Source organism: Campylobacter canis (assembly GCF_045504005.1).
Classification (GTDB): domain Bacteria; phylum Campylobacterota; class Campylobacteria; order Campylobacterales; family Campylobacteraceae; genus Campylobacter_A; species Campylobacter_A canis.
This window is the reverse complement of the sequence record NZ_JBJJXH010000006.1, coordinates 57,672-115,342: the sequence shown is the minus strand read 5'-3', so window position 1 is coordinate 115,342 and position 57,671 is coordinate 57,672. Positions and strand designations below refer to the sequence as shown.

General features: G+C 38.7%; 55 protein-coding genes and 1 tRNA gene (2 of these 56 cut by a window edge). 19 read left to right on the top strand and 37 right to left on the bottom strand.

The features are described 5' to 3' along the window. Both guaA and nhaD read right to left on the bottom strand, forming a co-directional pair. Positions 1 to 951, bottom strand: the 5' portion of a protein-coding gene (gene guaA, locus ACHJH3_RS07530) for a glutamine-hydrolyzing GMP synthase (protein WP_172200273.1). The gene continues 585 nt to the left of window position 1, outside the view; only the first 951 of its 1,536 coding nucleotides appear in the window; it begins with the start codon at positions 949 to 951; the stop codon falls past the left edge of the window. Next, positions 951 to 2,321, bottom strand: coding sequence for a sodium:proton antiporter NhaD (gene nhaD, locus ACHJH3_RS07525; RefSeq protein ID WP_407064278.1), 1,371 nt, complete (start codon positions 2,319 to 2,321; stop codon positions 951 to 953). The genes guaA and nhaD overlap by 1 nt, the downstream gene beginning before the upstream one ends. Positions 2,322 to 2,453: 132 nt before the next feature. Here nhaD and ACHJH3_RS07520 point away from each other — a divergent pair, with 132 nt between their 5' ends. Further along, the gene (locus ACHJH3_RS07520) at positions 2,454 to 2,912 is read left to right on the top strand and encodes a hypothetical protein (RefSeq protein ID WP_407064277.1); all 459 of its coding nucleotides are present in this window, start codon (positions 2,454 to 2,456) and stop codon (positions 2,910 to 2,912) included. After that, the gene (gene uvrC / locus ACHJH3_RS07515) at positions 2,902 to 4,716 is read left to right on the top strand and encodes an excinuclease ABC subunit UvrC (protein WP_407064276.1); all 1,815 of its coding nucleotides are present in this window, start codon (positions 2,902 to 2,904) and stop codon (positions 4,714 to 4,716) included. The genes ACHJH3_RS07520 and uvrC overlap by 11 nt, the downstream gene beginning before the upstream one ends. A 33-nt stretch (positions 4,717 to 4,749) precedes the next feature. Here uvrC and ACHJH3_RS07510 read toward each other — a convergent pair whose 3' ends face one another. From ACHJH3_RS07510 to dnaJ, 3 genes are all read right to left on the bottom strand, one after another. Beyond that, positions 4,750 to 5,871 (bottom strand): tetratricopeptide repeat protein, encoded by a 1,122-nt coding sequence (locus ACHJH3_RS07510; RefSeq protein WP_407064275.1) that lies wholly within the window; start codon positions 5,869 to 5,871, stop codon positions 4,750 to 4,752. A gap of 155 nt (positions 5,872 to 6,026) precedes the next feature. Continuing rightward, positions 6,027 to 6,485: a tetratricopeptide repeat protein gene (locus ACHJH3_RS07505; RefSeq protein WP_407064274.1), complete on the bottom strand. Its 459-nt coding sequence runs from the start codon at positions 6,483 to 6,485 to the stop codon at positions 6,027 to 6,029. A gap of 25 nt (positions 6,486 to 6,510) precedes the next feature. Beyond that, the gene (dnaJ, locus tag ACHJH3_RS07500) at positions 6,511 to 7,653 is read right to left on the bottom strand and encodes a molecular chaperone DnaJ (protein ID WP_407064273.1); all 1,143 of its coding nucleotides are present in this window, start codon (positions 7,651 to 7,653) and stop codon (positions 6,511 to 6,513) included. 175 nt (positions 7,654 to 7,828) lie between these two features. On the opposite strand from dnaJ, the gene ACHJH3_RS07495 reads away from it, so the two are divergent. The 3 genes from ACHJH3_RS07495 to recR are packed head-to-tail and all read left to right on the top strand — an operon-like array spanning position 7,829 to position 10,318. Continuing rightward, entirely contained in the window at positions 7,829 to 8,500 is a 672-nt protein-coding gene (locus tag ACHJH3_RS07495) for a response regulator transcription factor (RefSeq protein WP_169940512.1), read from the top strand. After that, positions 8,500 to 9,762 (top strand): ArsS family sensor histidine kinase, encoded by a 1,263-nt coding sequence (locus tag ACHJH3_RS07490; protein ID WP_173031975.1) that lies wholly within the window; start codon positions 8,500 to 8,502, stop codon positions 9,760 to 9,762. The genes ACHJH3_RS07495 and ACHJH3_RS07490 overlap by 1 nt, the downstream gene beginning before the upstream one ends. Then, positions 9,746 to 10,318, top strand: coding sequence for a recombination mediator RecR (gene recR / locus ACHJH3_RS07485; protein ID WP_407064272.1), 573 nt, complete (start codon positions 9,746 to 9,748; stop codon positions 10,316 to 10,318). The genes ACHJH3_RS07490 and recR overlap by 17 nt, the downstream gene beginning before the upstream one ends. A 212-nt stretch (positions 10,319 to 10,530) precedes the next feature. Here recR and ACHJH3_RS07480 read toward each other — a convergent pair whose 3' ends face one another. Continuing rightward, positions 10,531 to 11,607: a TRAP transporter substrate-binding protein gene (locus tag ACHJH3_RS07480; protein WP_407064271.1), complete on the bottom strand. Its 1,077-nt coding sequence runs from the start codon at positions 11,605 to 11,607 to the stop codon at positions 10,531 to 10,533. A 165-nt stretch (positions 11,608 to 11,772) separates the two neighbouring features. On the opposite strand from ACHJH3_RS07480, the gene pyk reads away from it, so the two are divergent. Together pyk and ACHJH3_RS07470 are read left to right on the top strand one after the other, a co-directional pair. Beyond that, positions 11,773 to 13,230 carry a pyruvate kinase gene (gene pyk, locus ACHJH3_RS07475; protein WP_407064270.1) on the top strand — a complete coding sequence of 486 codons (1,458 nt, stop codon included), beginning with the start codon at positions 11,773 to 11,775 and terminating at the stop codon, positions 13,228 to 13,230. A gap of 7 nt (positions 13,231 to 13,237) precedes the next feature. Beyond that, positions 13,238 to 13,495: a hypothetical protein gene (locus tag ACHJH3_RS07470; protein ID WP_407064269.1), complete on the top strand. Its 258-nt coding sequence runs from the start codon at positions 13,238 to 13,240 to the stop codon at positions 13,493 to 13,495. Positions 13,496 to 13,535: 40 nt separating this feature from the next. Here the strand turns inward: ACHJH3_RS07470 and ACHJH3_RS07465 are convergent, their stop codons facing one another. The 9 genes from ACHJH3_RS07465 to gatC are packed head-to-tail and all read right to left on the bottom strand — an operon-like array spanning position 13,536 to position 20,982. Beyond that, a complete protein-coding gene (locus ACHJH3_RS07465) occupies positions 13,536 to 14,321 on the bottom strand; it encodes a shikimate dehydrogenase (RefSeq protein WP_407064336.1) in 786 nt (261 codons plus the stop codon). Continuing rightward, on the bottom strand, positions 14,321 to 15,220 hold the full coding sequence (locus ACHJH3_RS07460; RefSeq protein ID WP_407064268.1) for an SPOR domain-containing protein: 900 nt from the start codon (positions 15,218 to 15,220) through the stop codon (positions 14,321 to 14,323). The genes ACHJH3_RS07465 and ACHJH3_RS07460 overlap by 1 nt, the downstream gene beginning before the upstream one ends. 9 nt (positions 15,221 to 15,229) lie before the next feature. Beyond that, positions 15,230 to 15,772, bottom strand: a complete 543-nt coding sequence (locus ACHJH3_RS07455) for a DUF1882 domain-containing protein (RefSeq protein WP_169940526.1) — start codon at positions 15,770 to 15,772, stop codon at positions 15,230 to 15,232. Beyond that, positions 15,772 to 17,016: a serine hydroxymethyltransferase gene (locus ACHJH3_RS07450; protein WP_407064267.1), complete on the bottom strand. Its 1,245-nt coding sequence runs from the start codon at positions 17,014 to 17,016 to the stop codon at positions 15,772 to 15,774. Before ACHJH3_RS07450 ends, ACHJH3_RS07455 begins: the two co-directional genes overlap by 1 nt. Next, positions 17,013 to 18,521: a lysine--tRNA ligase gene (gene lysS, locus ACHJH3_RS07445; RefSeq protein WP_407064335.1), complete on the bottom strand. Its 1,509-nt coding sequence runs from the start codon at positions 18,519 to 18,521 to the stop codon at positions 17,013 to 17,015. The genes ACHJH3_RS07450 and lysS overlap by 4 nt, the downstream gene beginning before the upstream one ends. 14 nt (positions 18,522 to 18,535) lie before the next feature. Continuing rightward, entirely contained in the window at positions 18,536 to 18,991 is a 456-nt protein-coding gene (locus tag ACHJH3_RS07440; protein ID WP_169940532.1) for a Fur family transcriptional regulator, read from the bottom strand. Between the two features lie 3 nt (positions 18,992 to 18,994). After that, positions 18,995 to 19,606 (bottom strand): CvpA family protein, encoded by a 612-nt coding sequence (locus ACHJH3_RS07435; protein WP_407064266.1) that lies wholly within the window; start codon positions 19,604 to 19,606, stop codon positions 18,995 to 18,997. Beyond that, entirely contained in the window at positions 19,607 to 20,689 is a 1,083-nt protein-coding gene (locus ACHJH3_RS07430; protein ID WP_169940536.1) for a type IV pilus twitching motility protein PilT, read from the bottom strand. Between the two features lie 5 nt (positions 20,690 to 20,694). Next, the gene (gene gatC, locus ACHJH3_RS07425) at positions 20,695 to 20,982 is read right to left on the bottom strand and encodes an Asp-tRNA(Asn)/Glu-tRNA(Gln) amidotransferase subunit GatC (RefSeq protein WP_407064265.1); all 288 of its coding nucleotides are present in this window, start codon (positions 20,980 to 20,982) and stop codon (positions 20,695 to 20,697) included. Between the two features lie 122 nt (positions 20,983 to 21,104). Here gatC and ACHJH3_RS07420 point away from each other — a divergent pair, with 122 nt between their 5' ends. From ACHJH3_RS07420 to hisG, 5 genes are read left to right on the top strand one after another with little or no spacing between them, the layout of a single operon-like run. Beyond that, a complete protein-coding gene (locus tag ACHJH3_RS07420) occupies positions 21,105 to 21,671 on the top strand; it encodes a YfgM family protein (RefSeq protein WP_407064264.1) in 567 nt (188 codons plus the stop codon). Beyond that, positions 21,668 to 22,675 (top strand): PQQ-binding-like beta-propeller repeat protein, encoded by a 1,008-nt coding sequence (locus tag ACHJH3_RS07415; RefSeq protein ID WP_407064263.1) that lies wholly within the window; start codon positions 21,668 to 21,670, stop codon positions 22,673 to 22,675. Before ACHJH3_RS07420 ends, ACHJH3_RS07415 begins: the two co-directional genes overlap by 4 nt. 1 nt (position 22,676) lies before the next feature. Next, positions 22,677 to 23,006: a hypothetical protein gene (locus ACHJH3_RS07410; RefSeq protein WP_407064262.1), complete on the top strand. Its 330-nt coding sequence runs from the start codon at positions 22,677 to 22,679 to the stop codon at positions 23,004 to 23,006. After that, positions 22,993 to 23,622, top strand: a complete 630-nt coding sequence (locus tag ACHJH3_RS07405) for a type III pantothenate kinase (RefSeq protein WP_407064261.1) — start codon at positions 22,993 to 22,995, stop codon at positions 23,620 to 23,622. Before ACHJH3_RS07410 ends, ACHJH3_RS07405 begins: the two co-directional genes overlap by 14 nt. Continuing rightward, the gene (gene hisG / locus ACHJH3_RS07400) at positions 23,616 to 24,224 is read left to right on the top strand and encodes an ATP phosphoribosyltransferase (RefSeq protein WP_407064260.1); all 609 of its coding nucleotides are present in this window, start codon (positions 23,616 to 23,618) and stop codon (positions 24,222 to 24,224) included. The genes ACHJH3_RS07405 and hisG overlap by 7 nt, the downstream gene beginning before the upstream one ends. Before the next feature lie 56 nt (positions 24,225 to 24,280). On the opposite strand, the gene dapE is transcribed toward hisG, so the two are convergent. From dapE to ACHJH3_RS07365, 7 genes are all read right to left on the bottom strand, one after another. After that, positions 24,281 to 25,411: a succinyl-diaminopimelate desuccinylase gene (gene dapE, locus ACHJH3_RS07395; protein WP_407064259.1), complete on the bottom strand. Its 1,131-nt coding sequence runs from the start codon at positions 25,409 to 25,411 to the stop codon at positions 24,281 to 24,283. Positions 25,412 to 25,434: 23 nt separating this feature from the next. After that, on the bottom strand, positions 25,435 to 27,357 hold the full coding sequence (locus ACHJH3_RS07390; protein WP_407064258.1) for an EAL domain-containing protein: 1,923 nt from the start codon (positions 27,355 to 27,357) through the stop codon (positions 25,435 to 25,437). An 83-nt stretch (positions 27,358 to 27,440) separates the two neighbouring features. After that, on the bottom strand, positions 27,441 to 28,046 hold the full coding sequence (locus ACHJH3_RS07385; protein WP_407064257.1) for a LysE family translocator: 606 nt from the start codon (positions 28,044 to 28,046) through the stop codon (positions 27,441 to 27,443). A 212-nt stretch (positions 28,047 to 28,258) separates the two neighbouring features. After that, a complete protein-coding gene (locus tag ACHJH3_RS07380; RefSeq protein ID WP_407064256.1) occupies positions 28,259 to 30,460 on the bottom strand; it encodes an endonuclease MutS2 in 2,202 nt (733 codons plus the stop codon). Next, positions 30,461 to 30,802, bottom strand: coding sequence for a hypothetical protein (locus ACHJH3_RS07375; RefSeq protein WP_407064255.1), 342 nt, complete (start codon positions 30,800 to 30,802; stop codon positions 30,461 to 30,463). It abuts the gene before it with no gap. Beyond that, complete coding sequence (gene murC, locus ACHJH3_RS07370; RefSeq protein ID WP_407064254.1) at positions 30,802 to 32,106, bottom strand: UDP-N-acetylmuramate--L-alanine ligase; 1,305 nt, start codon at positions 32,104 to 32,106, stop codon at positions 30,802 to 30,804. Before murC ends, ACHJH3_RS07375 begins: the two co-directional genes overlap by 1 nt. Positions 32,107 to 32,167: 61 nt before the next feature. After that, complete coding sequence (locus ACHJH3_RS07365; RefSeq protein ID WP_407064253.1) at positions 32,168 to 32,530, bottom strand: MmcQ/YjbR family DNA-binding protein; 363 nt, start codon at positions 32,528 to 32,530, stop codon at positions 32,168 to 32,170. A gap of 121 nt (positions 32,531 to 32,651) precedes the next feature. Here ACHJH3_RS07365 and ACHJH3_RS07360 point away from each other — a divergent pair, with 121 nt between their 5' ends. Beyond that, positions 32,652 to 33,866 (top strand): Wzz/FepE/Etk N-terminal domain-containing protein, encoded by a 1,215-nt coding sequence (locus ACHJH3_RS07360; RefSeq protein ID WP_407064334.1) that lies wholly within the window; start codon positions 32,652 to 32,654, stop codon positions 33,864 to 33,866. Positions 33,867 to 33,874: 8 nt separating this feature from the next. On the opposite strand, the gene ACHJH3_RS07355 is transcribed toward ACHJH3_RS07360, so the two are convergent. The 7 genes from ACHJH3_RS07355 to ileS all read right to left on the bottom strand — a co-directional run bounded on the left by ACHJH3_RS07355 (position 33,875) and on the right by ileS (position 42,303). Then, positions 33,875 to 34,537, bottom strand: a complete 663-nt coding sequence (locus tag ACHJH3_RS07355; RefSeq protein ID WP_407064252.1) for a HesA/MoeB/ThiF family protein — start codon at positions 34,535 to 34,537, stop codon at positions 33,875 to 33,877. After that, complete coding sequence (locus ACHJH3_RS07350; protein ID WP_407064251.1) at positions 34,534 to 35,343, bottom strand: carbon-nitrogen hydrolase family protein; 810 nt, start codon at positions 35,341 to 35,343, stop codon at positions 34,534 to 34,536. Before ACHJH3_RS07350 ends, ACHJH3_RS07355 begins: the two co-directional genes overlap by 4 nt. Continuing rightward, complete coding sequence (xseB, locus tag ACHJH3_RS07345; protein WP_407064250.1) at positions 35,336 to 35,539, bottom strand: exodeoxyribonuclease VII small subunit; 204 nt, start codon at positions 35,537 to 35,539, stop codon at positions 35,336 to 35,338. The genes ACHJH3_RS07350 and xseB overlap by 8 nt, the downstream gene beginning before the upstream one ends. Further along, positions 35,529 to 36,638 (bottom strand): homoserine O-acetyltransferase MetX, encoded by a 1,110-nt coding sequence (metX, locus tag ACHJH3_RS07340; protein ID WP_407064249.1) that lies wholly within the window; start codon positions 36,636 to 36,638, stop codon positions 35,529 to 35,531. Before metX ends, xseB begins: the two co-directional genes overlap by 11 nt. After that, on the bottom strand, positions 36,638 to 38,086 hold the full coding sequence (gene guaB, locus ACHJH3_RS07335) for an IMP dehydrogenase (RefSeq protein WP_407064248.1): 1,449 nt from the start codon (positions 38,084 to 38,086) through the stop codon (positions 36,638 to 36,640). The genes metX and guaB overlap by 1 nt, the downstream gene beginning before the upstream one ends. Positions 38,087 to 38,088: 2 nt before the next feature. Beyond that, positions 38,089 to 39,447, bottom strand: coding sequence for an Asp-tRNA(Asn)/Glu-tRNA(Gln) amidotransferase subunit GatA (gene gatA / locus ACHJH3_RS07330; protein WP_407064247.1), 1,359 nt, complete (start codon positions 39,445 to 39,447; stop codon positions 38,089 to 38,091). 96 nt (positions 39,448 to 39,543) lie between these two features. Next, positions 39,544 to 42,303 (bottom strand): isoleucine--tRNA ligase, encoded by a 2,760-nt coding sequence (gene ileS, locus ACHJH3_RS07325; protein ID WP_407064246.1) that lies wholly within the window; start codon positions 42,301 to 42,303, stop codon positions 39,544 to 39,546. A 128-nt stretch (positions 42,304 to 42,431) separates the two neighbouring features. Between ileS and ACHJH3_RS07320 the strand changes: the two genes are divergently transcribed. Further along, entirely contained in the window at positions 42,432 to 43,535 is a 1,104-nt protein-coding gene (locus ACHJH3_RS07320) for a CinA family protein (protein WP_407064245.1), read from the top strand. 162 nt (positions 43,536 to 43,697) lie between these two features. On the opposite strand, the gene ACHJH3_RS07315 is transcribed toward ACHJH3_RS07320, so the two are convergent. Further along, positions 43,698 to 44,072 (bottom strand): rhodanese-like domain-containing protein, encoded by a 375-nt coding sequence (locus tag ACHJH3_RS07315; RefSeq protein ID WP_407064244.1) that lies wholly within the window; start codon positions 44,070 to 44,072, stop codon positions 43,698 to 43,700. A 160-nt stretch (positions 44,073 to 44,232) separates the two neighbouring features. Here ACHJH3_RS07315 and ACHJH3_RS07310 point away from each other — a divergent pair, with 160 nt between their 5' ends. From ACHJH3_RS07310 to ACHJH3_RS07290, 5 genes are all read left to right on the top strand, one after another. Further along, a complete protein-coding gene (locus ACHJH3_RS07310; protein WP_172200371.1) occupies positions 44,233 to 45,234 on the top strand; it encodes a Fe(3+) ABC transporter substrate-binding protein in 1,002 nt (333 codons plus the stop codon). Further along, the gene (locus ACHJH3_RS07305; RefSeq protein WP_407064243.1) at positions 45,235 to 46,785 is read left to right on the top strand and encodes an ABC transporter permease; all 1,551 of its coding nucleotides are present in this window, start codon (positions 45,235 to 45,237) and stop codon (positions 46,783 to 46,785) included. A gap of 5 nt (positions 46,786 to 46,790) precedes the next feature. Continuing rightward, positions 46,791 to 47,708, top strand: a complete 918-nt coding sequence (locus ACHJH3_RS07300; RefSeq protein ID WP_407064333.1) for an ABC transporter ATP-binding protein — start codon at positions 46,791 to 46,793, stop codon at positions 47,706 to 47,708. Positions 47,709 to 47,798: 90 nt separating this feature from the next. Then, positions 47,799 to 48,335, top strand: a complete 537-nt coding sequence (locus tag ACHJH3_RS07295) for a hypothetical protein (protein WP_407064242.1) — start codon at positions 47,799 to 47,801, stop codon at positions 48,333 to 48,335. Positions 48,336 to 48,474: 139 nt separating this feature from the next. Continuing rightward, positions 48,475 to 48,840, top strand: coding sequence for a hypothetical protein (locus tag ACHJH3_RS07290; protein ID WP_407064241.1), 366 nt, complete (start codon positions 48,475 to 48,477; stop codon positions 48,838 to 48,840). 171 nt (positions 48,841 to 49,011) lie between these two features. On the opposite strand, the gene ACHJH3_RS07285 is transcribed toward ACHJH3_RS07290, so the two are convergent. The 7 genes from ACHJH3_RS07285 to rpoB all read right to left on the bottom strand — a co-directional run. Beyond that, positions 49,012 to 49,088 (bottom strand) — tRNA-Arg (locus ACHJH3_RS07285). Between the two features lie 264 nt (positions 49,089 to 49,352). Continuing rightward, complete coding sequence (fusA, locus tag ACHJH3_RS07280; RefSeq protein WP_407064240.1) at positions 49,353 to 51,431, bottom strand: elongation factor G; 2,079 nt, start codon at positions 51,429 to 51,431, stop codon at positions 49,353 to 49,355. Between the two features lie 12 nt (positions 51,432 to 51,443). After that, complete coding sequence (gene rpsG, locus ACHJH3_RS07275) at positions 51,444 to 51,914, bottom strand: 30S ribosomal protein S7 (protein ID WP_169940601.1); 471 nt, start codon at positions 51,912 to 51,914, stop codon at positions 51,444 to 51,446. A 74-nt stretch (positions 51,915 to 51,988) separates the two neighbouring features. Next, positions 51,989 to 52,378, bottom strand: a complete 390-nt coding sequence (gene rpsL / locus ACHJH3_RS07270) for a 30S ribosomal protein S12 (RefSeq protein WP_169940604.1) — start codon at positions 52,376 to 52,378, stop codon at positions 51,989 to 51,991. Positions 52,379 to 52,468: 90 nt separating this feature from the next. Beyond that, positions 52,469 to 52,858, bottom strand: a complete 390-nt coding sequence (locus ACHJH3_RS07265) for a DoxX family protein (RefSeq protein WP_407064239.1) — start codon at positions 52,856 to 52,858, stop codon at positions 52,469 to 52,471. An 86-nt stretch (positions 52,859 to 52,944) separates the two neighbouring features. Further along, positions 52,945 to 57,453 (bottom strand): DNA-directed RNA polymerase subunit beta', encoded by a 4,509-nt coding sequence (gene rpoC / locus ACHJH3_RS07260; RefSeq protein ID WP_407064238.1) that lies wholly within the window; start codon positions 57,451 to 57,453, stop codon positions 52,945 to 52,947. Then, positions 57,446 to 57,671, bottom strand: partial view of a DNA-directed RNA polymerase subunit beta gene (gene rpoB / locus ACHJH3_RS07255; protein ID WP_407064237.1) — the 3' end only. It continues 3,914 nt past the right edge of the window; 226 of the gene's 4,140 nt are visible here — the last part of the coding sequence; the start codon falls outside the window, past its right edge; it ends in the stop codon at positions 57,446 to 57,448. Before rpoB ends, rpoC begins: the two co-directional genes overlap by 8 nt.

The following is a 57,671-nucleotide window of genomic DNA, read 5'->3' as shown; positions in this document are numbered from 1 at the left end:
TACGTTATCGTGCTTTTTAGCCTCTTTTTCAAAAATTTCTATGAATGTTTCGCCGATTATCTTGCGTTTTTTCTCAGGATCGGTTACGCCGGCAAGCCTCTCAAGAAAAATCTTGCTAGCATCGATACTTACAAGCTCCACGCCTAGTTTGGTTCTAAAGGTTGCTTCAACCTGCTCTCTTTCACCCGTTCTTAAAAGTCCGTTATCGACAAATACAAGTATGACGTTTTCAGGGATTGCGTTAGCTAAAAGTGCTGCAACCACGGAGCTATCCACGCCTCCGCTTACTGCGCATAGGACTTTTTTATTGCCCACTTGCTCTTTTATCTTCGCAATTTGCGTTTTAGCAAAGCTTCCCATATTCCAAGTGCTTTCGCAGCCGCAGATATATTTGGCGAAATTCTTTAAAATTTGCGTTCCAAATTCGCTATGCTGCACCTCTGGATGAAACTGAAGCGCATAAATTTTACGTTTATCATCGCCAAATACGCAATAAGGAGAATTTTCGCTTACGGCAAGCGATTCAAAACCGTTTGGTAAATTTAAGACCATATCCGAATGACTCATCCACACGATCTGTTTTTCAGGCGTATCCTTAAATAAATCATGAGGCTTGATTACGTTTAATTCGGCCTTCCCATATTCTTTTTGATTTGCAGCCACAACTTCGGCTTTATTTACGTGAGCGATAAGCTGCATGCCGTAGCAAATTCCCAAGATAGGAAGCTTCATTTTAAATACGCCCTGATCGCAAAAATACGCATCATTTGCATAAACGCTTGCAGGTCCGCCGCTTAAAATTATCCCTTTTGGCTTTTTAGCTTTTATATCTTCAAGCTTAGCGTTAAACGGCAAAATTTCGGTATAAACGCCTTGTTCGCGAAGGCGACGAGCGATAAGCTGGGTGTATTGCGAGCCAAAATCCAAAACTATAATATCTGATTGCGTCATTAGTATAATCCTAAAATTTCAAATTGCACATACCAAACGACAAGCGATACGATATAGCCTACCACTATCGTCCAAGCATGCTTCATGTGAGCGCCAAACGTATAAATTCCTTTTAGCTTGCCCATTACTCCAACACCCGCAGCAGAACCAAAGCTGATCATAGAGCCGCCGATTCCCGCTGTTAGCGTTACGAGCAGCCACTGATCAAGTCCCATTTCAGGGCTTGACTTAAGCACCGCCGACATTACAGGGACGTTATCAACGATTGCCGATAAAAATCCTACCGCGATATTCATAGTCGTAGGTCCGAATTTATCATAAAGCGCAACAGCGTGATTTAAAAATCCTAAATAGTGAAGCGCGCCGACTGCCGCCAAAATGCCGAAAAAGAAGTAAAGAGTGTCGTTTTCTATCTTTGACATGTAGTGAAATACATGCATAGGCTCTTCGTTTTTATACATTCTTTTATAGTAGTAAGTATAAAGACTAAGCAAAGAAAGACCAAATATCATACCCCACATAGCAGGTAAATGGAAAAGTTGGTGCGACATTACGGCAGAAAAAATTGTGAAAATTCCAAGCCCGATTACTACCTTGCCGCCTTTTTTGATAGTTACTTTAGGCTCTGTAGCGGGATCAAAGTGAGGACTTCCTTCAGGAACTACGCGCACAAGCAATACCGCAGTAACGATCCAGCCGATAAGAGAAGCAGGAAAAAGTGCTAAGAAATCAATAAACGGAGCCTTGCCTGCAGCCCAAGCCATAAGCGTAGTTATGTCGCCAAAAGGACTCCATGCACCGCCTGCATTTGCCGCTACGACGATGTTTATAGCTCCTGCGACTAAGAAATTCGTATTGTGTCTATCTATAGTTATTAAAACCGTAGAAAGGATAAGTGCGGTAGTTAGGTTATCAGCTACCGGGCTTAAGAAAAATGCTAGCACACCCGTTAGCCAAAAGAGTTTTTTGTAAGTGTAGCCTTTTGAAACGAGGTTATATTTAAGCGTGTTAAATACGTCTCTTTCGATGAGCGCCTCGATATAGGTCATCGCAACCATTAAGAAAAATACGATTTGCGAAATTTCAAGGATCAGGTGATCGACCTCGTTTTTTAGCGAGCTTATCTCCATGCCGTTTAAAACCATATAAAAGCCGATAAGTATAAACATAAACGTTCCGATAAACATAGCAGGCTTTGCTTTATTTATATGGAAATTTTCTTCAGCGGCGATAAAAAAATACCCCACGACAAAAATGATAAGACAAGCTATACCTATCCAAGTCGTAGTAAGGTCTACAGGCTCGCTACTGCCGCCTCCTGCAGCGAAAGCAAGCCCGAACAAAAGGCTTAAAAGTCCAAAAATCCTCATTTTTTCTCCTTAAAGTTTATTTATTTTTTCGGTTTTAGTAGTGTTTATTCTGTCTGAATCGTCATAAAACGGATCAGCTTTATACCCGCACCCGCTAAGAAAAATTAACAAAAAAAATGCTAAAATCGCCTTATGAAAGACGCTAAATTTATCATAAATCATATCGTAAATAATCCCTTTTTCTATAAGCTAAAAAACCAAAGCGAGTGCGCTAAATTCGTTAAGCTACTAAGCTTAAACCACCAGCGCCTCATAGCCTTTTGCTACGTTAAAAACAGCATTTTGTTTTTTGCTCTTAAGCACCCTTTGGGGCTTCAAGAGTTTAAACGAGATAGTAATATAAATATGTTAAAAGGCTTATTAAAAATTTATGCTAGCGCAAACGAAGGCTCTATTTTAGGTCAAATTTCAGATATAAAATTTTTCGTTACTAAAAATTTGCGCTTTAGCATTACACCTAAAATCGCAAAAAAACAAATTTACATAGAAAAATCCAAAGGCAAATTTATAAATCTAGCCAAAAACCCTCAAATTCACGCTAAATTTGAGAACATTCGAGAGGCTATAAGGTCAAATTTAGATGCTAATTGACGAGATTCGCTCTCTGCCAAACAGCCCGGGAATTTATCAGTATTTTGACAAATTCGATAAGCTTCTTTACGTAGGCAAGGCTAAAAATTTAAAAAACCGCGTTAAGAGCTACTTTAGCTTCACACCCTCTCTTGCGCCTTCGCCTAAAGCAGGAGCTAGAATTTTTAAAATGATAAGCCAAACGGTTCATCTTGAATACATAGTAACTCCAAGCGAAGCCGACGCGCTGATACTTGAAAACTCTTTCATCAAGCAGCTAAAGCCAAAATACAATATTCTTTTGCGAGATGACAAGACCTATCCTTACATATATGTCGATTTTGACGATGAATTTCCACGATTTGACATTACTCGCAGGATAATAAAAGGCAAAAATATCAAATACTTCGGGCCCTATTTTAAGGGAGGAAGAGAGATGCTTGAAGCGCTTTATCTAAATTTTAAGCTCGTTCAAAAAAGAAGTTGCGTCAAGGGCAAAAAATCTTGTTTATTTTATCAGATCAAGCGTTGCGAAGCGCCGTGTGAAGGCAAAATAACCAAAGAAGACTACGGTAAAATAGTAAATTCAGCCATATTAGCCCTTCAAAACCCGCACAGCCTGCAGGCGAATTTGTCAAATTTGATGATGCAATACGCAAAAAACCAAAACTACGAACAAGCGGCTAAGATTCGCGATAAGATAGAAATAATAAAAGATTTGGAAGTAAAGATAGAAGTTGATCTTGCCAAACTTGAAGACTTTGAAGTATTTGCCATAAATCTGCATGAAAATTTTATCTGCGCGGTTAGATTTAGCGTGCAAAACGGCAAAATAATCGGCGTAAATCAAAACATAACCCCGTCTAAAACCGCATCAAGCGAAGAGATAAACGAGGCTTATAAGCAGATCATCTTAGAAAGCTTTAGTATAGACAGCCCAGTGATAACGACTAAAATTTATACTAATGACGAATTTGAAGATGCAAGCTTGATAGAGGAAATTTTAAGCAAAAGGCACGGCAAAAATTTTAGCGTCAAAACCCCAAAAATCGGCGAAAAAAAGCGAATTTGCGAGATGGCTAAAACAAACGCCGAAATTTCTATCAAAAACTATATAAAAAGCCACGATAATGACTTTTTATGCTCGCTTAAAGAGTATTTTGAACTCACTCACACGCCTTATAGGATCGAAGCATTTGACAACTCTCATATGTTTGGCGAAGCTTGCGTGGGAGCTATGATATGCTTTGATAACGGCGAATTTGCAAAAGAGCGATATCGTCATGTGCATTTAGAAGCTAGAAACGACTATGATCAGATGAAAGAAATGCTTATAAACAGAGCTTTGCGCTTTGACAAGCTGGCTCCGCCCGATCTATGGGTGATAGACGGGGGCGAGGCTCTTTTGAATTTAGCTAACGAAATTTTAAAAAGCAGCGGTGCAAATATCGATGTGATCGCAATATCAAAAGAAAAAATAGACGCTAAGGCGCACCGAGCAAAAGGAGCCGCAAAGGATAAAATTTACACCGCAAAAGGAATATTTTCGCTCGCTACGGACGATAAAAGGCTTCAGTTTTTTCAGAGGTTGCGCGACGAGGCACACCGCTTTGCCATAACCTTTCATCAAAAAAGCAAAAAGAAAAAGGATTTGCACGCCAGCAAACTTGCAAATGCGGGAATTTCAGCAGGAAGTATCGCCAAGCTCATTAAATTTTATGGAAATTTTGAAAGTATATTAAACGCCCAACTTAGCGAAATAGCAAAAGTTACAAACAAAAGCGTAGCAAGTAAAATAAAAGCTATTAAAGATAGTGAAATTTAGGACTAAATTTTAAAGAGCAAATTTGCCAAGTGTTTAGCGGCTTTTCTTTTCTAGCTCCTCATATCTTTTATAAAATTCGCAACTATCCTCATATCCCATATCACAACCCATTTTTAGTAACCTATTCGCTCTTGCTTTGTCTTTATTCACCCCCTTTCCTTCATAGTACAAAAATCCTAAATTCATACAAGCGCCCGGATATCCTCCCTCACAAGCTATGGTAAATAAATTTGCGGCTTTTTCATACTCAATAGCGCCGTATAAAGAGTTGTTGTATAGATTTCCAAGTGCAATGCAGCCATCTAAAAATTCATTTTCGCAAGCGTTTTTATAAAGCTCTTTAGCTCTATTTATGTCCATATCGACACCATATCCGCCCTCATACAAAGATCCCAGCTCATAGCAAGCCTGCATTAGTTTGCCGTCGCAAGCCGTTTTAAAAAGTTCGCCTGCTCTTTCATAGCTAAGCTTAAGATCAACCCCGTCATAGTATAAATAAGCTATTTCTAAGCAAGCCTTTGCATATCCGAATTTACAATACTTGTAAAAAGACTCATCGATAATTTTTTGGTTTTGGCTAGGTTCAAACGATGTTGCGTAACGTGTCGCGGCAAGATAACACTCCAAAGAGTCGTTTATCTCGCAAGCCATTTGAAAAGAGGCGTTAATTTTTGGATATTTAAGCTCAAGCTTGGCTGCGAGAGCATAAGAAATTCCAAGCTTTTTGCAAGAGATTATATCATTAAGCAAACAAGCTTTTTTTAAAAGATTATTTGCTTTTATATCCTGCTCTTTGGTATCTTCTTCAAAATAAACAAATGCAAGATAGCGACACCCTAAAGGTTCATCAAGATTACAAGCAGCATGAAAAAACTCACTCGCCTTATGGCGGTTCATAGTTAATCCAAACGCTCCATTCAAATAAAAGCTTCCAACGCAGTAGCAAGCAAACCCAAGCCCCATATCGCAAGCTTTTTTATGAAATTTAACTCCTTTTTCATAGCCTCTCTCATCTCCTTCAAGCAAAGAAGCTCCTGCGACAAGACAGCTTCTTGCATCTCCTGCATTGCAAAGCGCCTCTTCGTCGCTTAAATTATCAATGCCGGCGTTTAAAACGAGAGTGAAAAAGAGCAAAACGTATAAAATTTTTATCATTGATTTTGGACTTTTATTGATATCAAAAATCAAATTCTATAATTTAACTACTAGATATTTACTTAAATTTGTTAGAAATTTTATAAATTTATAAATAGAAGATAAATTTGACTTGAAAGTCTAAAATTTCAAGTCAAATTTGCTAAATTTTAGGCTTAATAACCCTTTGCTTTTAGCGTTTTGTAGTTATCGCACGCAGGCTGATATCCTAGCTCGCAAGCTCTACCGTAGTGCTTTTTAGCCGTTCTTAAGTTTCTCTCTACACCAAAAGCTTTATCGTAAAGCTCGGCAAGATTATTGCACGCTCTGTATTCGCCGGCATCGCATGCAGCCCTATATAACAAGATAGCCTTTTTGTTATCTTGCTTTACTCCTTGTCCGTTTGCATAGAGCACTCCGAGATTACTGCAAGCTAGAGCATGTCCGCCGTCGCACGCCTTGGTAAATAGCTCAAAAGCTTTTTTAAAGTCTTGCTTGTCGCCCTCTTTCATATAAGCCGTGCCTAAATCATTGCAACTTATAAAATTTCCTCCTTTGCACATAGCTTCAGCGTTGCTCATGTTTGCCCACAGAGCCAAAGCTCCGACAGTTAAAGCAAGGATAATTTTCCTCATCTTCATTCTCCTTTTTATAGAAATTTTATTTATCACTCTTTTTTTCTTGCGAACTATCGCCTTTAAACCAGTTTATAACCTTATCAAAGACGCTTTCATCGGCACTACTTTTGCCGCCTTCTATACCAAAACTCGCCTGAAGCTTGTTTAAAAGCTCTCTTTGCTCGTCATTTAGCTTACTTGGAGTTTGAACCGAAATTTGAGCTATCAAGCGACCTACTTTTTTGCTATTTATACTTTTTACGCCTTCGTTCTCAAAGACAAATTGCTGCTTATCTTTAGCCCCTATCGGCAATTTTAGCTCAGTCGTGTCCTTAAGCGTCGGTATAGTTATCGTCTCGCCAAGCATCGCCTGAGTAAAAAACACAGGAATTTCGATATAAACATCATTACCGTTTCTTACGAAGTGCTCATCCGGCTCAACAGAGATATTTACGTAAAGATCTCCTCTGCTTCCGTCAACCGAGACATTACCTTTACCGCTAACTCTCATCCTCATACCGTCATCAACGCCTGCAGGGACATTTATCTTGACGCTATGCTTTTCTTCTTCGTATCCTACGCCGCTACACTTACCGCATCGCTCTTTTACTACTTCGCCGGTACCGTGGCAATACGGACACTCCTGCACGAAGCTCATAAATCCGCGTTGCTGGCTTATGCGACCTCTTCCGTGGCAATGCGGACAAGTCTGGTGTAAGCCGTCTTTCGAGCCTGTACCCTTACAGCTTGCGCACGGCTTTTTAACTTTATACTCAAGCTCTTTTTCTATACCGAAAATCGCTTCGTTAAATTCTATCCCTATTGATATCTCAAAGTCAAGCGGATATTTATCCAGGCTTCTTTTCTTCCTGCTTGTGCCGCCAAAATCTCCGCCAAAAAACGAGCTAAATATATCTCCCAAATCAAAATCCGCTCCAAATCCGCTAAAGCCGCCCATGCCGCCTTGAAGGCCTGATTTGCCATATCTATCATAAATGCTCCTTTTCTCCTCATCGCTTAACACCTGATAAGCTTCGTTTATAAGCTTAAATTTATCTTCGGCCTCTTTATTTCCTTGGTTTCTATCCGGGTGATACTTAAGAGCAAGTTTTCTAAACGCCTTTTTTATAGTTTCTTGATCGCTTGTTTTACTGATTTCTAAAATTTCGTAGTAATCAATCTCCAAAAAAATCTCCTAAATTCGTCTATTTTAAAAGGCGATTTTATCCTATTTAAACTAAATTAAATTTTATTTATCATTTTTTAATCAAATATACGAGCGGTACGAGTTGATTTTGTGTTTTCTATAATTTTAAAATTTTTAGTTATAATTGCGCTATCATAGTAAGAAAGGAAACAAAATGATTAATGTTTTAATGATTGAAGATGATCCGGAATTTGCTCAAATTTTGTCTGAATATCTAGATAGTTTTAATATCAAAGTTACAAATTTCGAAGATCCTTACCTCGGACTAAGTGCGGGGATAAAAAATTATGATTTGATCATTCTTGATCTTACGTTACCGGGAATGGACGGACTTGAAGTTTGCAAAGAAATTCGCGAAAAATACGATATACCTATCATTATCTCTTCAGCTAGAAGCGATATAAGCGATAAGGTAGTAGGTCTTCAAATAGGTGCTGATGATTACCTGCCAAAACCATACGATCCAAAAGAGATGCACGCTCGCATCATGAGCTTAATTCGTAGATACAAAAAGACTAGCGAAAGCGTTGAAGAGACGATTGATTCTCTCTTTAGAATAGATGAAAAAAGACATGAAATTTACTATAATAACGAGGCTCTGACCCTAACTCCTGCAGAATACGAGATACTTACTTATCTTATCAAGCAACACAGCTTTTCGGTATCTCGCGAGCAGCTGGTATATAACTGTAAAAGCTTAAAAGATAAAGACTCAAAGAGCTTAGATGTCATCATAGGAAGATTAAGGGCAAAGATAGGCGATAACTCAAAAAGCCCTAAACATATCTTTTCGGTAAGAGGAATAGGCTATAAACTCGTAGGATGATACGCTACTCTATAACCACGAAAATAACGGTAGTATTTGCTATCGCTTTCTCGCTTGTTTGTATGTTGCTTTTAACTTTTGGCAACATACAACTAAACGATATGCTCGAAAAGACTAAAGACAAGCAGATGAGTGCAATAACTTATCTTGTCGATCTTTATGAGCGCTCAAATCCGCCAAGCGACCTCTCGCAGTATTTTAAAAATTTCGGTTTAACCTATGTGGATAATAAAAATTTAGCCGCAGACATCATCGCAAACGGGCATGTGGTCCAAGCCAAGCAAACCCCGATAGGCATGATGCAATCAATCCACTACAAAGACAACGTTTTTTTGCATATCAAAAATTCAGCCTTTCAAATTCTGCTTGAGAGCAATGACGCTAAAAACATAAACGATCCGCTTTGGATAGGATTTTTTATCACGACAACCCTACTTGTATCGTTATATATTTCGGTTATCAACTCGCTTGCTCCGCTTAAAAAACTTGGTAACGATATGCGAAAATTTGCCGCCGGCAACATGGACGTAGAGATAATCTCTCCAAAAACAGTAAAAACGGATGACGAAATTTCACGGGTTGCGATCGAATTTGATAACGCCGCAAGCAAGATTAGAGAGCTTATTCGCTCGCGCCAACTGTTTTTAAGAACTATTATGCACGAGCTAAAAACCCCTATCGGCAAGGGGCGGATAGTATCTGAGATGGTGCAAAACGAAACGCAAAAAAACAGGCTAATAACCATATTTGAAAAGCTTGATATGCTTATAAACGAATTTGCTAAAATCGAGCAGCTATTATCTAAAAGTTATGCGCTCAACTACCAAGAGTGCTTCTTTTCTATCATCATGGATCAGGTTAAAGATATGCTCATGCTTGATAAATTCGAAGAAAAAGTATCCTGCGAGATCAACGACGACATGCTGCTTCGCGTGGATTTTCAGCTCTTTACTCTAGCGCTTAAAAATTTGATAGATAACGCCATAAAGTACGCCGACGATAAAAAAGCTCATATAATCTGTGATAAAAACGAAATTTACGTTAAAAATTTGGGCAAACCGCTTGAAAAACCGATTGATTATTATATGCAAGCTTTTATCAGAGAAAAAAATAGCAAAAGCGCAGGAATGGGGCTTGGACTATACATCATCGAACAAATTTGCAAGATGCACAAATTTAGCCTCACATACTCCTACAAAGACGGTTATCACATCTTTTGCATAAATACAAAACCAAAGGAAGCAGTTGAAAAAAGGGCTTGAGAAATTTAACGAGCTTGTGTCCGCGTTTGAAAAGCTTCCCGGAGTCGGCAAAAAATCAGCCCAACGCTTTGCTTATCACGTCTGCTTGCAAGATACTTTTGGCGGGCTAAAACTTGCTCAAAGCATAGAAGATGCTGTTAGATTTACAAGAAAGTGCCAAATTTGCGGCGGGCTTAGCGAAAACGAGATATGCGATATCTGCAGCGATGAAAAGCGCGACAGTACCCTTGTAGCCGTAGTGGAAAACGCAAAAGATATCTTAGTGCTTGAGCAAAATGGAATTTATGGCGGGCTATATTTCGTGCTTGATGAGATAACTCCTGAAAATATCGGCAAGCTTGAAAACATGATAGTTAAAAACGGCACCCAAGAGATAATCTTCGCATTCACGCCAAACATAAACAGCGACGCGCTTATGCTCTTTATCGAAGATCAGCTAAAAGATCTAAATGTAAAATTTAGCAAGATAGCTCAAGGAGTTCCGACAGGAGTTAGCCTTGAAAATATCGATCTACTATCGCTTATGAAGGCGATTGAAAGCAGAACGCAGGTATAAATTTACGCTTAATCTGCAAAGAAAGCTCATAAAAGCTTTGAAATATAAAATCAAACAAACCACATGCTAAGCCACAAGCCTTGCTTTGGCACAAATTCAAATTTCTAAAATTCGTAAGTTAAATTTTAAAAGCCGATAGTTCAGCTTAAATTTGTGGATTATCTCTTTGTATGATTTAAAATTTACGGCATTAAGCCGTAAATTTAAGTTGATTATTTTGAAGATTTTTCTATATAAGAAAACTCAGAAATTTTAGTCCACTCTCTAGCTTTTTTCAAAAACGCTCTTTGAGAATCAAGAATTTCTTTAAACAGCGCGTCCTTGCTCGCCTCTTCGTCTAAAATTTCATCAGTCGCCTTCTTAAGCGCACTCATCACATCTTCAGGAAATGACTTAACCTGAATATCAGGAAATTCGCTTTTCATCTTGTTCCAAAATTCGCTATTTTCATAATACGCCTTTGTGAAAAGATCGCTTGCAACTTTATTCATAGCTCCTTCTAAAATCGCTCTTAGATCCGCAGGTAGCTTTTCAAAGCTCTTTTTATTTACGAAAAACTGAGTCTGACCGCTTGGCTCTTGCCAGCCGGTGTAGTAAAATTTAGCAACCTTATGAAAGCCAAGCCCCATATCAAAAGCAGGACTTACCCACTCTACAGAGTCAATCGTCCCCATCTCAAGCGCCATATAAAGCTCGCCGATAGGAATTGTGTTTATCACTACGCCAAGTTTAGCCATAACCTCGCCGCCAAAGCCAGGAATTCGCACTTTTAGGCCTTTGAGATCATCTAAGCTTTTAACTTCTTTTTTAAACCAACCGCCCATTTGAGTGCCTGTGTCGCCCGCGTTAAATACTTTGATGTTATATCTATCATAAACTTTAGCCTCAAGCTCTTTGCCGCCGCCAAATTCATACCAAGCGCGAAGCTCGCTTGCCGTCATACCAAAAGGAAGTGCGGTAAAAAACATCGTTCTTGCGTCTTTTCCTTTGTAATAATAAGAAGCCGTGTGTCCGATATCGTATTGTCCGCTCTTTACAAAATCAAGTATGCCAAATGGCGACTTGTGCTTTGACGGATGATCAACTCTTATCTCAAGCCTTCCTCCAGACATCTCTTCGGCAAGGCGCTTAAATTCCTTAATCGCATCTCCAAGCACCGGTGTAGTGCTCTCCCAAGTGCTGGCTACTTTAAGTTTATACGTCTTGCCGTCCGCAAAGCCAAAAGTTACGGCAGCCATCGTTAATAAAACAGCTAAAACCGCTTTTGGCTTCATCGCGTTTAAAAACATTATCTCTCCTTTAGGTTAAAAATATCTAGGAATTATATAAAATTTTGCAAGAGGCTTTATAAAAATGTGTAGATAAAAGTTTAGTTTTTCGTTAAAAGCTACGAATTGTAACTATTTTGTTTCTAAAATTTAGATAGAATTACCAAAATCAAATCAAGGGCAACTATGATAAAAAAGACAAAAATTCTAGCGACTATCGGACCCGCCAGCGAAAGCGAAGAGATACTTGAAGAGCTTGTAGAAGCCGGAGTAAATGCGTTTAGACTAAATTTCAGCCACGGCACGCACGAATATCACAAAGCAAATATAGAAAAGATAAGAAGAATAGAAAAAAAGCTAAACTATCGCATCGGCATCTTTCAAGATATCTGCGGACCAAAAATAAGGATAGGTAAGCTCAAAGAGCCTTTTGCACTCAAAGCGGGCGATATCATAGAGGTTTACGGCACTGAAATACTAGGCGAGCAAACTGCACAAAATCGCTACAAACTAAGCATCAACCAGCCTCAAATTTTGCCTATATTAAAAGAAGGAGAATACATCTACTTATATGACGGCTCAATCCGTGCAAGAGTCATAAAAAGCGGAAAAGTCGTAGAGGCGATGATAGAAAATAACGGAATTTTAAGCTCAAACAAGGGAGTAAATTTCCCAAATACAAAGATAAATATCGAAGTTATTACACCAAAAGACAAAGAAGATCTTAAATTTGGCGCTCAAAACGGGGTAAATTTCGTAGCGATATCCTTCGTGCAAAACGCAAACGACATCATCAAAGCAAGAGAAATTTTAAAAACCTTTGGCTCAAAAGCTAAAATTTACGCCAAGATAGAGAAATTTGACGCCGTAGAAAATATAGACGAGATCATAGCGGTAAGCGACGGCATCATGGTTGCGCGTGGAGATCTTGGCATAGAAGTACCTTACTACAAGGTGCCAACCATACAAAAGCTAATCATCAAAAAAGCAAACGAAGCGGCCAAACCAGTCATCACGGCGACTCAAATGATGCTAAGCATGACAGAGCATGAAACTGCAACAAGAGCCGAGATAAGCGATGTGGCTAACGCCATCCTTGACGGTACCGACGCAGTCATGCTAAGCGAAGAAAGCGCCATAGGCAAAAACCCCGTAGCGGTCGTAAAAGCTATGAGAAATACTATCGTACAAGTGCAGCAAATTTATCCTTTTAATAAATTTGACGCTTTTAGCTACTACGATGAGACCGACATGGTCGCCTCCAGCACCACACGCCTTGCTACTCAGCTTAAGGTTGACGGCATACTTTCAGTAACGGGCTCGGGAAAATCGGCTATAAAAATGGCAAGATACCGCACGGATATCGATATCATCGCAGTTACTCACGATGAAGAGACGGCTCATTCGCTAACTCTGGCTTGGGGCGTGATACCTGCGTTTACGGTTGAGCAGGATATGCTGAATTTAATCATCGCCAAAACAACCAAAAAGGCGTGCGATCTTGGATTTATCCAAAAAGATAAGACTTACATAATGACTGCGGGATATCCTGCCGGAGTTGAGGGTAGCACCAACCTTATACGTATATTAAAGCAAGATCAGATCGATTATTACATCGATGTGGCAAACAGCTTAGAGAAGTGAGGCAAAAATGCAGAGTATAAAAAAATGGCTTAAAATAGGTGCAATCATCGCTGTTGTGCTTGCTATTATCATAGGTTTTCTAATCGTGCCGTTTTTAAATGTGGATCGAATTCAAAGATTTATCCTAACCGATAGCCAAACAAAAGTTACCGAAAAGCTCTCAAAGCAGCAAGATGATATGCTAATGCTTTTAAAGGAGCAAAATGAGCTTCAAAAGCAAATTTTAACCGAGCTTAAAAGGCTAAATTTAGAGAAATCTCAGTAGATAAATTTGTCTGTAAAAATTAATAAATCAGCAGGCGCAATTAAAGTAAGAAAGCTTTCCTCATAGAGACTTCTATCCTGCTTTCATCAAGTTCGTTTGAATAGAATAAATTTAGAGCTAAAACCGCTTGATAAAGAAGCATATCGCTTCCGTTTTTAGCGGTAGCTCCAAGCGAAACGGCTAAGGTTAAAAACGGAGTAGGTTTATTGTAGATAACATCAAAGGCAAATTTGCTTTGGCATAAAACATCTTGTAAAATTTCTTTTGGCGCTGGCAGGCTGTCGTCATTTAATCCTGCGGAAGTAGTATTTACTACCAAATCAAAATCACGAATTTTAAATTTATCCCAAGTAAATTTATTAAATTCGCCAAAATTTTCTAGCCTAGCCAAGCTTCTATTTAATACGCAAACATCGACATTTGCGCTACTAAGAGCATAAGCAACCGCTTTAGCGGTGCCGCCCGCTCCTAAGATGAGGGCTGATTTTATCTCGCCAAAATTTTCTATCGCTTTTAAAAACCCGAGCGCATCCGTGTTATATCCGTAAATTTCATCATTTTTTAAAACGATTGTATTTACAGAGCCGATTTTTAAGGCGCTTTCTTCAACTACGTCGCATTGATTTAGAGCTATCTCCTTGTGAGGGACGGTTATATTGGCTCCGTTAAGTTTTAGCTCTTTAAATTTATTGACTAAATTTGATCCGTCTTCAAGCAGATATCTTGAATAAACTCCGTCAAGCCCCATTTCGCTAAGAGCCAAGTTATGAAGCCTCGGCGAAATGGAGTGTGAGATAGGATTTCCAAAAACGGTAAAGAATTTCATCACTTAATATTTACTATAAATGCACCGCTTGCAATGTTTTTCTTAATTTTAGCTAGCTCGCCCGCAAGCTCTTTGCTACTATAAGGACCTACTAGAATTTTAATTACTTTGTTTCCTTTAACCGTAGTTCCGTAGAGATTATAAGTATAACCGTTTGCCTTAAGCTTTCTTATCTCTGCTGAATTTTCATCAAATTTACTAACGGCAAATACTTGGATATAAGTCCCGCTAGGCGGAGTTACACTAGGATCTTTTGAGTCGGCTTTAGAAGCAGGTGTATCTTTTTTAGGCTGCTCTGCTTTTTTCTCAGGCTTTTTAACTTCTTCTTTTGGCTTAACTACTGTTATTTTAGGCTCTTGCTTTGCAGATTTTTCCGCTTTAGCGTCTGCTTTTTTAGTAGTTTCGCTAGCTTTTTTCTCGGGTTCTATAACTTTTTGTATAGTCTTAGACTCTTGTTCAACGCTTAAATTTTGTTCTTGCTTATGCTTAGAATCTTTATCTTTTAAAGCCTTAACCATATCCTCAAAACTATCTTGCGTCTTTCCTTCCGGTATGATAGGAACTTGCTGGAACAACTCGTCATTTTTAGCCAGCTCTTCAGGCTTTGGCTGCACAGGAGTAGGTACCGGCTTAGCTTCGTTTTGAGCTAAAGCACCATCTTGGGTTGTAGCAGGAGGCGTAGGTTTAGGCGCCTGCGGTTCTGGAGGAAGCACTAATCTTGAATCAGGTTGCGCTACAGTATTATCTTGTCCGCTTGAGTTTAAAATTTTCATCGCAACCAAAACACCTAAAAATACTATAAGCGCCAGCGCGATTAGCATTAAAATTTTCTTTGTGTTTTTACCTTTTTTTTCATCATTTTTTTCGAGCATGATATCTCGTAATTCATTATATTCCATCTTATCTCCTTACATATGCTTAGACCACGATGCCCCACGTTCCTTTTGATAGACCTTATAAGGCAAAGTAAGTATGTTAAAATCTCTTGGAACTTCAAGTGTCGGAAACACTCTCCACTCCTTTGCTAGCCGCTGAGACAAAAGCATGGATAGCTTGCTTGCCAGCTGATAGCCTTCATTTAGCGTTGTGTGACCTTTATGTATATATAGGTGCAAATGCCCAGGTGTCTTGGTCTCATACGCTGTAAAATTTATATACCCCTCTTCTCTAAGCAACAACTGTGCCCTGTGCCAAAATCGCTCGGGCGTGCGTCCGTTATAATCAAATACGATATTTTCAACCTTATCGCTTGCACTTATCAAAGAGTGCGCTGCAATAATCTTGCCTTCGTTATGATCTTTTATCACTTGAAAATTTAACGGTTCGTCAATTTTTTCAAATTTATTAAAAAATATCCTTCCTTTGTGATCAATCTTATTTACGATATTATCGCGCTTAACCCAATAATGGGTCGTGATCATCTTAATTAGCGTTATATCTATATTTTGCATTAATACATTGCTCTATCATAGATGATAAATTTGCTCGCAAGCTCTTTTAGTTCGGCTTTTATCTTGCTTTGAAGTTCTGTATTATTTATATCATCAAGCACATCAGCTATCTTATTTGCGATAAGCTCAAATTCGCTCTCTTTCATTCCTCTAGCCGTAAGCGCTGGGCTTCCTACGCGAATTCCGCTTGTTACAAACGGGCTTCTTGTCTCGCCCGGAACCGTGTTTTTATTAACAGTAATTCCTGCATTTCCAAGAGCTATATCAGCCTCTTTACCGCTAAATTCTTTATTTAAAAAGCTCATTAAGATTAGGTGATTATCAGTACCTCCGCTTACTAGATCGTATCCTCTAGCCATTAGCACTTCGCCTAGTTTTTTAGCGTTTGCTTTAACTTGCTTTGCATAAATTTTCCACTCAGGAGATAAGTTATGCTTAAATCCTACCGCCTTACCTGCGATAACATGCACGAGAGGCCCGCCTTGAATTCCGGGGAAAATCGCCGAATTTATCTTTTTAGCATACTCTTCGTTGTTTGTCATTATGATACCGCCGCGAGGTCCTCTTAGCGTCTTGTGAGTCGTCGAGCTTACCACGTCACAATGCGGAAACGGATTTTGATGCTCGCCTGCAACGACAAGTCCCGCGATGTGAGCTACATCCGCAAATAATATCGCACCAACCTCATCGGCTATCTCGCGAAATTTCTTAAATTCAATCTCTCTTGTATAAGCACTAGCTCCGCAAACTATCATTTTTGGTTTTACGATTTTAGCGATATCAAGAACTCTTTCGTAGTTTATCCTGCCGTCAAGCTCAACTCCGTAAAAAAAGCTCTCATAAATTTTACCAGAACTACTTACCTTTGCACCGTGCGTAAGGTGTCCGCCGTGGCTTAAATCCATACCTAAAATTTTATCTCCCGGATTTAAAAGCGCTCCATATACGCCTTGGTTTGCTTGAGAGCCCGAATTTGGCTGAACGTTTGCAAATTCGCAACCAAAAAGCTCTTTACATCTATCTATAGCGATCTGCTCGATCTGGTCTACGAATTCGCATCCGCCGTAGTAGCGTTTGCCAGGATAACCCTCGGCGTATTTGTTTGTAAGGATTGAGCCCATCACTTCCATCACTTCAGGATAGGTGAAATTCTCGCTAGCTATCATCTCTAAATGATCGCATTGGCGCTTTAGTTCGGCTTGTGTTAAGTCAAAAATTTCTTTATCATAGTTTTGTAAACTCATTTTTCATTCTCCTTGATTTCGTTTTTAAGAGGTCTCATCGCAGGAAACAACACCACATCCCGAATGGATTTTTTATTAGTTAGTAGCATAACAAGTCTATCTATGCCTATACCTTGCCCTGCGGTCGGTGGCATAGCGTATCCAAGAGCCTTTACGTAATCCTCATCCATGGCGTGCGCTTCGTCATTGCCGGCATCTTTAGCTTTAATTTGCTCAGAGAAGCGGTTATACTGATCAATCGGATCATTAAGCTCGTTAAACCCGTTTGCTATCTCTCGTCCTGCGATAAAGAGCTCAAATCTTTCGGCTATTTCAGAATTAGTGTCGCTTCTTCTTGAAAGCGGGCTAATAGAAATAGGAAAATCTATAATGAAAGTCGGATTTATAAGCTTGCTTTCTACGTAATTATCAAAAAGCTCAGCTTGCAAATGACCCAAATCAAGCTTGGCGTTTGCCTCAAATCCATCGGACTTTAACTTAGCTAAAATTTTATCCTTATCTTCAATTACATCTGCCGAAATTTCGCCTACTTCAATAAGAGCCTTTTTATAACTCATCCTCTTAAACGGCTTTGAAAAATCAATCTGCATACCATCAAATTCTATAACTTTTTCCATATCAAGCTTATCGAACAACACTCCAAACAGCTCTTCCGTAAGTCCCATAAGATCGTGATATGTGTGATATGCCCAGTAAAATTCGATACTTGTAAATTCAGGATTGTGAGTTAGATCCATGCCCTCGTTTCTGAAATTTCTATTCATCTCATAAACGGCTTCAAATCCTCCTACTATAAGACGCTTGAGGTAAAGCTCAGGTGCAATTCTCATATAGCGATTTATACCAAGAGCGTTATGAAAAGTTACAAACGGCTTAGCGTTAGCTCCGCCTGCTATCGGGTGCATCATCGGAGTTTCAACTTCCAAAAAGCCCTTATCTTCAAAAAATCTTCTTATAGTGCTAACGATGATAGAGCGCTTCTTAAAATCCGTCCTTACCTCAGGATTCATGATCATATCAAGGTATCTTTGGCGATACCTAGTCTCGATATCCACAAGCCCGTGATACTTTTCAGGAAGCGGGCAGATAGCCTTAGTAGCTAGAGTAAGTTCGCTAACATGCATAGAAAATTCGCCCGTTCTAGTTACAAAGGCATAGCCTCTAACAAATATGATGTCGCCTACTTCGATATTTTTCTTTACGACTTTAAACCAGTCTGGATCAAGAGTCTTGTTGCTAAAATAAATTTGCAAATTTCCATCTTCATCTTCGATATTGGCAAATATCGCTTTACCTGCATCGCGTATTAGTTTAACGCGACCCGCAAGGCTTACAAACTGCCCTTCGGCACTCTTTGACTCGGTATCTTTGATATGGTTAAATTTAAGTCTGAATTTTGAGATATTCATATCTCGTCTTAAGAAGTGAGGATATGGGTTTATACCCATTTGTCTTAGCTCCTCGATAGTTTTTAATCTTTGAATTTCCAGCTGATTTTCAAATATCACTACTTTACCTTTTAAATTTTTTTGCTGCAATCTTTACAAATTCCGTAAAGTTGCATCATATGGCCGGTTAGTTTAAATCCGTGTTCTTTTGCTATATTCATCTGTCTTTTTTCTATGGTATGATCTTCAAATTCTATTATGACGCCGCAACGTCTGCATATCATATGATCGTGGTGAGGCTTTGTGGCAAGTTCAAATTTTTTGCCTTGAGAGCCAAAGCTGATTGAAGTAACCATCTCTGATTCTTCAAGCAAATTTAGAGTTCTATAAACTGTTGCGATGCCTATATTTAGCTCAGGGTGAGCCTCTTTGATAAACAGATATAATTTCTCAGGCGTAAAATGCTCGTCATTATTATAAAGAGTTTTTAGTAAAACTTCACGCTGCTGAGTATATTTAAGCCCATTTTCTTTTAAAACTTTTTTGAATTTTTCAAGCAGTGCGTCATATTCTAAATTTTCAATCATCTTTTACTCCTTTTGTGTTGTGTTGCTATCTACGGTATTGTTTGAATCAATCGAAATTTCATCTTTTAATATCGTATTTATAGGTGGTTGTATAGTGTTTTGTATATTTTGCTTTACTTCATTTACGTCTATATTCATTATCCATTTGCCAGTTTGTAAAAGCACGGGATAAAGTACGCTGTCTTTCAGATACGGTTTTAGCTTGCTGTCCAGCACTCCGATATTAGCCACCGTTACTACCAAAACTGCAAATATTAAGAAAATTTTCGCACTCCCCATTATAAATCCGCCGATCTTGTTTAAAATCCCAAGACCGCTTAGATCTAAAAGCTTTGATAAAAACATACCTATAGCTAAGCAAACCACCCAAAAAACTATAAGTATGGATAAAAACCCTACAAAGTGTATTATGGAGTCGTTATCAAGCTTGTAAATTTTATCGTTTATAAATTTGCCCGCTTCATTTACAAATCTGCTTGCAACTACGATACCGCCTATAAGTCCTATGAGTCCAAAAATTTCTCTTATAAGACCGTGCATAATGCCCTTTATGCCAAGCATCAAAACAAGAACACCCACACAGATATCAAAAATACTTATATTAGCAAAATCCATCTACATTCCTATCACGCCGGCTAATTCTTGCTGGCTTGTTGAATATCTCATCGCCATATCTTTTGTGATCTGACCCGATCTTACGGCTTTAGTTAGAGCTTGAGTTTGAGTAGTCATGCCTGTCATTTGCTGATTTAGTTGCATTTGAGAGTAAATTTGATGAACCTTGTTCTCTCTTATGAGGTTAGCAATCGCAGGGTTGTTTATCAAAATCTCATGAACCGCTATACGCCCTCCGCCGTTTTTAGGCATAAGGCTTTGAGAGATAACCGCCGTTAGCGAAACGGATAGCATGTTTCTTACTTGAATTTGCTCTCCGCCTTCAAAACTGTCTATAATACGGTTTATAGTCTGTATTGCCGAGTTGGTGTGAAGAGTGGCAAAGACAAGGTGTCCCGTTTCAGCAGCAGTTATGGCGATAGATATAGTCTCTCTGTCACGCATCTCGCCTACAAGTATTATATCGGGATCTTCACGAAGTGAGTATTTAAGCGCTTGTGCGTAAGAATGCGTATCCGTGCCTATATTTCTATGAGAAAATAGGGATTTTTTATTTTCATGGACGAATTCTACCGGATCCTCGATGGTTATTATATGTTTTCTTTCATTTAAATTTATCTCATTGAGCATCGCCGCAAGAGTGGTTGATTTACCGCTTCCCGTAGGTCCTGTAACAAGTATCATGCCTTTTTCGCGCTTTACTATCTCTTTAAAGATCGAAGGCGCTCTAAGATCGTCAAGCGAAGGAATCTCAGTAGGAATTATACGAAATGCCGCCGCTAAATCACCGTTCATAGTGTAGTAGTAGTTGCCTCTAAAACGTCCGATATTAGGCAACTCTATAGCAAAGTCAAGCTCTTTTTTCTCTTCCAGCTCACTCTTTTGGGCATCAGTTATGAGAGCATAACAGATATCTTGTATGTCATGGCCAGTCAAAACTCCCATTTCAAGAGGTCTTAAAGTGCCGTCTATTCTTATTTGAGGCGCACTTCTTGCGACAAGGTGTAAATCACTCGCTTTGTTATAAACAACAGTCTTTAAAAACGTTTCTAAATTTGTGCTAAATTTTCCAGTCTCTGTCATGGCGATCACTCTATGATTTTAGGAACAACAAAAAAGTGTTCGTTTCTTGCCGGAGCATGCTTTAAAATCGAATCTATTACGTCTGATTTGATCTCAACATCTTCCCTAAGCAAAGTACCGCCGTCTATGGAACTTACCACAGCTTCGACACTGCTTAAATCAAGCTCGTTTAAAACATCGACAAAGGTCAAAATTTCAGTAAGTTGCCTCTTAATCTCCCCTCGTTTATCCTCGCTTATTTCAAGCGAACTAAGCTTTTCTAGCTTAGCAAGTAACTCATCATCTATCTGCATAATGCCTCATTTGATTCAAATTTTAGTGCATTATATCACATTTTAGCTTTAACCTTTGTGATGTTTCAGATTTATTATGCTACAATTACAATCTTTTAACTACAACAATTTAAGGAAAAACATTGGCTATAAAAGAAGATTTAAAATCCATAAAAGAAGAGTTAAATACGCAGGAACAATTTTTAGAAAACATAATAAAAAGCGAAAGATTTATCAAGAAATACAAAAAACCTCTCATAGTTACTTTAGTGTTGGCAATATTAATGGTTGGCGCTTATTACGTCAACAACTTTATAAAAGAGAAGAATTTTAAAGCCGCAAACGAAGCTTATGCTACACTTATAACAAACCCCAGCGACTCTAAAGCAAAAGCTACCTTAAAAGAAAAGGACATATCTCTTTATGCTCTTTACGAGTTTAAAAGATCGCTTGAAAATAACGATACCACCACTTTAAATTCGCTTATAAACGAGCCTATCGATCCTATCTTAAAAGAGATAATCAAATCCCAAACAAACGAACAAAGTGGACAAATTTTAAGCAACTATAAAACGGTTTTAAAGGGTTACGAGCTTATAAAAGACAATAAAATAGAAGAAGCAAAGATAGAATTTAAGAAAATTCCTCTCAATTCACAGCTTCAACCGATAGTAAAAAATCTTGAACATTACCAAGGAAGCGTCAAATGAAAAAATTTCATATATTTTTAGCCGTTATTTTTGCATCGATTTTGCTTAGCGGATGCGGAACTAAAAGGCAGTATTTTGAGCCTGAAAACGTAAATTCAAAAGCTGATTTTGAGTATAAATTGCCTGACAATATCGCTTCAACAAGCCTAAATGCGGCAGTTCTTGAAAACGGAATGGTAATCACAAAACACGGCTTACTGGAAAATGTAAAATTTCCAAAAGGAACAACGCTCTTAAATGTCCAAAGAGACAAATTTATAACCTCAACACTTAATGGAAATTTAATCATCACAGACCAATACGGACAGGCGTTATACGAAAGAAAATTTAACGAAGCCATCGTATCTGCGTCGCTTGAAGACAGTAGGCTTGCGCTGCTAAGCGCTTCAAATACGATATATCTTGTAAATATTGCGACTGATTCGATCTTGCTTGAATTTGAATCATCAAACGTATATGCACAAGATTCTCGCACGGCATCACCTTATTTTTTAAGCTCTCTTGTGATATTTCCGACACTTGACGGAAAGATTATGATAGTTGATAAAACTACAGGAAGAATTTTAAGAGATGTTGTTGTAAGTAGCGAGCAATTTTTTAATAACATAATATTTTTAGATGTGGTAAATGACACTATGCTTGCATCAACAGGCAAAAGAATCGTCTCGATAAGCCCTGAAAAAACGCTTTATTATAATGGCGAAATAAAAAATGTCATTTCAAATAAAGATAAAATTTATATCTTTGAAAAAGACGGCACGGTAACGCTAACCGATCTTAATCTACAAAAGCTAAATTCCGTAAATTTCAAATTCGCTATCTTTTCAAATGCAGTAGCATTTAGCGATCATCTTTATATCATCGAGAAAAAAGGCTACCTTATAAAAACCAGACTGGATTTAAGCGATGCGCAAATTTTTGAGCTAAATGATGAGATAAAAGATAAGAGCTTTGTCGGATTTAAGGATTTTTATTACGATAACTACTACCTGAAGCTAAATTAAAATGAGCTCTGAAATTTATAAAATTTTTGAGGCTCATAATCTTGTTTTAAAAGATCTAAAACAGATTGATTTAAGCGAATTTAGCAATAAAAGAACCCTCAAATCGGCTATAGGCATTGATACAAAGGGATTTTATACTATAGTTTTCATAAGAGAAGCCAAAAGCAGGTTTTTAAAAAAAGAATTTGAAGATATTGTTGAAATTTGCCGAAAAGTAGAAGAAAAACTTGGCTTGAAAATTAAAAAAAGAGTTGTCTTTTACAGCTCGCAAATTTGTTCAAAAACACAAAATTTGATAAAAGAATCAGGATGGAAATATGACGCTGTGTGATATCGGCAATACAAACGCCACCTTTTTTAAAGAGGGTAAAATTTCAAAGATCGATATCCAAAGCTTTAAAAATTTTAAAAGTAGTGAAAAAATATACTACATAAGCGTGAACGACTCTCTTAAATCCAAGCTTGAAAATGATGAAAATTTCATAAATTTAGAGCCTTTTTTTGAGATTGATACTATATATAACGGACTTGGGATCGATCGCATAGTAAATTGCTACAGTATCGATAATGGCGTGGTTATAGATGCGGGAAGTGCTATAACGATAGATATAATGCAAAACAAAATGCATCTTGGAGGGTGTATCCTGCCGGGAATATCTCAAAGCCTAAAAACTTATGAAAACATATCCGAACGACTTAAGGTATCTCTAAATTCACAGATAGACCTTGAAGCTTTACCCCAAAAGACATCAGACGCTGTAAGCTACGGAGTAATCAAGCCCATCGTCCTTCTTATAGAAAATATCTCAAACAATTCTAAAATTTATTTTACGGGTGGAGACGGAGAATTTTTATCCAGATTTTTTAAAAACAGTATTTATGACAAGAGATTGATTTTTCGGGGTATGCAGGCGTTAATCGAAGAAAAAAAGGAAATTTTATGCTGACAGTCGCACTGCCAAAAGGCAGAATCGCCGAAGAGACTCTTGAAATTTTTAGAAAAATTTTCAAAACTCCGTTTTTATTTGAGGATAGAAAACTAATCATGCAAGAGGGAAATTTTAAATTTTTAATGGTTCGCAACCAAGATATCCCTGTTTATGTCATGAACGGAGCCGCCGATATCGGCGTAGTAGGGCTTGACGTGCTTGAAGAGCACAAGCCTGATGTATTAAGACTGCTTGATTTAAAAATCGGCAAATGTCGGGTTTGCGTAGGAGTTAAAGAGGGCGAAGAACTTGATTATAACGTCTCTGAACTTAAGGTCGCAACCAAGATGGCAAATATCTCTCGCAACTACTTTTCGGCTAAAGCGACACCTCTAAAAATCATCAAACTATACGGCTCTATAGAGCTAGCTCCGCTTGTTGGACTTAGCGACGTTATCGTCGATGTGGTTGAAACAGGCGCCACAATGAAGAAAAACGGGTTAAAAGTGGCAGAAACCATCATGCACTCATCTGCACATCTGATAGCCAATAAAAATGGCTTTATTATCAAAAAAGACGAGATAATATCGCTTTACGAGAAGATAAAAACTCAAATTTAAGTGTTGTAAAAATCGAAAGTTTTCTTATAAATTTAAGTTAATTTAAGAGTGTAGATTTAAATTTTAGCGTTAAAACTTCTTATAAAATCACAAAAAATTTCATAGAGCTTTTCTACTTCATCCACGCAAACCCTCTCGTCTACAGCGTGAATTCTATCGTTTATAACGCCAAATTCAACTACTTTAACTCCAAATTCAGCCAAGTATCTAGCGTCGCTCGTGCCGCCTTTTGTATTAAGATCAGGCACAACACCCGTGATATTAGTTACTGAATTTTGTATAGCTTTTACGACAGCACTATTGCTATCTGTTAAAAACGGTTTTGAGCTCTGCTTGATATCAAGACTGTAGTCAAACTCTCCAAAAAGCCCTTTAACATAATCTTGCACACGCGCAACATCCGTTTTAGTCGAATTTCTTATATTAAACATCACTTTTACGCTACTTGGAGTTACGTTACATACCTGCATTCCGCCTCTAATGTCGGTTATTACGATCTTGCTAGCATCAAAAAACTCACCTCCTTCATCAAGGTCAAATCCTGCAAATTTATGAAAAACGCTTGCAAGCTGATGGGTTGGATTTACGCATTTGTCTGGATATGCCGCGTGTCCTTGAATTCCGTTTATGGTAAGAGTTGCGTTTATAGAACCGCGCCTGCCAACTTTGATAGTATCTCCAAAAATTTTATCGCAAGTAGGTTCGGCTACTACTGCAAATTCGGGCAAACTTTCATTTTCTTTCATAAATTTTAAAGCTTCAAGCGTGCCGAATACAGCATCACCCTCTTCATCGCTTGTCAGTATCATAGATAAGGTGCCGTCAAATTTAGCCTTACCCAAACTTATCTCAGAGCAAATTTGCTTGCAAGCACAAACAAACGCCGCAACTCCGCTTTTCATATCTTGAGCTCCGCGAGCATATATAAATCCATCTTTTTGCACAGGATCAAAAGGCTCGCTATTCCAATTCTCCCCGGCAGGCACAACATCGACATGGCCCGCAAATGCAAGATGTGCTCCGCTGCCAAATTTCTTAGTAAGTATTAAATTTTTAACTCCGTTTTTATTAACGAATGTGGGTTTAAATTCATCGCAATAATCCTTGATAAATTCAAGCAGTCCGTCATCATCAGGAGTGATGGATCTGAATTTCAAAATTTCTTTAAAAAACTCAATAACTTGCATAGTATTTCCGTCTAAATATAAATTTAAAGTAGAGTATGAGAAGGCTCGCCTAGATAAAAGCCTTGAAATTCATCTATACCAAGAGCCACGCAGGTTTCAAATACGCTTTTTGAATGAACAAATTCGGCGATTACCGTAATATTTAATCTCTTAGCAAAAGCTATTATCGCACCTGCAACCGAGCGCGAATCATTGTTTGTATCGATATTTTGAATAATAGAGCCGTCTATTTTGATATAGTCCGGTTTAAGTTTTAAAATATAAGAGAAGTTGCTATATCCAGAACCAAAGTCATCAATAGCAATCTTTGCACCCATTCGCTTAACGCGCTCTATAAACTTACTAACCCGCTCAACGTTTTCGACGTTTTCATCCTCTAATATCTCAAATATGACTCGATTTGCAATATTATATTTGTTAAGCCTATCTATTATAAACACGCTCATTTCGCCATCAGTCATATCTCTACCGGATAAATTTATGGATATAATAGCACCGGGGGTTGCTTTAAGAAGACTAAAACTCTTTTCTATCAGCATCTTTTCTATATCTACATACCTCTTAATACGCTTTGAAACCTCCAGAAAACTGCTAGGAGAAACAACTTCAAAACTATTTTGTATTCTCATTAAAGTTTCATATTTAACTACATTTCTACCTGAGTCAAATATGGGCTGATAGTAAGGTATGATCCTATCATTTACTATAGCGTCTCTAATCAAATTGGATCGTTTAATTTGCTCCGCATACTTTGCCGTATCATCTATGCTTTTAAAATAACAAAAATAATCCTTGCCCGTCTTTTTTGCAAATTCAAGCGCTAACATAGCCTTTTTTACAGTATCTTGCTCATCAAGAGCAAATCCTATAGTGCAGTGAACTTCTATGGTATCTTGCTTATCATCAGGACCTCTTTCTACATCAACAACTAGACCCTTGAGGCTTTCCAATAAGTCCGTAGCTAGCTCTTCATATCTATCTATAAAAGAGTCTGAATCCTCGGCAAAAGCGAATTGATCGGCTCCTATTCGATAGACGGTCATCTGTTCTTTTTTTGCTATTTGCTTCACAAGGCTTGTGACATGTATTAAAATTTGATTACATATATGCATTCCAAAGTAGTTATTCATTTTTCGAAAATCATCTATATCCATTACTACTACTTTGGGTTTTTTCATCACATCCGTATCTTTTTGAAGAGATATACGGTTTGGAAGTCCGGTAAGCTGATCAAAATAAAGCCTGTTTTCTATTTCATTATTTTTTGCGACTAACTCCGCATTAACATCTGTTAATAAAACCTGATTCTTTTTTATCATTTTATAAAATAAAAAATACTGAGAAAGACCTACAAACAACATGAATAAAGTTATGCCTATAGTATTTTTCATATTAACTATAAACCACTCATTAAAATAATCATCCATAATTCCTGTTATTTTAATCGCATCCATGGCCTCATAGCCTATTATTACATCTCCATGCCTTTTAAAATAACAAACTCTAGCCTTATTATCCGGCATAAGTCTTACACTTTTATAATAATCATCATTAACTATATCTTGAAAATTCACACTATCTGTTCCGCAGATCTTCATAGGCAAAGGCTGACCTACAAGATTAGGATACCTAGAACTAGCCAAAACAGTCAGTATTCTTTCATTGTCGGATTCTTTTAATACCCATGAAGATATAGCTTTCGTCTGCTGGGCATAGCTTTGAAATTCAGTCAAATTGCCTTCTGCGACTTTATCATACAACAGTTCAACGATGTTCATATATGATTTTATTTTACTGTCAATAGTGATATTAGACACATTATCAATAGAAATTTTGTATTTAGAGTAAAATATATAAGAGATTGCCAGTATAGAGCATGATATCAAAACAATCACAGGGAGCACAATGAATTGAGTTGAAGATTTACTCAAATAATTTTTATTCATACAGATACTTTTAATCCATTATCTTTAAATTTTTAGATTCTATCATGAGTTTCCTTAAATAAACGAATTCAAAACAATTGCAACTATTTAACAAACAAGCCATACAAAAGAATTAGAGAAAATATTGACAATCCTAATGCACAAAGATATGAGGCGTGCTTTATAATTTTTGGAGAAATTAGCTTAGAACTCTTAAAAACAGCCAAAGGCATAAGAGTTATCCAAAGCCCGATAGCGGTAATTAATCCTGCCACCATAACCCACGCGTATCCCGCAAAGCTACTTGCAAGAGTAGCCACGCTTAGCCAAAATCCTATCGTATAAGGGTTGCTAAGAGTTGCAAACAATCCCTTAAAATAATTTTTAGCAAATTGTGTTTTATCTTTATCTAGCGTTTTTTCAAGCTTGATTTGGTTATTTGCTCCTTTAAAGATAAGCCAAGAGATAAAAAGTAGATAACAAATTCCAAAAATTCCGATCGCCTTTAAGATAAGTTTGTTTTGCAGATACTCCAACACTCCAAAACCAAGCAAAAGCAGATAAAGCACGTCCGCACTCATCGCTCCAAGACCGATAGCAAACGCTCTTAAAAACGAACTAAGCGCGGCGGTCATTATCATTATATTAATAGGTCCAAGCGGTATGGCTGCTGAAAATCCAAGCAAAAGCCCTTGCAAAAAGATACTCATATAACTATGCCGATCATATATTTTTCACAAATGTATTTACTATCGCCGTTTTTACAGATAGTCGCAACAAACAAACGATAGTCAAAAACTTCATCATCGCTACAGCACTCTTAATTAAAATTTACTCAAAAATACTTTAACTCATACATAAAAGCAAATTTGACAAGCAGATTCTATCCTCAGCACAACAAAGCAAACCACATAAAGCGAGTCTAAAGTCTTATTATCTTGGCTCCAAATCCACCTTGATTTGGCGGCGCATCAAAAAATTCCTTTACGCTAGGATGAGTCTTTAAAAAATTCCTGACCGCAAATGCAAGCTTACCGGTGCCGATCCCATGAAAGACGCTAACCTCATCAAAGCCCATTATCAGGCTATCGGAGATAAATTTATCAAGCCTTTCTATCGCCTCATCGGCTCTAAGTCCGTGCAGATCAAGAGTAACGCTAGCCGTTTTTGGTTTTTGAACCTTTAAATTTACGCCTGACTTTGGTGCGCTTGGAGGCGGATTGCCGCTTTTTTTAAGCATCTTGATAGGCACTCTAAGCTTAACGCCGTCGGTTTGTATAGTAGCGTCATTTTTACTAAGTCCTACCACGACGCCTTTTATCTTATTATATTTTACGTTATCACCGATTTTTAGCTCTATTTGAGTTGAAATTTCAGGCTTTATGATAGCTTTTTTAGCCTCATTGGCACTATTTAAGGCACGCTGTTTTTCTTTGGTATCGTCTAAATTTATAGCTCTTTTAGCCTCGTTTATAGCCTTAAAATACTCTCTTTCAAGCCTATTTATAGTCTCTTGCTCTCTTATTTCGTTTTGCTCTTTTTGCTCTTTTAAACTCTCAATGAGCAAGTCAAGCTTTTGCTCTTTCTTTACCGTGCTTTCAAGACGCTCTTTTAGCTCAACTTCCAAATTTAAAGTCTTGCTTATCATCTCGTTTAGATTTTCTTTATCTTCACCGTAAATTTTCTTCGCTTCGCTAACTAAATTTTGAGATATGCCGTATCTTGCGGCAGTTTCAAAAGCATAAGATTTGCCGATAGTTCCTTTTAAAAACTCAAATTTCGGACGAGAATTCTCCTCGTCATAAAGCGCTGCTATGAGCTCAACTTCGCTATTTTTAGCAAGCAGCATAGCAAGACGCTTATGGTGGGTAGTGATGATCATCTTGATATCGTTTGCTATAAGCCTTTCAATCATCACGCTATATAGACTAGCAGCCTCTTCAAAGTCCGTTCCAAGCTCTATCTCATCAATTCCGATTAGCAAATTTTTCTTGTTAAAAAGCCTTGAGAAGTGAAGCATGCGCCCTGCAAAAGTAGAGATATCGTTTTTTACATTTTGCGGATCTTCGATGATGGTATCAAACTCCTTAAAGCTTCCGATGTGCGAATTTTCAGCATCTATCCTCATAGGCAAAAGATACTTTGCTAAAAACGCCGCGGAAATTATTGATTTTAAAAGCATTGACTTGCCGCCCGCATTTACACCCGTTATCAAAAGCACTTTTTTACGAAAATCCACGCTAACACTCTTTGGGTTTTTAAGAGCAGGATGAGCGAAATTTTTAATAACGATATTTGACGAGCTATCGCTTAGCACAAATTCATAATCCATACTCTTAGCCATAAGCACCCGCGCGCTATAAGCGTCAAAGATATCAAAAGCCGAATTTATAAATTTCAAAAATAGCAAATTTTTGTGCATAACGCCACTCATAAGCTTGCAGTGCTCATATACTATCAGCTCTTTTTTATCCAAAAGCTCGCTTTGCTCTTTTTTAAGCTTTTCTATGTTTGCAGGCATTACGTAAAAGTATCCGCCCGAACTTCTTGCAACAACAGTGCCTTTTAGTACGTGGTTAAACCCTCCGCGCACCAGCAAAGCTTCTTGGGCATTGACATAATGAACCTGAGTATCCACAAGATAAGGCGTTATTGATTTTGAGTAGATAAGTCGCTTTAAATCAGCGTCAATCTGAGACTTTTTCATAGCAAAAGCCGATTTTATGTCTGCAAGCCTCTCATCGACCTCATCTTTTAGCTCGCCGTCTTTATCAAAGGAATTTGCGATTTTTAAAATAGCCGAAGGAATTTCTATCTTATCCAGCCACTCGCCAAGAAGTCTTTCAAATTTAAGCGATTTAAGATACGAAAAATAGTTTATAATTTTAGCAAATTCATAAATTTCACTGATATGAAGCACGGCTTGTTTGTTTAGTCTAATGAGAGCGTCGTCTAAATTCGCAACCTCGCCAGGCTCTTTAAATTCCACATTTGAAAGCTCTAAAATTTTTTCATAGTGAAGCCTGCTATCTCCTTGCATAAAAAGCGGTTTTTCGCGAGCCAAAAACGAGCCGAATTTAGCGATATACTCGGTCAGATCAAGAGTATGAAGCAGTCTATCCACCTACTTCGCCTCGCAACTTTTTATCTCTATTATGACGCTGCTAAGCTCTTTAAATTCGCGCTTTGCAACAAAAGAAGCGGTGCCAAATTCGTAGTTAAATTTTTTGTTGCTTACTTCCATCTCCCCGCATTTTAAAATTTTACCTTGATTAAACGCGCTTAAAAGCTCGCGGGTTTTAGCCTGACTATCTTCAAAAGCGCTCTCATAAACATAAGCCAAAACTCCTACAACCAAGACAAAAGAGGCTATTAAAATTTTAGCCTTTTTGCTGATTTTCTCATCGCTTATACTAAAGAGCAAAATAGCTACTAAAATAACTACTAAAACAAGTATAAACCTCATTATTTTCCCCTTAATTGATATGTGATGTCGCCTGCACCAAATCCTATCACAAGTCCGTCATCAAGCAAATTCTTAACTCCGAATTCATCAAAAAACACGATACTGTCATCCTCTCTGCTAACATGAGTGGTCATTATCGGATTATACTCTTTAAATTCCTCTTTCATATCTATCTCTATAGGCTCTTCGCCCGCCGCATAAACGGGCAGTATCACAAGCTCGTCAATGCCTTTAAAGCACTCTTTAAATCCTTGTAAATTTGCACTCAAGCGAGTATATCGGTGAGGCTGAAATATCGCCGTTATCTTTGAAATTCCAAGCAGCTTTGCGTATTCAAAGACCGATTTGAGAGTCGCTTTTATCTCGGTGGGATGATGAGCGTAGTCATCTATAAGCACAAATTTCTTAGTTGCCGTAAGTATATCAAAGCGTTTTTTTATACCTTTAAAATTCATCAAATTTTCACGAATTGAGCTTAAAGAGACCTCATTAATCGCGGCCAATATCGCAAGACTGGCGTCTATTGCGATATGCTCGCCCATGCCAAGCACTTCAAATTTGCCCAAATTTTTAAGATTAAAGGTAGTGTACGGCACAAAATCCCTTACTACCATGGTCATATCGGTAATATCAACGCTTGGATTTAGTCTGATAGAATCAAACTTAAGCGTGCTTAAAAACTCATCTTCGGCGTTTATCACTCGAATTTTAGCTCGCTCCAAAAACCCCCTGTAAGCTGCATGAAATTTCTGCATATCGTATTCGTAGTGCTCCATATGCTCGGGCTCCGCATTGGTTACGATGGCCAAATACGGGTTTGAGTTAAGGAAGCTTGAGTCGCTCTCATCGGCTTCAAAGATGACGTTTTCATGGGTGTTGTATTTCATGTTTGAATTAAACTGCTTTGAGATGGCGCCTATGATGACAGAGCCCTCAACAAGGCTTGCAAGCATCGCCGAAGTGGTGCTCTTACCATGCGCTCCCGCAACTGCAAATACACGCTTGCCATCAAGAACTATGGGCAAGGCTTCTTTGCGCGAAAGACACTTTATGCCGCGTCTTTTAGCTTCGATCAGCTCTATGTTATCCTCTTTGATCGCGGCTGAATAAATAACAAAATCCTGATCCGTTATCGCCTCTTTGCAGTGAGGCGTTATGACATTTATGCCTTGCTTTACGAGCTCTTTTGTCGTAACGCTTTCTTTGATGTCGCTACCGCTTATGATGTAGCCCTTTTCGTTTAAAAACCTCGCGATAGCCGATATGCCGATACCGCCGATACCGATAAAATGAACTTTTCTCAAATTTGACCTTAAATTAAATTTTAAATTTGATTATATCCAAAAGGAGCTTAGAGATATTGGTTTAGCTTTTTGATTTGGTTAGCTCATAACTCTCATCAATCAGATCAAAGACCGCCTCATCTAAGATATCGCTGCTTAAATTCACGCTTATCCAGTGCTTTTTGTTCATATGATAAGCAGGGAAAATTCGCTCATCATCTCTTAATAGGCTTGCCAGATCAGGCCTGCACTTTAAATTTAAGATGAAAGTTTCGCCATCTTTTTTAAGACCAAGTTTTTTATAATCAGCTTTTAAAAGCAGGCAAAACCATTTTTGATTTTTCTCATGGCGAAAAATAGCATGGTCAGGATAGTTTTCAAAAACTTTTTCGTTTTTAACTCCGAATTTTTTGCTTATGTATTTAAAAACGGCTTTTGGTTGCATTTATTATCTTAGAATGCCTTTTAATTTGTTTTAAAAATTATACATAATTTTTAGAAATAAAGCATAATATTTATGTTAAAATATTGTTTAATATAAACAAATAAGGATTGGATTGCAAAGCATGAATCAATATGAAGAGAAAATACACTATGACGAAATAGACTTAATAGAACTATTTAAAAAAATTTATTCTTATAAAAAAATAATCATAGCAATAACGATCTTATTTGCTACATTCGGCTTTATATATCTAACGACATTAACACATTTATATAAAGCAAAAGCACTGGTAGAGGCTGGATATTATAAAGACGGGAATAATGAAGTTATACTGGCCAATATCGATAATGTCATTAAAAAATCCATAGTTACATATATAGAATCGGTTGAGAATATACCCGATCTTGACTATAAAGTGGAAAAAATTGAAACTTTGAAAGATAATAAAAAATTTTTTAATATAGAAGTTTTAGCCAAATCAAACGATATAGCAAAAAGTCAAATAAAAAAAATAGTAGATCAAATTTCAATTGAGCATAAAAATATACTAGATGAATATCTGGAAAAACAAAAAGTTAAAATTTTAAACCTTGACAGAAGAATCAATTTTTTACAAAACAACCAAATAAAATCTATAGAACAACAAATAGAGTATATAAAAAACTTTCAAATTCCAAGTATTGATAAAAAAATACATTACATACAAAACACAAGCATTCCTGCGGCAAAAAGAGATTTAGAATCAATAGATAATATTATCCTTGTAGAAATCGACAAAAATATAAACTTAAATAGAAAGAAACTTGAAAAATACGAAGCTCAACTTCAAACGTTGCCGTCAATGAGAAAATCGGCTAAAGTAGAAACTATCGTCTTAGAGCAGATGATAGAGCAAAATTTATATACTCAGATATCAAATTCGGAACAACAAATAATATCATTAGAGAGTAGAAAAGAGGCTCTAATATCTCAAACAAAACCTTCTTTGCAAGATAAAATAGACAGATTAACAAGCGTTGATATAGGAAATCTAGAAACGGAAAAAGATGTCATCATAACAAACAAGATACCGGCTCTGGAAAGAGAACTGGCAAATTTAAAAGTAGGAGAACTTGAAAAACTACTAGATGAAAAATCTATTTTAGAATTATCGTTAAAACCTTACAACTACCAAAACACTCAAATAGTTTCGGATATAATAACTTCCGATAAGCCTGCCAAACCAAAAACAATACTCATTCTAGGAGTAGCTATTATAGCAGGCTTTTTATTGTCAATATTTTTTGTGCTTATATACGATGCAATAAAAAATCATAAAACAAAACTAAATAATTAAAAATTTAATTATTTTGGAAGCTTAAATTTACGCAAATTTAACTCTCCGCTACTCATATCAAGATAGTAAAGCAGGTCTTTTTGTACGCTTAAACCCGCAAGATACCTAAGGGCTAAATTTGCCTGAAAGCTTGCGATAAACATAACTATAGGTGCGGCGATACCTGCCGGCTTGATATCTGAAACCGCAAAGGCAGAAGTTAGCGAAGCTTTATCAAACAGACAAACCTGTCCGTGAAAGCTCTCAACAGACCCGTAAAGCCAAGGTACGCCCAAGCTCTTTGCGTATTCGTTTATCTGCGCTCTTGTTTTTAGATTATCGGTAGCATCGATAATAAGATCAAATTTAAGCCTTTTGGCCGCAAATTCATCAAATCTACAAGCATGAACCGTTATCTTTACGCCGTCATATCTTCGCTCAAGGCGACTCTTAAAAATTTCAGCCTTAAATTTGCCCTCATCTCCCATATCAAAAATAATTTGGCGGTGGATATTATGCACGCTCACTTCATCAAAATCGACAATGTGAATTTCGCCTATCCCGCTTGAACTAAGAGCATATCCAAGCGAACTTCCAAGTCCGCCCGAGCCGATGATGGCTATGCTTTTGTTTGCCAAATTCGCTTGCGTCTCCTCGCCCCAAAGCTGAATTTGTCTATGAAAATAGTTCATATAAATTTCCTTTTATTTATAATGCAGCCAAATTCCCACATGCTTCTTGCTTTAGTAACTTCCTTTTTGCTTACATCTACAAGCAACATCTCTTCGTTTTTGCCAAGCCTCGCCTCGATATCGCCAAGCGGATTTATAAGCATGCTGTCTCCGTAGAATTTCCACTGCTCGTCGTTTGATTTGTGATTTCCGACACGATTAACTCGCAGGATATAAAGATTGTTCGTAAATGCGCGAGTCTTTAAGAGCTCCTCCCATCTAGCCCGACTAAAAAACGTGCAAGCTGACGGCATAAGCACCACATCAACTCGCTTTTTCATCATATACGCCCAACACGCATCAAAGTGAGCTTCATAACCAAACATCACGCCAAATTTTATCTTCTCGTGAGTAAATGTCAAAAACTCAAATTTATCATCAGAGTCATTTTGAGAATTTGTAAAAAATTTCGCTTCGTTCCAGTGAGAATACGGCATCAAAATTTGCTGTTTAAAAAATTTAGTCTGATTCGGACTAAATTTACCGACCGTTTTTATAAGCTCTTTACCTCTGCTTAATACGATAGGAGCGATGATCGTGATATCATATCTCTTTGCGAATTTCGCCAATGTCTCGCGCTTGATCTCGCTTTGTTCTTTTATGATGCTTTTTGGCATACTTTCAAGCTCTTTAAAGAAGCTGTTTAGCACGTATTCTCCAAGCACGACAAGCTTCGCGCCGCTATCTGAGCACATCTTAAAATAATAATCAAGCCTTAAGTCGCTGATAGGCTGAGTGGGAAGTTGTAGGGCACAAATTTTACTCATTGGATATCTCTTTTATCTGAAGTTTTGCATTTTGTAAAATTTCCCCGGCCTCATCAAGCAGCTTCTTGCCCTCTTTGTGAAGCTTTACACTCTGCTGTAAGCTTAAATCATCCTTGCTTAACTTCTCCAAAATTTCATTCGCCTTTATCAGCTTTGATTCAAAACTATCTTCTTTTAAATTTTCATCATTTTGCATCCAAAACCCTTTTTACATATTTTTCAAATTTATCAACTTCAACCAAAAACGCATCATGTCCGTAGCTGCTATCTATCTCTATATACTCGCATTCGCAAGGCTTTTCAAGCTTGGCGATCTCATCAGCCATCTCCTTCATACAACTTGGCGGAAACAATATATCACCACTAAATGATATGAGCGTAAGTCTCGCGCAAATTTGTGAAAGCGCGTCGCCAAGGCTATCATAGTGCCTCGTGCAGTCAAAGATATTCATCATCTTAACGATATAAAGATAGCTTAGCGGATCAAAGCGCTTCGGGAAATTATGCCCGTTATACTCCATATATCTATCCACCTGAAAGCGTCCCGTAAGCTCGTAAAGTCCGTCGGTTTCTACATAGTTTCTGCCAAATTTTGCGTCCATCGACCCAGGGCTTAAAAAGCTTATGTGTCCTGCCATCCTGCCAAGTGCCATGCCTACAAGTCCGCTTTCTGCGATATCAACAGGATCGTATTCGCCGTCTTTAAACTCCCTATCGCGTAAAATTCCTTCAATTGCGATTTTATTAAACGCGATCGCCCAAGGCTTGGTCTGGTAGGTGCTTGCCATGATTATTACGTTTTTTGCAAAATTTGGAAATTCTATCGCAAAGCAAAGCGCTTGCATACCGCCAAGACTTCCGCCGATAACTGCGTGAGCCTGCTTGATTCTAAGCCTTTCAAAGAGCCTCATCTGAGCTTTTACCACATCGCTTATCGTTAAAACGGGAAATCTCAAACGATACTGCTTGCCTGTGCTTTTTTCTATGCTAAGCGGATTTGTCGAGCCGAAATTTGAGCCCAAGATATTTACGCAGATGACAAAAAATTTATTTGTATCAACTGCCTTACCCTCACCTATAAAGCTATCCCACCAGCCGGGCTTTTGCTCATTTTCATAAAATCCCGCCGCATGGTGCGAGCCAGTAAGCGCATGGCAGATGACAATGACGTTGCTTTTGTTTTGATTTAAATTTCCGTAGGTTTCATAAACAAGCTCGAAATTTGAGAGAATTCGACCGCTCTCAAGGTAGAGCGGCTCGTCGAATTTCTCTTTGCTTGTTTTTAAATTTAGCACTAATTGACTTTGTAATTCGGCGCTTCATGCGTGATAACTACGTCATGAACGTGACTTTCTTTAAGCCCGGCACTCGTAATTTCTACAAATTCCGCCTTTTCTTGAAGCGTTAAGATATCTTTTGAGCCGCAATATCCCATCGCGCTTCTTAAACCGCCAAGCAGCTGATGCACTACATCTTTGATACTGCCTACATAAGGAACGCGACCTTCGATACCCTCGGGCACAAGTTTATCTTGAGCGGTGCCTTCTTGAAAATATCTATCCGAGCTTCCTTTGCTCATCGCGCCTATAGAGCCCATACCGCGGTAGGTTTTGTACTGGCGTCCTTGGAAGGTTATAAGCTCGCCCGGACTCTCATCACAACCGGCAAGCAAGCTTCCCACCATAATACTACTTGCACCTGCGGCAAGCGCTTTGGCTAGATCTCCTGAATACTTGATACCGCCGTCTGCGATAACGGGAATGCCGTATTTTTTAGCTTCATTTGCGCAGTCGTCAATGGCCGAAATTTGAGGCACGCCAACGCCTGCTACAATCCTTGTAGTACAAATCGATCCTGGTCCGATACCTACTTTTATGCCGTCAGCTCCGGCTTGCGCTAGGTCCTTAACGGCTGCAGGATTTGCGATATTTCCCACGACTACATCTACGTTAAAATTCGCCTTTATCTCTTTAAGCGTATCGATGATACCTTTCGTGTGTCCGTGAGCCGAGTCCATAACGATCGCATCAACTCCGGCTTCCACAAGCGCTCTTGCACGGTCTATCTGCCCTACTCCGATAGCCGCTGCCACTCTGAGTCTGCCGTAGCCGTCTTTGTTGGCGTTTGGATACTCTTTGCGTTTTTTAAGGTCTTTTATGGTTATAAGTCCTTCTAAATGTCCGTTTTCATCGATTATCGGAAGCTTTTCTACGCGATTTGAGTGAAAAATTTTCTCCGCTTCATCAAGAGTGCAGCCCTTTGGAGCGGTTATCAAAGGAGCCTTTGTCATTCGCTCTTTTACAAGCACTTTCGGATCGGTTTCAAAGCGAAGATCACGGTTGGTTAAAATTCCTATAAGCTTATTTGCCTCATCAACCACTGGCACGCCCGAGATATGAAGATCTGCCATCAGCGCCCAAGCTTCGCCGACAGTAGCGTCAGGGCGTATGGATATAGGATCGATGATAACGCCGCTTTCGCTCTTTTTAACCCGCCTTACTTCACGCACTTGCGAGGCTATGTCCATGTTTTTATGTATCACGCCGATACCTCCAAGACGCGCCATCATGATAGCCGTCCTATGCTCGGTAACTGTATCCATAGCGGCTGAGATAAGCGGGATATTTAAGCTTATGTTCTTGCTAAAAATAGTCTTTACACTCACCTCTTTAGGCAAAATTTCAGAGTATTGCGGGACTAAAAGCACATCTTCAAAGGTTAAAGCTCTTTTAACTATCTTCATTTTTATCCTTTTATCAAATTCTCTAAACTATACGCTCCGTCAAGTAGTGTCTGCTCGTCCCAAGCCCTGCCTATAAGCTGAGCCGAGACATTTAGTCCGTCACTTGTCTTTGCAACAGGCACTGATATCGCAGGAAGACCTGCTAAATTTACGCTAATAGTATAAATGTCTGCAAGATATGCTTTAAGCGGGTCTGCAAGCTCTCCGAATTTTGGAGCCACGGTAGGCGCTACAGGCATCAGCATGAGATCGCATTCGCTTAAAATTTTCTCATATCTTGCTTTCGTGTATGCGCGCGCCTTTTGAGCTTTAATGTAGTAGGCGTCGTAATATCCGCTGCTAAGCACAAAGGTTCCTAGTAAAATTCTTCTTTTTACCTCATCGCCAAAGCCCTCGGAGCGAGAATTAATGTAAAGTTCTTTTAAATTTTTAGCCTCTGCGCGTCTGCCGTATCTTATACCGTCAAATCTGCTTAAATTTGCGCTCGCTTCGGCGGTTCCGATGATATAATATGTCGCTATATCGCATTTTGAGTTTTCCAAATTTTTATAAACTATCTTGTGTCCTGCCGATTTTAAAATCTCAATCGCCCTTAAAAGTTCTCTTTTTATCTCTTCGCTTGCTTCATTTACGTAGTTTTCTATAACGCAAATAGTTAGCTTTCGCTCGCCGTTTAAATTTTGGCTTACTTTTTTATATTCGATATTTGCACTTGTGCTGTCTTTTTCGTCATGTCCAGCGATGATATCATAAAGTATCGCTGCGTCTTCTATGTTTTGAGTTATAGGACCAATTTGATCCAAACTGCTTGAGTAAGCACCAAGACCGTATCTGCTTACGCGTCCATAAGTCGGTTTGAAGCCGACACATCCACAAAATGCCGCAGGCTGACGCACGCTACCACCGGTATCGCTACCAAGTGCGGCTATGGCTATACCGCCGCCTACCGCAGCCGCAGAGCCGCCGCTACTTCCGCCTGCAACGCAAGCGTGATTTAGCGGATTTAAAGTCTTGCCGTATATTGAGCTTTCAGTAGTGTTGCCCATCGCGAATTCGTCCATATTGGTCCTGCCAAAAGGCGCTAAATTCGCTTCTAAAAGCTTTTCTATGACAGTTGCGTTGTAAGGCGCTACGTAGCCTTCTAAAATTTTAGAGCATGATGTTATGCTCCAGTCTTTTACTTGGATATTGTCCTTGATCGCTATAGGAATGCCTTCTCCAAGCTTTGATATCGGTAAATTCGCAAGCTGCTCCACATAAGCTCCAAGCTTTTTCTCGGACGCAATCTTTGCTTCAAGCTCGCTTCTTAGTGATCTTATCTCCTCTTTTGAGAGCTTTAAAGCCTCTTTTAAAGTTATCATCTGTTTTCCTTAAATTTATTTACTAAAACTATCCCGATGCCGACTACGCATAAAATAGTAGCGATGGTGATTACGATGATGCTAAAACTAATAGGCTCAGAGAGCATTTTTTAGCACCCTTTCACATCTTGGGCAAGTTTCGCCGTCATGTTTAGCGGTAAATTTCCAACACCTCGGACACTTAAATTTGCTTGACATTACAAGCTTAAATTTATCATGCCCGACTTCAAATTCAGCCAGACTGTCCTTGCCGTCAAGACTTTCTATCTCACTTACCATATACCAATCCGTTATCTCGTCCAAATCTTCGCTTAAGATAGAATTCGAGCTGGTTTGAAGCACTAGCTCAAGGGTTGATTTTATCTTTTTATCTTTTTTAAGCACGTCTATAAGCTCAAAGAATTTCTCTCTGCTTTGAACCAAAAGCTCGTCATCCACTTCAAATTCAAACTCAATCGGCGCATACTCAAGATCAAATGCGTCTTTGGCTCCGTTTTTGATGATCTCAGGCGCATAGTCCATAACCTCATCGACCGTATACGTAAGTGTCGGCGCAATGAGCGGCAAAAGAGCTCTTGTGATGATAGCCATAACGCTTTGAGCCGATCTTCTGCGATCATCATCGCTACCGTCGCAATACAGCCTGTCTTTGCTGATATCAAGATAAATTCCGCTCAAATCCGCACTTAAAAAATTCATAAGCAGGCTAAAGCCCTTTGAGAAATCATAATTTCTAAATGCCGCTTCAGCTTCACCAAAAGCTCTTCTGGCACGGCTTAGTATCCATTTATCAAGGATATTGAAATTTGAGGTTTGCAAATCCTGCAAGTCGTTTACATTGGCAAGCAAAAATCTTATCGTATTTCTTATCTTGCGGTACTGCTCGCTAACTTGTTTTAAGATATTGTCGCTGATTTTTAAATCGCTTGAATAATCGCTCAGCGCAACCCAAAGGCGTAAAATTTCAACTCCGTAAGTTTTGATCACATCTTGAGGTGCTACGACATTACCCTTGCTCTTACTCATCTTTTGTCCGTTTTCATCAACTGTAAAGCCGTGAGTCAAGACGCTTCTGTAAGGCGCTTGACCTTCAGCCGCACAGCTTAAAAGAAGCGAACTTTGAAACCAACCTCTATGCTGGTCGCTCCCTTCTAAGTACATACTTGCCTGATAGCCGCCCGCATCGTAATCACCGCTTTTTAAAACCGCAGACCAAGTGCTACCGCTATCAAACCAAACATCAAGGATATCGGTTACTTTTTCTAAATTTTGCGGGTCATATTTGGAATTTGGTGCTAGAAGATCTTTAATCTCCATATCCCACCAAGCGTCAGCTCCCTTTTCTTCAAAAATTTTGGCTACAAATTCCAAAACCTCATCATCAAATATCGGCTCTTTCGTCTCTTTATCCCTAAAAAACGCGATCGGCACACCCCAATCCCTTTGGCGAGAGATACACCAGTCAGGGCGATTGGCAACCATGAGCCCTATCCTTCTTGCACCGCTTGCAGGATAAAATTTAACCTTTTCTATCTCGCTTAAAGCAACCTCTCTTAGAGTTTTTCCGTCTATCTTTGGCTCGTCCATAGCGATAAACCACTGCTTTGTAGCGCGGTATATAACAGGCTTATGAGTTCTCCAGCAAAACGGATAAGAGTGGGTAAATTTACTAACTTTAAGCAGATCTTTGCCCAAAATTTCTAAAATTCTCTCGTTAGCCTTAAATATATGCATACCGACAAGCTCATCCACTACGTCCGCGCGGAAAAGCTTCTTAGTCCTAAGTGTAGAGTCGTAAAGTCCGCCCTCATCTACCGGCATGATAACCTCGATGCCGTATTTTAAGCTTATATGATAGTCATCTTCACCGTGTCCGGGAGCCGTATGCACAAGACCCGTTCCTCCGTCCATAGTAACGTGCTCTCCGAGGATAAATTTAGACTCGCGGTCGTTTAGAGGATTTATCGCGTGTAGATTTTCAAGCTCTGCGGCTTTAAATTCCTTAACGATCTCGCCTTTAGTAAGCCCTTCTTTAACAAGTTCTTCGATCATCTCTTTGGCAAATATCAAATTTTCGCTTGTGATTACGTAAATTTCATTTGGGTTTAAGCTGATGGCTTGGTTTGCAGGAAGCGTCCAAGGAGTCGTAGTCCAGATAACCGCTCGCGCTTCTTTTACGCCGAGTTTTTTAAGCGCCTCTTCGCCTAGTTTAAAGGCTACGTAGATGCTATAGTCCTCTTTGTCTTCATACTCTACCTCAGCCTCAGCAAGAGCCGATTTCGCCGCCCAACTCCAATAAACAGGTTTGCTTCGCTCTATCAAAAGTCCGCGTTTAGCTACTTTACAAAGCGTTTTGTAAATTTCAGCCTCAAATTTAAATTTCATCGTAAGATAAGGATCATCCCAGTCGCCGACTATGCCAAGCTGCTTAAATCCTTCTTTTTGGATCCCTATAAACTCTCTTGCATGCTCTCTACAAAACTCTCTGATCTGAGTTGTGCTCATCTCCTTTTTCTTCTCGCCGAGCTTTACTTCAACTTGCTGCTCTATCGGCAAGCCGTGGCAATCCCAGCCCGGAGTATATCGAATCTCTTCGCCAAAGAAATAGTGAGTCTTAGTGATGATGTCTTTGAGTGTTTTATTAAGCGCGTGTCCGATGTGCAAATTTCCGTTAGCGTAAGGGGGTCCGTCGTGAAGGTTGAAACTCTTTTTAGCCTTTTGGCGTTTAGCTTTCATCTTGGAGTAGATATCTCGCTCGCCATACCATTTTTCCAGCCGTTCAGGCTCATTTTGCGGCAGGTTGCCGCGCATAGGAAACTCCGTGCTTGGAAGCAGGAGCGTATCTTTATAATCCATACTTTTACCTTGTTTTAAATTTGCAAATTTTATCTAAGCAGTGATTAAAGGCTACTGAAAATAGAGCTTTAAGCTAAAAATTTAGTCGATTTTTTTGTGATATAATTTCAAAAATTAAGGAGGTTTTTATGAAAAATGCACTTTTAATAATCGGGAAAGATTTAAGCATAAATGCCGCTTTTTTGGGATATATTTTTAGCTTTTATAAGGCTCATTTCAAAGAGCTTGGGGAGTTTAATTTCGCCGATAAAAGCGACAAAGAGTTGCCCTTTATCATAGAAAAACTATGCCTTAAATTTGACACTCTTACGATATTTAGCTCCGATGAAACATACGCGACGGTGGCTAAAATTTTAGCCACTTTAAGCTCGGATAAGCTTGAGTTAAAAGATGAAAACACGCTTGCCTTAAGCAAGGCTGCCAAGGTTTCAAAAGATAGCTTTTTAATAAATTTAAACACAACGCAAGTAAATTTACTTAAGGCAAATCCGACTTGCGAGCTTCCTGAAATTCTCATCGAGCCAAATTTAAATTTTGAGTATTTTAATCTAGTTGATATCGATAAAGAGAGTGCGAAAATCCTACTTGAGCCGATAGCCAAAACTTACGAGGTTCAAATTCACTTCTCGGAAATCACTAAAAATTTGATAATAGTACGCGCAGAAGCCAATAAATTCGGTCAAACAAAAGGCTTTATAGAAAGTGCGGTCAATCTATTTTCAAACAAAATAATTTTAGGCAGAAATTTCATAGAGCATATCGCTAAAATTTTGATTAAAAACGAGCTTAAAATCACATTTGCAGAGTCTTGTACCGCAGGTCTTATCGCCGCGAAATTTGCATCCACGGCAGGAGTATCTGCGGCATTTGACGGCGGACTTGTGACATATGCAAATGAGATAAAGCGCGATTGGCTTGGGGTTAGCGATGAAGTGCTTAAAACTTACGGTGCAGTTAGCGAGCAATGCGTAGAAGCGATGCTAAGCGGCGCACTTGCATCAAGCGGAGCTGATTTTGCACTTGCGGCAAGCGGTATAGCAGGACCGGGCGGCGGAAGCGAAGAAAAGCCGGTCGGAACGGTATTTGTAGGTGCGCTTGCAAAGGACGGAAGCAGTATCATTGAAAGGCTAAATTTAAAAGGCGACAGAGGCTATATCAGAGAACAAAGCGCCCTGCACGCTTATCTTTGCTTACTAAAACTAAGACCAAGGCTATTTTTTAGACAAATTTAAATTGCCAAAATTTATACAAAAACATTTGTTTTACTGAAGTTGCGGAACTATTCTTATGAAGGTATAATTAAAAACGGCTTAGTAAATTTTAATTCACTAAGCCGAAAGTTACAAATTTTATAAGCTCAAAAAGCTAAGGTAAAATTTCGACTAAAATAAATTCTAATTATAAGGCTCGGTTTTAAATCCCTGTCTTATAAGGCTCCCCATACCACCGTTTAAATTTATGATATTTATCTCTTCTGAATCGATCATTGAGGCTGCATTATAGCTTCTACTGCCGCTTCTACAAATTATCGCGATAGGTTTTTTAAGATCAAATTTCTTAGAAAGCTCTTGCAAAAATCCGTCTTTATTATAAGGGTCAAAAGTAATGAGCTCGGCTCCTTTGATAACTCCTGTTTGACGCCACTCCATAGGGGTTCTTATATCCACTATCTGTTCGTAGTTTTTGATATTATCAGGTGTTACATTAACATGCTCTATCTTGGCTAATGCAAGCGATGCTAAAATGGAAAATACGATAAATTTTTTCATCTATTCTCTTTCATAAAATTTTGGCGGTATTATAATGAAAAAAATATAAAATTTTATAAATTTGTAGTCAAAATTCAATTTTTCGTCCTTTATGATAATTAATATTATAATAAGAAATAAATGCTACCATTACAAAAAAATATCATTTTAAAGGATAAATATGAAAAAAAGTTTATTGGCACTTAGCTTGCTAGCGGGCTTCGCACTAGCCGCAGAGGTAAATATCTACTCTGCTAGACACTACGATGCGGATAATGAAATTTACAAGCTGTTTGAGCAAAAAACAGGTATCAAAGTAAATGCAACTCAAGCAAAAGCAGGAGAGCTTATTAAAAAGCTTGAAGCTGAAGGCGACACTTCTGCGGCGGATCTTTTTATATCGGCTGATGTTGGAACGTTTTTTAACGCCAAGGAAAAAAATCTTTTACAACCCGTAAAATCAGACTACCTAGAAAAGACGATACCTTCTCAATACAGAGATAATGAAAATCAGTGGTTTGCCATCTCAAAAAGAGCAAGAATCATCGCTTACGATAAGAGAAATTTCGATCCAAGCGGTATAAAAACTTACGACGATCTTACAAAGCCTGAGCTTAAAGGCAAGCTTTTAATAAGAAGCGCAACTTCAGGATACAACAGATCTCTTCTAGCGTCAATCATAGCTAACGAAGGAGTAGAAGGCGCTAAAAAATGGGCTGAAGGCACACTTAAAAACCTGGCTCGCGATCCAAAAGGCGGCGATAGGGATCAAGCTAAGGCTATCTTTGCTGGAGAGGGTCAAGTAGCCGTTATGAACACTTACTACATAGGACTTATGCTTACATCTCCAAAGCCTGAAGATGTAGAAGTGGCTAAAAATTTAGGCGTGATCTTCCCAAATCAAGCGGATAGAGGAACTCACGTAAATATAAGCGGTATCGCACTTACAAAAGCGTCTAAAAACAAAGAAAACGCCGTTAAATTTATGGAGTTTTTAGTTAGCCCTGAAGCTCAAAAGATATTTGCGGGCATTAATTACGAATATCCGATCAACAAAGAGGTTGAAGCAAGCGATGTGATTAAAGCTTTTGGAACATTTAAAGAAGACACAACTCCGCTATATAAAGTTGGCGAAAATATCAAAGAAGCCGTCAAAATCTACGATATGGTCGGCTGGAAATAAGTGAATATCAAATTTTGGGCGATTCTTATCGCCCTTATCATCTTAATCCCGATTTTTAGTATATTTGTTGAAATTTCCTTCGGCGATTATTCGCTGCTTGGGCACTTTTTCGAGTATCTATTTTTAAGGTATGTTCAAGGAACATTTTTTGTAGCCATCGGAGTTTTAACCCTTAGCATCATCATAGCGACGATATCTGCATGGATAGTGGCTAACTACAAATTTCCTCTTTCAAATTTCTTTGAATATGCCCTAATGCTTCCGCTTGCGGTGCCCGCTTACATATTTAGCTTTTGCTACGTAGGCATCATGGAATACGGCGGATATTTTCATAAAATTTTTGGCGTTAGATTTGAGTTTATGAACATTTACGGCGCGATATTTGTGCTGTCGATGTCGCTTTATCCTTACATATATATGTTTGCTAAAACATCTTTTAAAACGCAATCTCAAACGATATTTGACACCTGTAAAATTTACAAATTAAGCCAGTTTCAAATTTTTTATAAAGTCGCCATCTTCATCTCTCGCCCCGCAATCATAGGAGGAGCGATGCTTGTACTCATGGAGACGCTTAGCGATTACGGAACGGTTGCGTATTACGGAGTTGAAACGTTTAGCGCGGGAATTTTCAAGCTATGGTTTGACATGGGCGATTCTTACTCGGCATCCGTTCTTGCGGCGATGCTAATGGTATTTGTCTTCATCATCATGATGTTTGAGCATTTTAATAAAAACTCCAAAAGATACAGCTTCAACACCCACAACACATCAAAGCTCACCGCCAAAATCAAACTTAGCAAATTTGGCTCGGCAGCTGCCTTTTTATGGTGTTTTGCCCTATTTTGCCTTGCGTTTTTATTTCCTTTTATCTGGCTTGTTTATTGGAGCGTTAAGACTATAGGCTTGTTTAAATTTGAGTTCGTACAGATGGCTTTTAACTCGCTCTTAATGGCTAGCGTAAGTGCGGTTTTGATAACTGCGATTAGCTTCTTTTTGGTGTTTGCAACGCGCATCATAAAAGATAAAAAGCTAAATACCTTTTTACTCAAAGCAACCTCGCTTGGCTACGCGCTGCCGGGAGCCAGCATAGGGCTTTGCGTGATTATCGTATTTGGATTTATAGATAGAAATTTCAGCCTTCAGCTTCTCTCATCCAGCTTTATCGTGCTGATATTTGGCTATATAGTAAGATTTCTAGCCACTTCGATCTACGCCGTAGAAAGCGGCTACTCTAAAATTCCAAGCAGCATTGATGATGCGAGCTTGCTTTTAAACAGGTCTAAATTTACTCTGTTTTTCAAGGTTCATTTTCCGCTTTTAAGGCATTTTTTCTTTTTATCACTGATAGTCGTTTTTATCGACATCATCAAAGAGCTTCCGCTAAGCCTCATCTTGCGACCGTTTGGCTTTGAAACGCTTAGCATAAGGGCGTTTTTTTATGCGACCGATGAGAGACTTTATGCGGCTGCGCTACCGTCTTTGCTGATAGTTCTGCTATCGCTTGTTGCAGTAGTCTGGCTTGAAATAATATCTAGGAAAAAATCATAATGGAAATTTTAAAAATCAAAAATTTAAATAAAAAATTCGGCAATCTGCAAATTCTAAAAGATATAGACTTAACCTTAAACGAAGGCGAAATTTTAAGCGTTTTGGGAGAGAGCGGGTGTGGCAAGAGCACTCTGCTTAGGATTATTGCAAATTTGGAAAGCAAAGATAGCGGAGAGATAGAATTTTGCGATGTTTGCGGTGTTGCGATGATGTTTCAAAACTATGCGCTTTTCCCACATTTAAATGTCTATAAAAACATCGAATTTGCCCTTTTTAAAATGCCTAAAAACGAGCGAGAAGATCGCATAAAAGAGCTTTTGCAAAAATTTAAAATAAGCGAACTAAAAGATAAAATGTGCGATCAAATTTCAGGCGGACAGGCTCAAAGAGTCGCCTTTGCAAGAGCCGTAGCCAATAGAGAAAAGCTTTTATTGCTTGATGAGCCGTTTGCAAATTTAGACCATAACTTAAGAAGCAGCCTTAGACTGGAGCTAAGAGATATGATCAAGCAAAACTCCCTTAGCGCAATAATGGTAACTCACGATAAGGAAGATGCGTTTTTACTAAGCGATAAAATAGCCCTTATAAAAAACGGCAAAATTTTAGCCATAGACACTCCTAAAAATTTATATTTTCATCCTCAAACTAGAGAAATAGCGCTTTTTCTAGGGGATATGAACTGTATAGATAAAGATATGGCGACAAATTTACCAAGCGAATTTCAAAGCTGGCTTCAGGATAGAAATTTTATGTTTCGTCCCGAAGAGATAAAGCAGGGTAAAGCTTATGAGGCGAAAATTCTAAAGGCTCAGTTTTTGGGCGCATTTTATGAGCTATTCTTGGACTTTGAAGGGATTAAATTCAAAGCTATCGTTAGCTCAAATTTGGATATCAAAGAGAATTTTAAATTTGACTTGGTTTAAATTTAAATCACAAGTTTATAAATGAAACAAAAACACTCCCATTAACTTTACTGATATACAATTATTAAATATTAACACAAAGGATTTCGTATGAAAAATATTTTAATTTCCCTAGCGGCTATATCAATGCTTTTGCTTGCCGGTTGTTCAGACAGCAGCAAAAAAGAGGTTAAAGATAAAGTAGAAGCCACAAAAGAGATGACAGAAAAAGCGGTTGATAAAACTAAAGAGATGGCAAATGATGCCAAAGAGGCAACAAAAGATATGGCAAACAAAGCTATAGATAAGAGTGCCGAAATGGCAGATAAGACTAAAGAAAAGGCCGTCGAAATGAAAGACGCTACTAAGGATATGGCTGAAAAAGCCATAGATAAAACCAAAGAAGTAGCAACAGAAACAAAAGAAAAAGCTGCCGATATGATGGATAGCGCAAAAGAAAAAACTATGAATGCAGGCGAGAAAGCAAAAGAGATGACAAAAGACGCTATAGACGCTACGAAAGAAAAAACCTCGGAGATAAAAGATGCAGCCGGCGAAAAGATGCAGGATATAAAAGAAGGTGCTAAAGATATCGGTGAAAAAGCCATGGATAAGACAAAAGAAGGCATCGATAAACTAAAAAATTAAACCTCGCAATTTACAAACTAAGCGATGGCGCTTGGCTGTCGCTTTTATTCTTTTTTACTTCTTATAATATTAACAAAACAAAAATAGCTATATTAACTTTATTTATATACAATAGCCTAAATTTTAAAAAGGATTTGTAATGAGACGAATTTTAATACCTATGTCGATATTGATGCTTATATTATTAGGTTGTTCAGATAGCGATAAACAAGAGGCTAAGAATGCTGTTGAAAGCGCTAAAAACATCGTAAATGAAGCCATAGACAAAGGTGCCGATGTAGCAAATGAGGCTTTAAAAAAGACTGAAAATTTCAGACAAAACGCTAAAGATATCACCGATCAAGCGCTAATCAAAGGAAAAGAGATCGCAAACGAAGCTAAAGATATGGCTAAAGACGCCATAGACGGTGCTAAAGAAAAAGCAAATGAAATACTAGATAATGCCAAAGAAAAGATGGATGAGATAAATAAAGAGCCTATTGACGACGGAATTATCAGAACTTAAATTTATAAAGGCGAGAATGCTCGCCTACTTTGCAAATCTCCTCAATCATTAAATCTATTAGCTGGATAAATTTATACTATTTGCTGTGATTAAAAATTTATTTATTGTCATTATAAGTATTTCATATTTTAATTACAATAAATTTTAGCACCTTACATAAAAGCCAGAAAGTGGTGTCCTCAGCGAGATTCGAACTCACGGCCTCAAAATTAGGAATTTTGCGCTCTATCCTGCTGAGCTATGAGGACATTTAAAGAATACAAAGTACATCAAATTCAGTTTAAAAACAAAAATATAAATTCTGTTTCATGTCATTTATATTTTTTACAATAGGTTTTACAGACTCTTTTTATATAAATTTCTATTTTCTGTAAAAATCAAGAATAACTCTATTCACACCTATTTTATTATTTATAGCAACTTTAAATACTATGATATAAAATTTTATTGTTTTAAGTAAATCTATATTAGTTGATAAATTTAAAAAGGGCGAGAAAACCTCGCCCGAAATTTTAGCCGTTTCTCTTTTTGATAATCTCTTCGGATACGTTTTTAGGAACTTCCTCATAGTGATCAAATTCCATAGAATACGTAGCACGACCTTGAGTTTGGCTTCTAAGATCCGTTGAATAACCAAACATCTCAGCAAGCGGGCAGAATGCCGTAACAATCTTATTGCCACTTCTTTCATCCATAGAGCTGATCTGTCCGCGGCGTTTATTAAGATCGCCGATAACATCACCCATATAATCCTCAGGAGTTTCAACCTCAACCTTCATCATAGGCTCAAGGATAACCGCGCCCGCTTTTCTAGCACCTTCTTTAAAGCCCATTGAAGCGGCAAGTTTAAACGCCATCTCGGAGCTATCCACTTCATGGTAACTTCCGTCAAACAACGTAACTTTAACGTCCTCTACCGGATACCCCGCAAGAACACCGTTTTGAAGCGCCTCTTTACAACCTTTATCAACAGCAGGGATGTATTCTTTAGGAACCACGCCGCCCTTAATGTCATTAACAAACTCATAGCCACTACCTGGCTCAAGTGGCTCAAGACGCAAGAATACGTGTCCGTATTGACCACGTCCGCCTGATTGTTTAGCGTATTTATACTCTTGCTCAACTGTTTTGCGAATTGTCTCACGATATGCAACTTGTGGCTGTCCAACCTCTGCATCAACTTTAAATTCGCGAAGCATACGATCAACGATAATCTCAAGGTGAAGCTCACCCATACCCGATATAATTGTTTGACCACTCTCTTCGTCTGTTCCTACTCTAAAGCTCGGGTCTTCTTGCGCAAGCTTTTGAAGTGCAAGTGCCATTTTCTCTTGGTCAGCTTTTGTTTTTGGCTCAACCGCAACAGAAATAACAGGCTCAGGGAAGTCCATTTTCTCAAGTATTACTTTATCTTTCTCACTTGCAAGAGTATCTCCTGTAAGCGTATTTTTAAGACCGACCACAGCACCAATCTCACCTGCGTGAAGGACTTTAATCTCTTCTCTTTTATTTGAGTGCATCTTTAAAAGACGACCAATTCTCTCTTTGTTGCTTTGAACGGTATTGTAAGCATAGCTTCCGCTCTCAAGCTCACCGCGATAAACACGTATAAAAGTGAGTTGTCCTACAAACGGGTCTGTCATAATCTTAAATGCAAGAGCAGCAAATTCACCGTTATCGGTTGATTCTACAAGAACTTCTTGACCGTCTTCATACTGACCCTTTATAGCCTCGATCTCATCAGGAGCAGGTAAATAATCGACAACAGCGTCAAGTAAAGGCTGAATTCCTTTATTTTTAAACGCGGTTCCGCAAAGCATAGGCGTCATAGTCATTCTTAAACAACCTGCTTTTATGCCTTTTTTAATCTCTTCTTCGGTTAGCTCTTCACCGCTAAAGAATTTCTCCATCAAGCTATCGTCTGTCTCAGAAACAGCTTCAACAAGCTTATTTCTGTATTCGTTCGCTTTTTCTACTAGCTCGGCAGGAATTTCTTTTTCCACATAAGTTGTAGGCTTGCTTTCATCTTCCCAAACATATGCCTTCATCCTTACAAGATCGATAACACCTTTAAAGTTATCCTCAGCTCCTATTGGAATTTGGATAGGTACAGGGTTTGCTTTTAGCCTATTTTTAATTTGCTCTTCAACGTTAAAGAAATTTGCGCCAATTCTGTCCATTTTATTTACAAAAACTATTCTTGGAACGCCGTATTTATTAGCTTGTCTCCAAACCGTTTCAGATTGAGGTTGAACACCGCCAACCGAACAAAATACCGAAACCGCTCCGTCAAGAACACGCATAGAACGCTCAACTTCGATAGTAAAATCAACGTGGCCCGGAGTGTCGATAAGATTTATTTGATGCTCTTTCCAGTAAGCCGTAGTAGCGGCGGAGGTTATAGTGATACCTCTTTCTTTCTCTTGTTCCATCCAGTCCATAGTAGCAGCGCCGTCATGAACCTCGCCAAGCTTATGGCTAAGTCCCGTAAAAAATAAAATTCTCTCGCTAGTAGTCGTTTTGCCCGCGTCAATGTGAGCTGCAATACCGATATTTCTAACCATATGAAGTGGGGTTTTTCTATCTGACATGAATTTTCCTTCTTACCAGCGGTAGTGAGCAAATGCCTTATTAGCCTCTGCCATTTTATAAGTATCTTCTTTCTTCTTAAAAGATGCACCTTTTGAATTTGCAGCATCAAGTAGCTCGTTAGCAAGCTTATCTATCATAGTTCTTTCGCTTCTTTTTCTTGCATAGCCGATTATCCATCTGATTGCAAGAGCTTGCTGACGCGCAGGACGAACCTCGACAGGAACTTGATATGTAGCACCGCCCACACGACGTGATTTAACTTCCATGATAGGCTTTACGTTTTCTATAGCATCGTTAAAAACATCTATGCCTTTAACTTCGCTGTTTCTCTTCTCAATAGCTTTGATAGCACCGTACATAATCTCGGTGGCTACGCTTTTTTTGCCGTCATACATAAGCGAGTTAATAAATTTAGTGATTACTTTATTTCCGTAAATTGGATCAGGTAAAACTTCCCTTACAGGGGCTTTTCTTCTTCTCATTTGATTATTCCTTCAAATTTTTATAAATTTTACTCAAACGCAACTAAATTAAAAGCGCGTCTGCGAACCTAATTTTATTTCTTTGCTGCGCCTGCTTTAGGACGTTTAGCACCGTATTTAGAACGTGAAACAGTTCTTTTTGCAACACCGGCCGTATCAAGAGCACCGCGAACGATATGATATTTAACACCCGGCAAGTCCTTAACCCTTCCTCCGCGAACCAGTACGATGCTGTGTTCTTGTAGGTTATGACCCTCACCGCCGATATAGCTAATAACTTCAAAGCCGCTAGTTAATCTAACCTTGGCAACTTTTCTCAAAGCAGAGTTTGGTTTTTTCGGAGTTGTAGTATAAACTCTCGTGCAAACGCCTCTTCTTTGAGGACACTCTTTTAGCGCAGGTGATTTTGATTTTACAATCACTTTCTTGCGCTCTTTTCTGACCAATTGATTTATGGTTGGCACAGTAATTCCTTTCGACTAAATTTATTAAAAAGACCTAATTATATTTAAATACAACTTAAATTAATGTAAATCCTGTATTTTTGCTGAAATTTAATCAGCCTTTAATGCGTATTTGCCGCTACCTGTAAATAAAATAGACAAAGCAAGAGTCATATAAAGATATACAATTTCGGCTTTAAGCCCACCGACATTAGTAAGCTCAAACAGATTTGCAAGACCGTGAAATGAATACAAAATAGTAAGACATGTTCCAATAAGCAAGACGCTTCCTATCCTTGAAAAAATTCCTAAAATTATCATCAAAGGAGCCAAAACCTCTCCGACATACGCGAAATAAGCCATAAATTCAGGCAAGCCTGCTTTAGTAAGAATAGCCTTTACTCCGCCGATTCCGTTCATGATTTTGCTAAATCCGTGTGTCAAAACACAAATTCCAAGACCAAGTCTTGCAACAAGAATTCCTAAATCTAAATTTTTCATACTACTCCAATTAAATTTTGATATTTTATTTGTTAAAAATAGAATTTGATTAAAAGCTCCGCCAAATTTAAAGGCGGAGCAAAATGTTAGTTTTGTTTTAGCTTGATTTTTTTATCTTGATAAAGACCTGTTCCAACAGGTATCATGCGACCTAAAATAACATTTTCTTTCAGATCCTCAAGATAGTCAAATTTAGCCGCTATACTGGCTTCTGTTAAGACTTTTGTAGTCTCTTGGAAAGATGCGGCGGATATGACGCTATCGCTTCCTATGGCAGCCCTTGTAACACCAAGCAAGATAGGCTCTGCTATGGCAGGGTTTCCACTCATGCGCATAATTCTTTCATTTTCTTCCTTGAATCTTGCACGTGAAACCATATCTCCAACGATGAAATTTGTATCTCCGCTGTCTATGATCTTAACCTGTCTTAGCATCTGAGAAACGATGATCTCGATATGCTTATCGGCAATCGCAACACCCTGAGAGCGATAAACTTGTTGAATTTCACTTATCAGATAGTAGTGAAGCGCTTTTTCGCCTAAAATTCTAAGCACGTCATGGCTTGAAATAAGACCATCTGTTAGCTTCTCGCCTGCATGGATAAACTCCCCGCTTCTTACTTGAATTTGACGAGTTTTATCTATAAGATATTCAGCCGTTGTGCCGTCTTCTGACTCGATGATAATTCTTTCTTTCGAGCGAAGCGGTTTGTCAAATCTAACAACACCGTCAATCTCTGCAATGATAGCCGTATTTTTCGGGCGTCTTGCTTCAAATAGCTCACTAACGCGAGGAAGACCTCCGGTGATGTCTTTTGATTTTGCTACCGCTTTTGGAGTCTTAGCCAAAATTTCAGCCTGCTCTACACTAGATCCATCTTTTACAAATATCGCAGTCTTTGGCTCAAGCTGATATCTGATAAGCTTCCCGTCTTTTGTCGCGATAACTATCGTAGGCTTGATGCCTGAAGGCAAGTATTCGTTGATAACCAAACGGCTTTGACCGGTCGTTTCGTCATACTGCTCGGCAGCAGAATACCCAGGCTCGATATCCTCATAAGTTACTGTTCCTGCTTCTTCGGCTATCGTAGGAGTCGAATATGGATCCCACTCTGCGATAACAAGTCTCTCTGCATCCGAAGGCTCAGCCAAGATCGTTTTAGACGCTACTATATCGCTATCATTTACTTTTATGACCGAATTTCTAGGTATATAGTAACGAACCGCTTCTCTATCTTCATCATCGGCTACAACTACAAATAGACCCTTTTCGGTTACCAAATGCCCTTTTTTGATATCTCTTATACGCTCTAAATAATCGCCCTTAAGGATGTAAAATTTAAGCACTCCGTTTGCGCCTGCGGTTATTTTTTTAGTTATAGGATCTCCGTCTTTTACCTTTATCTCGCTTGCAAACGGGATACGATTAGGCACGTTCCAACCCTCTTTAATAACCTCAACTATACTTTCGTTTTCTTTTACCTTATCTCCGTCGGCATACGGTATGTAAATTTTACCTTCTACCTTACCGCTAACACCTGCTAGCTCGTTTGGTTTAGCCACATCGTTTCTACGAAGAGTATATTTAACCTCTTCTTTTTTGCCTTTTATCGTTATATTGATATCTTCGTGAGCTACTTCGATCTCTAATTTTCCGTCAAACGGTGCTTTGATCTTTGGCTCAACCAAAAGCACGGCCGCGTTTCTACGATTTGCAACTATATCTTTGCCGTTATTTTCATAAACGTTTAAATTATAGTATCTTATGAAACCCTCTTTTTGAGCTACAACTTGGCGATCTTGTTGCTCCGTAGATGCCGTTCCGCCGATATGGAAAGTTCTAAGAGTAAGCTGCGTTCCGGGCTCGCCGATTGATTGAGCCGAGATGATACCTACAGCCTCACCCGGTTTTACCAGCTTGCCTTCACCCAAATTTATGCCGTAGCATTTAGAGCATACACCCTTTGCAGCCTTGCAAGTGATCGGCGTTCTAATGCTTACTGATTTGATACCGGCTTCAATGATAGCTTTTGCTTTTTCTTCATCTACTAAAGTACCTTCCGCAAATAAAATTTCATTTGTTATCGGGTCTATAACGTCATCTGCAAGAATGCGTCCGAGAACTCTTTCTTCAAGGCTTTCTATAAGCTCGCCGTTTTCGGTTATCTCGGTGATCTCAACACCCTCGTGCGTACCGCAATCTTCAATAGTAACCTTAACGTTTTGCGCTACGTCAATGAGCTTTCTGGTAAGGTATCCGGCGTTTGCCGTTTTAAGTGCGGTATCGGCAAGTCCCTTTCTAGCGCCGTGAGTTGAGATAAAGTACTCAAGTACGTTTAGTCCCTCGCGGAAATTTGATGTAATAGGTGTCTCGATAATTGAGCCGTCAGGCTTAGCCATAAGACCACGCATACCCGCAAGCTGACGAATTTGCGCAGCAGAACCTCTAGCTCCTGAGTCCGCCATCATATAAATCGAGTTAAATCCGCCTTTATCGTTTTGGATGAGCTTCATCATCTCGCCCGCAACCACGTTATTTGTATCGGTCCATATATCGACTATCTTATTATATCTCTCTGAATCGGTTAAAAGACCTGCACCGTATTGGTTTTGAATTTCGCGAACTTTTTTCTTAGCGCTATCTATATGTTTTTGTTTTCCTTCAGGAACGATGATATCGGCTATAGATATAGAAATTCCCGCCTTTGTAGCGTAGCGGAAGCCTAAATTTTTAAGCTTATCTAAAAATCCTGCAGTTATCTCAAGTCCGCCTACTTTATAAACATAATCAACCAAATTCGCTATATCTTTTTTCTTAAGAATTCTGTTCCACATATTTTCAGGAACAAAATCAGGTAGTATCGAGCGGATAATCAAACGTCCGGCAGTCGTAAATAGCGTCTTGCCCTCAATCATAGTCTTGATCTTTGAGTGAACCTCAAGGCAGTGCGCTTCCTCGGCTATCATCACCTCATCAACACTTGCAAAAATTTTATTTGCGCCTTTTGTATCACTCTTTTCTAGGCTCAGATAGTAAATTCCTAAAACCATATCCTGGCTTGGAACGGTTATAGCCTTACCGCTTGCAGGAAGCAAGATATTCATCGAACTAAGCATCAAAATTTTACACTCTGCGATAGCCTCTTGTGAAAGCGGCACGTGAACAGCCATTTGATCACCGTCAAAGTCCGCGTTAAACGCAGCACACACAAGCGGATGAAGCTGTATCGCCTTGCCTTCAACTAGCACAGGGTGAAACGCTTGGATAGAAAGCTTATGCAGTGTCGGAGCACGGTTTAGCATAACAGGATGATCTTTAACAACCTCCTCTAAACACTCCCAAACTTCGTTCGTCTTATCTTCTATCATCTTTTTGGCTTGTTTAACGGTCGTTGCATAGCCTTTTTCTTCAAGACGAGCTAAAAGGTGTGGCTTAAACAGCTCAAGAGCCATTCTTTTTGGAAGTCCACACTGATCCATCCTAAGTTTTGGACCTACAACGATAACCGAGCGACCCGAGAAGTCAACACGCTTACCAAGCAAATTTTGTCTAAAGCGACCTTGTTTTCCTTTGATGATTTCAGAAAGCGACTTAAGCGGGCGTTTGTTTGCTCCTTTTACGGCATTTGCTCTTCTTCCGTTATCAAAAAGTGCATCAACCGCTTCTTGAAGCATTCTCTTTTCATTCCTTATAATGATTTCAGGCGCATCAAGCTCCATAAGTCTCTTTAGACGCGCATTTCTATTAATAACACGGCGGTAAAGGTCATTCACGTCAGAAACGGCAAATTTACCTCCGTCAAGACTAACAAGCGGTCGTAAATCAGGCGGAAGCACAGGCAAATTCGTAATCATCATCCACTCAGGACGGTTGCCTGAATTTAAAAACGCCTCAACAACTTTAAGTCTTTTTACGATAGTTTTTTTCTTCGCTTCCGAATTTGTAGAGCTTACTTCATCTTTAAGAGTATTTAAAAGCTCAACAAGATCTAAATTTTCAAGCAGATCGCGGATAACTTCGCCGCCCATTCTAGCCTTAAATCCGCTATCTTCAAATCGCTGAATTAAAGATTGATACTGCTCTTCGTTTAAAACATCATAAATTTCTACTTTTTTACTGTTTTCATTATCATAAAACGCTTCGCCTGCCACTTCAACTATATAAGCCTCATAGTAAAGCACGCGCTCTAAGTCCTTCATCTTAATACCAAGAAGCGTTCCTATACGGCTTGGAAGTGAATTTACATACCAGATGTGAGCCACAGGAGTTACGAGCTCGATATGACCCATACGTGAGCGACGAACTTTTGAGCTAGTTACTTCAACACCGCACTTCTCGCACTTAACGCCCTTATAGCGCATTTTTTTATACTTACCGCAAAGACACTCATAATCACGAATCGGGCCGAAAATTTTAGCGCAAAACAGACCGTCACGCTCAGGCTTTAGAGTTCTATAATTTATAGTTTCAGGCTTTTTAACCTCGCCATAACTCCATGATTTTATCTTATCCGGACTTGCTAAGCGAAGTTGGAAAGCTTCAAAATCACGCGGGCGTTGCTCTTCTTTTATTTCAATCGGTTTTAGTTCACTCATCGTTATCTTCCTCGTCATATACTTCAACATCAAGTGCTAGAGATTTAAGCTCGTTTGTTAATACGAAAAACGTTTCAGGAATTCCTGTTTCAGGGACGTTTTCGCCTCTTGTTAGAGCCTTATACGCCATTAAACGACCTTCAACATCATCTGATTTTACGGTTAGCATCTCTCTTAAAGTGTGAGCCGCACCATAAGCTTCAAGCGCCCAAACCTCC

Excerpts from the sequence above, each read along its gene's own strand:
- ACHJH3_RS07410 (WP_407064262.1), top strand. The coding sequence starts at position 22,677 with ATGAGCTCTGAAATTTATAAAATTTTTGAGGCTCATAATCTTGTTTTA.
- rpsG (WP_169940601.1), bottom strand. The coding sequence starts at position 51,914 with ATGAGAAGAAGAAAAGCCCCTGTAAGGGAAGTTTTACCTGATCCAATT.
- hisG (WP_407064260.1), top strand. The coding sequence starts at position 23,616 with ATGCTGACAGTCGCACTGCCAAAAGGCAGAATCGCCGAAGAGACTCTT.
- uvrC (WP_407064276.1), top strand. The coding sequence starts at position 2,902 with ATGCTAATTGACGAGATTCGCTCTCTGCCAAACAGCCCGGGAATTTAT.
- ACHJH3_RS07480 (WP_407064271.1), bottom strand. The coding sequence starts at position 11,607 with ATGTTTTTAAACGCGATGAAGCCAAAAGCGGTTTTAGCTGTTTTATTA.
- ACHJH3_RS07265 (WP_407064239.1), bottom strand. The coding sequence starts at position 52,858 with ATGAAAAATTTAGATTTAGGAATTCTTGTTGCAAGACTTGGTCTTGGA.
- ACHJH3_RS07355 (WP_407064252.1), bottom strand. The coding sequence starts at position 34,537 with ATGAACTATTTTCATAGACAAATTCAGCTTTGGGGCGAGGAGACGCAA.
- ACHJH3_RS07440 (WP_169940532.1), bottom strand. The coding sequence starts at position 18,991 with ATGATTGAAAATTTAGAATATGACGCACTGCTTGAAAAATTCAAAAAA.
- ACHJH3_RS07350 (WP_407064251.1), bottom strand. The coding sequence starts at position 35,343 with ATGAGTAAAATTTGTGCCCTACAACTTCCCACTCAGCCTATCAGCGAC.
- nhaD (WP_407064278.1), bottom strand. The coding sequence starts at position 2,321 with ATGAGGATTTTTGGACTTTTAAGCCTTTTGTTCGGGCTTGCTTTCGCT.
- xseB (WP_407064250.1), bottom strand. The coding sequence starts at position 35,539 with ATGCAAAATGATGAAAATTTAAAAGAAGATAGTTTTGAATCAAAGCTG.
- ACHJH3_RS07520 (WP_407064277.1), top strand. The coding sequence starts at position 2,454 with ATGAAAGACGCTAAATTTATCATAAATCATATCGTAAATAATCCCTTT.
- ACHJH3_RS07360 (WP_407064334.1), top strand. The coding sequence starts at position 32,652 with ATGAATCAATATGAAGAGAAAATACACTATGACGAAATAGACTTAATA.
- ACHJH3_RS07405 (WP_407064261.1), top strand. The coding sequence starts at position 22,993 with ATGACGCTGTGTGATATCGGCAATACAAACGCCACCTTTTTTAAAGAG.
- ACHJH3_RS07315 (WP_407064244.1), bottom strand. The coding sequence starts at position 44,072 with ATGAAAAAATTTATCGTATTTTCCATTTTAGCATCGCTTGCATTAGCC.
- ACHJH3_RS07505 (WP_407064274.1), bottom strand. The coding sequence starts at position 6,485 with ATGAGGAAAATTATCCTTGCTTTAACTGTCGGAGCTTTGGCTCTGTGG.
- ACHJH3_RS07460 (WP_407064268.1), bottom strand. The coding sequence starts at position 15,220 with ATGGAATATAATGAATTACGAGATATCATGCTCGAAAAAAATGATGAA.
- ACHJH3_RS07385 (WP_407064257.1), bottom strand. The coding sequence starts at position 28,046 with ATGAGTATCTTTTTGCAAGGGCTTTTGCTTGGATTTTCAGCAGCCATA.
- ACHJH3_RS07295 (WP_407064242.1), top strand. The coding sequence starts at position 47,799 with ATGAAAAATATTTTAATTTCCCTAGCGGCTATATCAATGCTTTTGCTT.
- fusA (WP_407064240.1), bottom strand. The coding sequence starts at position 51,431 with ATGTCAGATAGAAAAACCCCACTTCATATGGTTAGAAATATCGGTATT.
- ACHJH3_RS07495 (WP_169940512.1), top strand. The coding sequence starts at position 7,829 with ATGATTAATGTTTTAATGATTGAAGATGATCCGGAATTTGCTCAAATT.
- ACHJH3_RS07375 (WP_407064255.1), bottom strand. The coding sequence starts at position 30,802 with ATGAGGTTTATACTTGTTTTAGTAGTTATTTTAGTAGCTATTTTGCTC.
- ACHJH3_RS07470 (WP_407064269.1), top strand. The coding sequence starts at position 13,238 with ATGCAGAGTATAAAAAAATGGCTTAAAATAGGTGCAATCATCGCTGTT.
- ACHJH3_RS07390 (WP_407064258.1), bottom strand. The coding sequence starts at position 27,357 with ATGAATAAAAATTATTTGAGTAAATCTTCAACTCAATTCATTGTGCTC.
- ACHJH3_RS07365 (WP_407064253.1), bottom strand. The coding sequence starts at position 32,530 with ATGCAACCAAAAGCCGTTTTTAAATACATAAGCAAAAAATTCGGAGTT.
- gatA (WP_407064247.1), bottom strand. The coding sequence starts at position 39,447 with ATGATAACTTTAAAAGAGGCTTTAAAGCTCTCAAAAGAGGAGATAAGA.
- ACHJH3_RS07450 (WP_407064267.1), bottom strand. The coding sequence starts at position 17,016 with ATGAGTTTACAAAACTATGATAAAGAAATTTTTGACTTAACACAAGCC.
- gatC (WP_407064265.1), bottom strand. The coding sequence starts at position 20,982 with ATGCAGATAGATGATGAGTTACTTGCTAAGCTAGAAAAGCTTAGTTCG.
- ACHJH3_RS07415 (WP_407064263.1), top strand. The coding sequence starts at position 21,668 with ATGAAAAAATTTCATATATTTTTAGCCGTTATTTTTGCATCGATTTTG.
- pyk (WP_407064270.1), top strand. The coding sequence starts at position 11,773 with ATGATAAAAAAGACAAAAATTCTAGCGACTATCGGACCCGCCAGCGAA.
- ACHJH3_RS07290 (WP_407064241.1), top strand. The coding sequence starts at position 48,475 with ATGAGACGAATTTTAATACCTATGTCGATATTGATGCTTATATTATTA.
- guaB (WP_407064248.1), bottom strand. The coding sequence starts at position 38,086 with ATGAAGATAGTTAAAAGAGCTTTAACCTTTGAAGATGTGCTTTTAGTC.
- ACHJH3_RS07320 (WP_407064245.1), top strand. The coding sequence starts at position 42,432 with ATGAAAAATGCACTTTTAATAATCGGGAAAGATTTAAGCATAAATGCC.
- ACHJH3_RS07310 (WP_172200371.1), top strand. The coding sequence starts at position 44,233 with ATGAAAAAAAGTTTATTGGCACTTAGCTTGCTAGCGGGCTTCGCACTA.
- ACHJH3_RS07510 (WP_407064275.1), bottom strand. The coding sequence starts at position 5,871 with ATGATAAAAATTTTATACGTTTTGCTCTTTTTCACTCTCGTTTTAAAC.
- rpoC (WP_407064238.1), bottom strand. The coding sequence starts at position 57,453 with ATGAGTGAACTAAAACCGATTGAAATAAAAGAAGAGCAACGCCCGCGT.
- ileS (WP_407064246.1), bottom strand. The coding sequence starts at position 42,303 with ATGGATTATAAAGATACGCTCCTGCTTCCAAGCACGGAGTTTCCTATG.
- dapE (WP_407064259.1), bottom strand. The coding sequence starts at position 25,411 with ATGCAAGTTATTGAGTTTTTTAAAGAAATTTTGAAATTCAGATCCATC.
- ACHJH3_RS07430 (WP_169940536.1), bottom strand. The coding sequence starts at position 20,689 with ATGACAGAGACTGGAAAATTTAGCACAAATTTAGAAACGTTTTTAAAG.
- ACHJH3_RS07455 (WP_169940526.1), bottom strand. The coding sequence starts at position 15,772 with ATGCAAAATATAGATATAACGCTAATTAAGATGATCACGACCCATTAT.
- ACHJH3_RS07465 (WP_407064336.1), bottom strand. The coding sequence starts at position 14,321 with ATGAAATTCTTTACCGTTTTTGGAAATCCTATCTCACACTCCATTTCG.
- ACHJH3_RS07435 (WP_407064266.1), bottom strand. The coding sequence starts at position 19,606 with ATGGATTTTGCTAATATAAGTATTTTTGATATCTGTGTGGGTGTTCTT.